The following is a 57,671-nucleotide window of genomic DNA, read 5'->3' as shown; positions in this document are numbered from 1 at the left end:
AGGCAGAAAACGAAACCGGTCAAACCTATTTGAAAGTGCCAGTCAATGTTCTCTAATCTACTTCAGAAAATTTCAGGTGGCGGTGGTGGCCAGCTGCGTGCGCGTCAACTTGCCGAGGACTACTGGGTTGCCGGGCAGCTCTATCCTGAGGACATGGAGAAGGCACGTGAGCAGGGTTTCCGGTCTATCGTCTGTAACCGACCGGATGATGAAGCACCGAACCAGCCGACTTATCTGGAGGTTTCTGGAGCAGCTGAAGAGCAGGGTCTGGAGCACATTTACATTCCAATCGGACCGGGGACAGATTTTGCTGAAGCGGGTCAGGAACTGATTGATTTTCTGGCGGAAGCGCCTAGGCCTGTTTTGGCGTATTGTCGGAGTGGGAACCGGTCTACCATGTTGTGGCGCTCTATCAATATGTAAGCGTTGCCAAACAGTTAGATTTTATGATGCCAGTGAGGGAGACCTTGCTGGCATTTTTCGTTTGTGGGTGGGTTTTAGGTTGTCGAGAGGGGATAAACCTCAGACGTTGAGGGCGATGACGCCCAGTGCGATGAGCGTGATGATGGTGGCTGTGATGCGTACGCCGAGGTAGTTTCGCGATGTGATTTCCAGGTTCTGCAAATAGAAATCAACAAACAGCATGCCCGAGAAGAGGATGATAAGTCCGAGAATGAAGATGATTGGAGCGGTAAACAGGAACAGGCACCAGCCGGATAGTGCGACAAAGTTGCTCCATAACAGCAGCCATGCGCGCCTTGGGTGAGGAGCGATGAAGAACATGCCCCATTGGCTTCCCGCCATGAAGGAGAGGATGACAAGGGCATATAAACTGACTGCGATGACAGTTGCGCCCACCAGTGGCAGAAATGAGTAACCCACTGATAAACCTATGGCTCCGGCGATGAACGGAATGGTTCCGGCCAGAGCAAGGCACGCGTAGAGCAGGGGCAGTTCTCGATTCATCAGGTTTCAGTCCAGCTCATTTCTACTCCTGATAAAGGCTAGCGGCTAAGGCTGAAGGTAGTCCTGATACGAAGTTGCTCTTTTGAATGAACTGCTCAATACCTTAAGGGCACAACCAGACGGTCATAACCAGCGAAGGTGCCCGCCATGCAGCAAGAGATACTCACCACAGCCAGACTGATTGCAGAGGAGGCTGGTGCTTATGCTCTTGAGGTCTTTCATGACCGCGACAAGCTGCAGATTGGCAGCAAAGGCTTGTTGGATTACGTGAGTGAAGCGGACTGTGAAGTTGAGCGGCGCATCAAGCAGGCGTTGAGTGACGCCTTCCCGGAACATGGTTTCAAGGGGGAAGAAACAGGCGGTGAGCTGCAACCGCCGTGCTGGGTGATTGACCCGATTGATGGGACGACCAATTACCTTTACGGGCGGCCAGACTTTTGTATTTCCATGGCTTTTGTTGATGAGCAGGGACCAGCGGTTGCTGTTATCCATGCGCCTTTTCACCGCCGTACGATTTATGCGGCGCGGGGGATAGGGGCGTTTGAGGATGGCAAGAGATTGCGACCCAGACAGGCCTGTGACCATGAGCTGGTGGTGAACTTGTGCTTTAACTACAAGCAGGAGAATAATCTCGATTTCCTCAACAAGGCCAATCGGCTGGTGTTAGGGCAGCATCAAATCCGTATTTGCGGGTCTGCGGCGTGGGCGTTGTGTCAGGCGGCGACGGGACAGGTGGATGGCGCCTACAATGGCTGCGTGAACAGCTGGGATGTGCTGGGCGGCCAACTCATTTGCGCTGAGGCTGGTCTTGAAGTTGCGCCTTACGTTTATGAGCAGGGCAGCGTCTACGCCTATCCGAAGGGCTCTGTGCTCTCAGATATTCTGGTTCCCTACCTTTAGGCGAGGGCATCTGAAGCGGGGATATCTGCTTTGCGTTGTTTTGTGCGTTCGTTTGCGTTGAATGCGTTTTTTCTGCGTTGCTCGGGGTTTCTGGTCCTGTGGTAGACGGGCAGCCCGTTTTGCTGGCCGTCCGAAAAGTTATTCCCCTCACTCTGCGCTGCGCTAGGTTGGTTTGATCGCTGCTTTCCGGCGATGTTCTTTTTGCATCATGTAAAGGGCGGAGAAGATGATGACCGCTGCACCGATGAGGGTGAAGGTGTCTGGCAGCTCGGAGAAGAGGACAAGCCCGAGCAGGGCGGCGTAGAGCAGGGCGACATACTGGATTGTGCCGATTATGCTGGCTTCACCCAGTCTCAGGGCTTTGATGATGGTCCACTGGCCTATGGTGGCGGTAAGACCCATGGTTGCGAGCAGGAGCGAGCCGTAAAGGTCTGGTGTCTTCCAAAGCCAGAACATGGGAAGGCCGGACATGAAGCCAATAAATATTGCTTGATAGGCCAGCAATGTGGCTGTGGATTCTGTTTGTGAAAGCTTGCGTACACATATGAGAGCAACGGCAGCACCCAATGCGCCCAAAATCGGAATGAGAGTGTAGAGGCTGGCAAAGCCGTCGAGACCGGGACGCATAACAACGAGTACTCCACTGAAGCCCGAAAGGATGCCGAAGATGCGGGTTCTTGTGAGGGCTTCTCCTAAGAAAAATGCAGCGAGGAGTGCCACGAAAAAAGCCTTCGCAAAACTGAGGGTCGTTGCCGTTGTGAGTGGGAGAACGGTGACCGCCCAAATCCCAGAGGAGAGTGCAATGAATGAACCTGTCAGACGGAAGGCGTGTTGGAGCGGGTTCTTTGTTTTAAATCCGTGTGGGAAACTATGCAAAAGCACTGGCAATGCTGAGATGAAGACAAAGCACTGACGAAAAAACAATATTTGCAGGATGTGATAGTCTGTGGCTGCGATCTTTGCCAGTGCGGTTGTGAGCACGAACAACGCGGTTGCCAGCAGTGCCCAAAGGGCACCTTTGATGTTGTTTGATATGGGAGGCTGGCCAGTCTGCTTGTGTGAATAATATGGGGGCAACCTATCAAATTTTATCACAAAGTAAATTCATCAGCTTGTCGTAGTTTGTTCATTCCTGCCTTTTTCATAGCAAGAGGGGCTATGCATCTAATGAGCTTGCAGCATGCTCCCAGACTGACCGGGAGCATGCATATTGTGGTGGTTACTTGTTCAGGAACGGGCGTAGTTTGCCGGCCAGTTCTTCTGGGTTGTTGAAGTGCGGGAAGTGGGCGGCTTCTTCTATGCGTTCCAGTTTTGCGTTTGGGATCGCGTCCTCATAGATTTCGGAGACTGCGAGTGGCTGGAAGTCTTTGTCGCCATGGATGATCAGCGTGTCAGCGGTGATGTTGCCCATATGTTTGCTCCAGTCATGGCGTCTGCCAAGGCCGAAGAACTGAGCGCGGGTGTACCAGCTGCCGAAGAGATCCTGTGAGATTGGCGGGGCACCTTTGATGGTGTCACCTGTGGCCTTGATGAAGTATGGCAGGAAGTCTGCATCTAACTGCTGCAGGCTGGCTTCATCTTCTTTGAAGACCTGACCGAGATCCAGATAACGACGCTGCCATTTGTCGTAGGCTTTGTGGTCCCGCTCTGGCAGGAGCTCACGAACGTTCTCAAACAAGCCTTTGTTGCCAGAGGGGAAGATGAGCAGGTCTGCCGGATTGAGCAAGACGAGCTTATCGACATTCTCAGGGAACTCGGCGGCATAGAGGGAGGCGAGCAGGGCGCCGTAGGAGTGGCCCATGAGGATGAGCTTGTCATCGCCCAGCAGTTTGCGGATGCGTTCAATATCTGCCAGTTGCTGAGAGATGCCGAGGGTGCTTTCCAGCAGCTGGATCTTTGTCCATGTGCTGTCTTCTGCCGGGAAGCGGTCGAAGGGGCGTGTGGAGCGGCCTACACCGCGCTGGTCGTAGTAGTTGACGCGGTACTCGTCAGAGAGCAGGTCAAAACCCGGAGCGCTTGCCATGGTTGGAATGCCGGGTCCACCATGGATGAAGAGGATGTTGCGGCCTTCGCCGGTTGAGAAGTGTTTCAGCTTCACATCTGGTGCGACTTCCCAGAAGTCGTCGGAGATGCCGACGGGGGTCAGGTCTGCGCGCTGGGCAACGGTGCCCGGCTTGAACATGGGTTGTTGCATCATCCACCAGACAACAGCGCCACCGATAGCAAACAGCAAGCCAACCAGAACAACGAGTAACAGAAGCATCTTTTTGCCACTTACCCTCATAAAATCACTCCTTCATTGCAGCGGAGCCCAATGAATCATATGTGCACCCATCCGGTCTATAGCGAAGAGAACGTGCACGCTCAAATTTGTAGTATCAGGACTGTACTCAATTGAATTTGCACGTGCTTCGCAATTCTTGCGGAATTTGGCTCATGAATGGGTTTTGTAGCTTTTGTTCCGAAATCAGACTTTGTCTGACATATTCATGCGTCAATCGCGTTTGGAATGACCTGAAATTACATTTTCTTGCGCTTGCCTACGAAAAATCTCGTATTTCGCTTGCGATCTCTGGTTGAAGCGTGTTTTCTAATTCGCGTGAATGTTTCTTGTTCACTTCATTACACCAGTCGAGCGTCCTTTTTGATTTTCCGGTGACTGCTCAGACTTCTCATAGTGTTTGGGGCAGACGATTTTATGGCGCTTCTACGCCGTAGAGTATCCTGTCTCTCGTATATTTCCCGGGGGGGCTATGACGCTTCTATCTTCCATTACTAAATTGGCGACAGCTGCAGCTATTGTTGGCGGCGCGGCGCTGTTTTCTGGTCAGGCTTTGGCGCAGGACCTTAAGTTCTTTACCATTGGCACAGGCGGTACAGCTTACACCTACTACCCGGTTGGCGGCATGATCGCCAATGCGATCTCCAATCCTCCGGGCTCTCGTGCCTGTGATGCTGGTGGGTCTTGCGGTGTACCGGGTTTGATTGCTTCTGCTGTTTCTTCCCGTGGTTCCGTTGATAATGTGAATGCGATCAACTCCGGCCTGCGTAACTCTGGTTTCGCACAGTCTGACGTTGCTTACTGGGCGTTTTCCGGTACTGGTACCATGGAAGGCAAAGAGCCGATGAAGGATCTGCGCTCCATCGCAGCGTTGTTCCCAGAGCATATTCATCTAATTGCAAAAGCTGACAGCGGCATCAACTCTGTTGCTGACCTGAAGGGCAAGCGCGTGTCTCTGGATGAGCCGGGTTCTGGCACATACACGGATGCGAACCTGATCCTTGCAGCTTATGGCCTTTCCACCTCTGACATCACTGCTGAAGCGCTGAAGGGTTCTGCTGCGGCGGAAGCTCTGCGTAACGGCAAGGTTGATGCGTTCTTCGTGGTTGCTGGTTTCCCAACCGGTGCTGTGGTTGAGCTGGCGTCTGCTGAAGACATCAAGATCGTTCCGATCACTGGTCCGGAAGCTGAAAGTCTGGTTGAGAAATACGGCTTCTTTGCAAGCTCCGACATTCCATCTGGTGCCTATCAGGGTGTTGATGCAACAACCACTTTGACCGTTGGTGCACAGTGGATCACCAGCGCGAAAGAAGAGGACGAACTGATCTACAACATCACCAAAGCGATGTGGAACGACAAGACCCGCAAGCTGCTGGATGTTGGCCATTCCAAAGGCAAAACCATCACCATGGAAACTGCAACGGACGGTCTTGGTGTGCCGCTGCATCCGGGTGCCGAGCGTTTCTACAAAGAAGCTGGTCTGATCAAGTAAGGTTTGGTCACCTTTGATGATTTTGCGGTGCCCGGTAGACATCTGCCGGGCGCTGCTGTTTTCAATCTCAACGAAACGCAGGGCTGATGTCTCAGGATACGACAGATCAATCCCTTGAGGATCTGGAACGGAAATACGATCCAGACCTTACATTCCGAGCGGCTGGTCCGGTGCTTGCTGTTGTTATAACAGCGGCACTTGTTGCCATGTCGCTCTATCATTATTACGCGTCCGGCTTCGGGCTTATTCGAGAGCTTGTCCATCGCGGCATTCACCTCTCGTTTGTGCTGGGGCTGGTGTTTGTTCTTTTCAGTTTCATCAAGAGCACGAGCAGCCAACCTGCACCTTCCACATGGTGGCGCCCGAGTGGAGTGCACCTGTGGGATATCGTGTTGGCGGTGATGGCTGTGGCCGCGGCAATGTATTTGCCACTGCTGCCAGCTGAGGCGGTTGCCTCCCGTGTTGGGGCTCCTGCGCCGATTGACGTGTTCATGGGCACCGTGTTGTTGGTGCTGGTGCTGGAAGCTGCGCGCCGGTCCGTCGGGCCAACGCTGCCGCTGATTGCACTAATCTTTGTTGGCTATGCGGTGTTCGGCATGTACGCACCGGGCGCTCTGCGGCATCCGGGGGCGAGCTGGACGGGGCTAATCAATCACCTTTACATGACGAACCAGGGCATTTACGGCATCGCTATTGGGGTGGTTGCCAAGTATGTGTTCCTGTTTGTTTTGTTTGGTGTTTTAGCCACGCGCATTGGCCTTGGGCAGTTGTTTATTGATCTGGCCTCTGTGATTGCCGGACGCTATGCAGGCGGGCCTGCGAAGGTTGCGATCTTCTCCTCTGCCATGCTGGGCACGATTTCCGGCAGTTCCATTGCTAACACGGTGACGACAGGGTCACTCACCATTCCCGCGATGAAGAAGGTTGGGTATCCGCCGCATTTCGCTGGGGCCGTTGAGGCGACGGCATCAACGGGTGGGCAGATTACGCCGCCGATTATGGGGGCTGCTGCCTTCATCATGGTGGAGTTTTTAGAGATCCCGTATCGTGAGGTGCTGCTTGCGGCGATGTTCCCGGCAATGCTGCATTACTTCGGCATCTTCGTGATGGTGCATCTGGAAGCCAAGCGACTTGGCTTGCGCGGTTTGACCAAGGATGAGCTGCCGAAAGCGTTGGTGGTGATGAAGCAGCACTGGCTCTCCGTCATTCCGCTGGGCATTCTGGTTTACCTGATCATCTCCGGTAAAACGCCTGATTTTGCTGCTGTGTGGGGGATTACCGCTTGTGTGGTTGTGGGTATTTTAAACCCGCATAACCGGATGGGTCTTAAAGACCTGATTGAATCGCTGGCGACTGGGGCCAAGTACTCGCTGGCTGTTGGGGCTGCTGCTGCGGCTGTTGGCATCATTGTTGGCGTGGTGACGCTGACGGGAACGGGCTTCCGGCTTTCGTTTGTGGTGACACAGGCGGCGTCTGATCTGGGCGGATTTATCGCGTCCGGTATGCTTGCTGAGTATGTGACGCAGAATGGGCTGACGCTGTTCTTCACGCTGCTGTTTACGGCAATTGCCTGCATCATCATGGGCGCGGGTATTCCAACAACGGCGACCTACATCATTCTGGTTTCCATTGCTGCACCTGCGCTTGCCTTGCTGGGCGTTCAGCCGCTGGTGGCGCACTTCTTCGTGTTCTACTACGGAGTACTGGCGGACATTACACCGCCTGTGGCGCTGGCTGCTTATGCAGGGGCGGGGATTGCGGGGGCGAACCCGTTCAAGACAGGTAACACGGCGTTCCGTCTTGGTATCGCAAAAGCATTGGTACCGTTTGTGTTCGTTTATTCTCCAGCACTGCTGTTGGTGACGCCGGAGTTCACCTGGTACGACCTGACCGTAACTCTGGCGGGTGCCATGTGTGGCATTGGTCTGCTGGGTGTGGCGTTCTCTGGTTACATGCTGGCTGGTCTGAACAAGTTGGAGCGGTATTGGACGGCCTTTGCGGCGATGTTCTTCGTCGCGCCGGGCTTGCAAACCATGGCAATCGGTGGAGTGTTGATGCTGCCTGTTGTGGTGCGGCAAGTGATGGCACGCAAGAACCAGCAGCTGATGACCCAAGATGCTTAGCGGCGATGTTTTATGAGTGAGATAGCCCCGCCGGATGAGTTAGTTCGGCGGGGTTTTTATTGGAGAAGGTTTGAGTGGTTGTGACTGACATTAAGAGTTTGCTTGGGCAGCAGCTTCCGGCGCTGAAACTGCGGACAACCAATGCTGAGATGATTGATTTGTCAGCGTTACAGGGCCGCACTGTTGTCTATGCCTATCCTAGAACGAGCCCTCCAAATGAAGGGCTAATTGAAGGGTGGGATCTCATTCCCGGAGCTCGTGGATGTACGCCTCAATCCTGTGCATTCCGGGATCACTTTGGTGAGTTAAAAGCGTTTGGGGCAAAAGCGGTGTTTGGGCTTTCTACTCAGTCGACAGCGTTTCAGGCTGAAGCTGCTGATCGTTTGCATCTGCCGTTTGCTTTGCTTTCTGATGAGGAACTGGAACTGACGAAGGCGATGGAGTTGCCGACTTTTGAGGCAGGAGGCATGGTTCTGCTGAAAAGGCTCACCATGATCATCAAGGATGGTGTGGTGGAACACGTTATGTATCCGGTGAGTGATCCGGCGAAGAATGCTGAGGGTGTGATTGCGTATTTGAAGCAGTCGCAGTGAATGTGACAAGCCCCCGCCGGACGCACCAATCCGGCGGGGGTGTTGATTAGGCGGCTTCGGTTGCCTCCTCCGGGTAGGCTTCTTTGATCCGGTTAGCGTAGGCGACAAGGTTGGGGAACTGCTCGACGGTCTTTCTCCAGCCGGAGAAGGGCAGGTTGGAGAGGGTGCAGAGGATTTGGGCGCCGATGGCGGCATCAGCAAAGCAGGGGCGGTCGCCGAGCAGAAATGGTTTGTCACCGAGTTGGGTGGAGATGGCTTGCAGGTCTGCACGGCCCAATGCGAGGCGTTCTTTCCATGTGTGCTGACCGTAGCCATGGTTGTTGACTTTGGCGATGACGCTTTTGCGAGATTCGTTTGCAAGAGAGCTGCGCATTTCTGGTGGCAAGATACCGAAGAATTGGTCTTCAATAATGGCGAAATTCTCATCTGGTAGCCAGCGGGTGCAGACGGTGACGAAGTACAATGAATGTTCTGCCATGCGCATGAAGGCGTGCCCAACAGCCAGTTCGGCTTCAGAATAACCTCCTGAAAAATCAGCGTTATAATTGACCACCAAATGCCGTCTGATGAACTCGGAATCGGCAATGAGCTCTTCGTTGTCCTTCATGACAGGCAGCTTGCCCTTTGGGGCGGTTTGCAGGGCTGCCGGGCCTTCCAGAACATCGTGGGAGAGGCCTGCCATGGCGAGCAGGATATCTACTTTCAGGCAAAACGGGCTTGCGCTGACGCCATCGAGTTTGGCGCTGAATTTGTGATGTGTGAGCATTTGCTTTCTCCGCTTGTGTTTCGTGGGGGATTGGTAGCAAGGTGCTCCTGACAGCATTGTGTCAGGAGTGTTTGGCGTTCCCAAAATTTCTGGCAGAAACTTTCCGGAGGATTACATGCGCAGGGCAGATCGGTTGCTGCAGGTCGTTCAGTTGTTGCGACGTCACCGTGGGCCGGTGACCGGTGATGCGATGGCGGAGGAGCTGGAAATCTCTGTTCGCACGCTTTACCGCGACATTGTCAGCCTGCAATCGACCGGAGTGCCGATCCGCGGGGAGGCGGGTGTCGGTTATGTGCTGGATGAGGGGTACGATCTGCCGCCGTTGATGTTCAACAGTGATGAGCTGGAAGCGGTGATGATGGGCCTGCGCCACGTTCAGGTGCGAGGGGATGAACAGCTTATTCGCACAGCCAGCGATGTGATTGCCAAGATTGCGGCGGTGCTGTCTCCCGAAGCGCGGGACGAGTTTATTGAAGCCCCGCTCTATGCGCCGGATTTTGGGGTGGAGCCGATTCCCACCGCACGGATTGAGCTGAAGGATGTGCGGCAGGCTATTCGCGGGCAGAACAAGTTGCGGCTGACTTATGAGGACGCGCAGGGTGAGATGAGCGAGCGCCTGATATGGCCGCTGAGCCTGACCTTCTTTGCACATTCTCGAATGATCGTGGCGTGGTGTGAGCTGCGCAAGGACTTCCGCGCCTTCCGGACAGACCGTGTGGCCCACATGGATGTGCTGGAAGACCGCTACCGCGAAAACCGCGTCACTCTGCGAGATCGCTGGTGGAAGATGGAACTGGCCCGGCGGGAGAGAGAGGCAGAGAAGGTCCGATTGTAAGTCGGATATCTTCTCGATTCTACTTGTTGCATTTGGAATGACGGCTCTTTTTAACTAAGCTATTGCCCTTACTCCTATTAATGCCAGAACTAAGTGCTTGTAGATTCCGTATGTTGTCATTACTGCCTCTGGACTTTGGTTTGATGTGGTCAACATCCCAGCCCATAGGGCTTGCTTTCCCATGACTGTTATAGTGAATAGTTTTGCCATAGGGGTCTTGGCGGTACTTACTTGGATTTTTACCTTTTATTTTTTTGGCCTTACTCCATACCTTAGATTTTGAAGTGCGATTCATTTTACCTGCTCACATGTAGTTAAAGTTATATTCTCATGTGGTTCTTTTATTTCGCTCGGCAATATTGAAATATTATCTAAGTATTTATCTCATGGTTGTAATCTTATTAATTGCGACTGTTGCGTCGAAGAGAATTCTTGAGATGTTCTTCCCTCACTCCGCCACCACTGCTGTGCCATGTGAGACCGTATCTCCTGGGAACTGGATCACGGTGTCGTTCTGGTTCAAACCAGTGCGGACTTCGGCCATGTCCTGGTTGAAGGCGCCGATGGTCAGGAGTTGGAGTTGGGCTTTGCCGTCGATGACTTTGAAGGTGGCCCAGTCGTTGCCTTCTCTGAAGAGGGCTGTCATGGGGATGCGCAGGACGTTTTTGCCGTGCCATGTTTCGATGGCGGCGCGCAGGTGGAAGCCGTGGCCGAGTTCCAGAGCCGGGGTGTCCAGATCCAAAATAGCGTTGATGCGTTGTTCTTCGATGCCGAGGGCTGAGACCTTGGTGAAGCCAGCAGGGTCAATGCGGCGAACCGTTGCTTTCAAGGTGTTGCCTCCCCAATCAACCAATGTTGCCTTTGCACCCTCTGTGATTTTGACTGCTTCCGTGGAAAGCAGGTCGACGACCACCTCGATATCTGCTGGGTCACCCAGTTCCATCAATAATGCGCCAGACTGGATGGTCTGCTCGCTTTCGACTGCCAGATTGAGGACGACGCCGTTGATGGGGGTGATCATGCGGACGGCCAGCTCTTCAGACCGTTCGGGGTCTTGGGCGATGTGAGGCTCTATCAAGCGGGCTTTGGCACTTTGCAGATCGCTGTTGCGCTGGGCGATCTGTGCTTCAGCGCTTTGCACCTTGGCGGCTTTCAAGGTGACGTCGATTTCCACGCGCTCCAGTTGGGCGTCAGAGATGGTTTTGGAGCGGTTGAGGCGTTGGGCGCGGATGAGCTCTGACTTGGCCAGTTTGTGCTCTGCCTTGGCGGAGGCGAGCTCAGCTTCTGCCAGTGTGATGGCGGCTTTAGCGGTTTCAACGCCTGCCAGTGCCTCTGCTTTGGTGCGGGCGTTCATGAACGGGGTCGTGAGCGGGTTGATAGTGGCAACGGTTGTTTCACCGCGAGATACTTTGTCGCCGACTTCCAGCAGAGAACGGTCCACCCGTCCGGCGATTGGGGCGGAGATTTTGTAGATCTCTTTGACGCGGGTTTTGCCGTCTTCCTCCACGGTGACAATCAGGTCGCCGCGAGTGACTTTGGCTGTTTCAACGGAGATTGGCTTTTCCCGCAAGGCCCAACCAATGAGGAGAAGAACGAGCAGGGCGACAGCAATATATGCGCCTCGTTTGACGTATTTACCGTTCATTCCTATTCCCTCGTTTTTAAGGTTTTGATGAGATCAAGTTTGCCCACACGGCGGCGCACGATAAGCGCACAGGCCAGTGCGGCTGTGAGAATGACAAAGCTGGCGATGGCGTAGGTGCTTGGCAGCACCACAAGTGGCACGCGGAAGAGATCACTGGCGAGGCCCTGTATCATGCCTGCTGCCATGCCATAGCCGATGAGCCAGCCCATGGGCTGTGCCAGCAGAACAATCATGGCCATCTCCACCAGAATGACATGGAAGACTTCCTGTTTGGAGAAGCCGATAACGCGGAGACTGGCCAGTTCGCGGCCCCGCTCTGACAGCTGAATGCGGGCGGCGTTGTAGACCACGCCGAAGGCCACGATGACGGCGATGGTGATGTAGGTCACCAGCATGGAGGTGAAGCTCTGGTCCATGAGCTCGCGGAACTTCTCGCGAGAGAGCATCTGCATGGCGATGCCGCCGAGGCCCGGAGTTTCTTTGACCGCATCGTAAAGGTCATCAAGCCGTGTACGGTCGATATTGATGGCCAGATCAGAGATGCGCGGGCCAGTGGGTACAAGGGCGTTCAGCGCGTCGATGTGCATGGAGGCGGAGATGCCCATGTAGCTGGTGACAGTGCCGGAGACACGGACCTGTCGCTCAACGGAGTTGTGCTTGGTGAGCTCTACGGTGAGCATCTCGCCCGGCTTTACACCCAGCTGGTTGGCGAGGTGAGTTGGCAGCATGAGACCGGTGCGGGGCATTTCAATAGCGCGCTCATCAAGGTCCAGAATGCGGGAGAGGTTGGCGTTGGTTGGGCGGCCTGTTATGGCAACGCGCTTTTCTTTGGGACCAAAGCGCAAGATGACAGGTTCTTGTCTGTAGGCTTCTGCGGTGAGAACGCCGGGCAGGCGCAGGATGTCATCGAGCACGCTGGGGGCTTTGTCATCTGCCAGTGTCAGGCGGGCATCTGCGGTTTCCGCTTTGTTGAAGGCCACATTGATCATGTGGTCCATGGAATTGGTCAGGAACAGCGCAGAGACGAGCAAGGCCAGCGAGAAGGAGACGCCAAGGCTGGTAAGCAGGCTGCGGACCGGATTGTGCATGAGATGGCGCAGGCCCATGGTGCTGAGCTGGGACAGGATGCGCACGCGCTTTGACTTGAGCGAGAGGAGGCTGCGGAAGCGTGGCGGCGCAGGTGGACGCATGGCGACTGCGGGTGGCAGGCGGGCGGCTTTCATGATGGAAGAGAGCGCACTGCCCAAAGCAGCGAGTAGCGAGATGGCGGCGGCGATGAGGTAGAGGTGCGGGCTTTCATCGAACACGAGGAATGGGAACGAGAAGTACTGCGCATACATCTGGGTCATCAACTTGCCCATGTAATTGCCAGCAATGGAACCGATTCCAACACCCAGAAGCGCAATGAAAGAGACGAGTTTGGCGTAGTGACCTGCGACGGACCATGAGGAATAACCGCAGGCTTTCAGGAGGCCGATCTGCTCCCGCTCCAGAGCGATCAGGCGGGACAGGATCATGTTGACGAGGAAAGCGGAGACCAGCAGGAATATGGGGGGCAGTACTTTTGCCATGGCGGAAAGCTGGGTGAGCTCCGCATCCAGAAAGGCATGGGATTGCTGGTCTTTGCGTTTATACGCGCCGGTGCCGCCGTATGGTTTGAGCAGGCGGTCGAGTTGTTCCAGCACACAAGGTGTGCAGGCGCCCCTGAGCAGCCTCAGGGAGATGTCGTTGGCCGCGTTCTTCATGTCGAACAGGCCTTCCATGGCGGATTGAGCCATGAAGAAGACTGCAAAGCGGCGGTCGTCGGGGACCAGATCTCCGGGGCCGAGGGCGTAGATGAACTCAGGCGAGAGGATGATGCCGGTTATTTCGAGGTTGAGCTTCTTACCGTTCAAGATTGCGCTAAAAGTGTCGCCGGGGTTGAGGCCATGTGCTTTGGCGAAGCGAGAATCCAGAGCGACCTGATTGGTGCGAGAGCCCTCCGGCAAGCGGCCTGCGCGTAAGTAGAGGCGGTTGACGGCGGGCTTTCTGCCTGAGGGCAAGGAAAGCGCGATGCCAGCGGCGGGTTCTGCCATCTGCGGAATGTCGAGGATGGCGGAGCGGACGATGCGCATTTCGACAGCTGCTACGCCATCAATGGCTGCGATGCGGTCTTTCAGGTGATCAGGTGCACGGACGGCCTGTGCGAAGATGTGGCCGAAGCGGTACTGATCGTAATAGGTTTCCTGTGTCTGGCTGAGAGAGCGGTAGGCGCCTTGTGCGAGAATCAGCGTCATCACTCCGCACGCCATGACCAAAGCAATCGCGAGCACTTGCGCCCACAGGCGTTTCAAGTCGCGGATGACTTTTCGGTCAAGGACGGGCAAAGCTACCATGCAACCTCCGAAGGCTGCATGGGTGTTTCGTTCTCGTGGGTGCTCTCAATGGCACCGTCTTTGAAGACATAAACACGGTTCGCCATTTGTTGAATGGCTGTGTTGTGCGTGATGATTGCGGTGGTCGTGCCAAGTTCCAGATTGATGCGCTGTAAGGCTTCCAGAACCAGTGTGCCGGTTTTGGTGTCGAGCGCGCCAGTGGGTTCATCGCAAAGCAGAACCTCCGGTCTTTTGGCGATGGCGCGGGCGATAGCGACGCGCTGCTGTTCGCCGCCGGACATCTCTGCCGGGAAGTGGGAGGAGCGTTTGCCGAGGCCGACCAGTTCCAGGGCTTCCTGCGGGTCCATTGGGTTCTTGGCGATCTCTGTTGTCAGAGCCACGTTTTCCCATGCGTTGAGGCTGGGAATGAGGTTGTAGAACTGGAAGACGAAGCCGACGTAATCGCGCCGATAGCGGGTCAGTTCGCTTTCGCTGAAGTCGGTCAGGTTCTTGCCCATGAACGAGACCGTGCCGGAGGTGGCATTGTCTAACCCGCCGAGAATGTTCAGGAATGTGGATTTGCCGGAGCCGGATGGTCCAAGCAGCACAACCATTTCACCTTCAAAGAGTGTCATGGAGACACCGCGAAGTGCGTGCACCTCAACCTCGTTGGTGACATAGGTTTTAGTCGTGTTTTCAGCGATAAATACTGGCGTTGGCATAGGGGCCCCAACCTGAATGTGCAGCTACGTTACACTATAGCCTCAGACTCAAGTTGTATGGCAATGATCCCACTCAAGGAACTGAGTAAATTCCCTAGGCTAGATGTCAGTGCGTGGCGGTGCGCCTACAGATTTGCGGAAAATAAGTTCCGGGTGCCACAGGCATTGCAGCTCTTTGATGTCTGTGCCCTTGAGGTAGTTCATGGCCATAATTGCGATCTCCCGGCCTGCGTCGCGCAGTGGAGAGCGGGTGACGGTCAGTGGCGGGTTCATGTCAGATGCTTGTGCGAGGGGCACGTTGTCATCGTGGGCGACGATGGAGACTTCAGAACCGATCTTGATGCCGAGTTCGTTACAGGCTCTGTACGCGCCTTTTGCCATGACCACACTTGAGCAGAGCAGGGCAGTCGGGCGGTTTTTGAGCTTCAAGATCTCCATGGCGAAGGTGTAGCCGTTTTCCTCTGACATAGCGCCTGCACGCATATAATTCGGGTTCGGCGTGACGCCTCTTTCCTTCAACGCATCCTGCCAGCCGTTAAGCCGGTCAATGGCGTAGACACGGTTTGGATGGCCGTTGAGGATAGCGATCTTGTCGTGACCCATTTCCAGCAGCATCTTTGTGGGCTCGTGGAAGACGCCGTAGTTGTCGATGTCGATGTACGAGTAGCTATCACAGGTGGCAGTGCGGCCATGCACGATGAATGGCATGTTGAGGTCTTGCAGAAGACGGATGCGTTCTTCACTCAGATCCACGTTGGACAGGATTACCAGATCAACTGTGCCTTTTTCCGCAAAGCGGCGGTAGACGTCCACTTCTTCACTCTGCGAGGAGGAGATCATGATGTCGTAGTCAAGCTCGGATGCCTTCTCTGAAAGACCTGTCAGAAACTCGATGAAATGCGGGTCGAGAAACATGTTCATGTCAGTGGGGAAGGCGATGCCGATCACGCAGGAGCGTCCGGTTGCCAGACGGCGTGCGTTGACATTGGGACGATAGCCATAGGTCTTTGCTGCCTCCGAAACCCGGTTTCGGGTGGCGAGAGACACGTCAGAATACCCGTTCAGAGCTCTGCTGACTGTGGTTTGTGAAAGACCGAGGTGATTGGCTAAACTCTTAAGATTCATAATAATTCAATGGCTCAAACTTGCTGTGCGCCTTGTTTATAGCCCCTTTTTCTCCCGCATGCTTGGATGAAATCTAGCCCAGAAGTCTGCCTAAAATCCAGTAGGACCTTTGTCTTTTCCAAAGCGCTTTGGAAACGGTAACGGAGACAGTGGAAAACTGATATTTTTCAGAGATGCAGTAAAATACCACATATGGTGGGCTCTAAACTTAGGAGAATTCAGCTATTTTGTGGGTGCTGCGTTGCAAAATATGACGCCAGATGGACAGCCTCACAAAAGTTCCTACGGATTTTTACTATTGACTTAGACCGGTGACTAAACTTTGCTTGTCTCAAAGCGCTTTGGGAATCTTTTGAAAGATGACCAGTGTTTGGGGAGCCCTTCGCTCTGGAGGGGTAATTAATGGCCGGACAACGATTGGGAATTCGTTGAATCAAGGGCCATGGACGAAACAGGGAGGCGTCCCATTATGGGTATCCGTCGTACATTATTAGGTTCTGCTGTTGCTGTTGCTGGTATGGCTGGCGTTGCGGGTTATGCAATGGCTGCTGAAGTTACCGTTGTTTGTGGTAGCGTTGGTCAGGGTGCTAAGCTCTGTAAAGGTGCTGCAACCGAGTGGGCCAAAGAAACTGGCAACACCGTTAAGTTTTTCGCTGCACCTGCATCATCTACCGAGCAGCTGGCGCTGTACCAGCAGATCCTGAGCTCTGGTTCTTCTGATATTGATGTTTTCCAGATTGACGTTATCTGGCCGGGTATTCTGGGAAGCCACCTTGCTGATCTGAAGCCATATTCCAATGGCGCAGAAGACATGCACTTCCAGCCAATCGTTGCGAACAACACCTACAAGGGCAAGCTGGTTGCTATGCCTTGGTACACTGATGCTGGCCTGCTGTTCTACCGCAAAGACCTGCTCGAAAAGCATGGTGAAAAAGCTCCTGAAACCTGGGGTGATCTGACCGCGAGTGCGAAGAAGATCCAGGATGCAGAACGTGCTGCTGGCAACAATAAAATGTGGGGCTTTGTTTATCAGGCTAAGGCTTATGAAGGTCTGACCTGTGACGCTCTTGAGTGGGTCGACAGCTTCGGCGGCGGCGATGTTGTGAACGCTGATGGTGATATCACCATCAACAACGAAAAAGCTGTAAAAGCTCTGTCCCTTGCAGCAAGCTGGACCGGTACAATTGCACCTTCCGGTGTTCTTTCCTATCAGGAAGAAGATGCACGCGGTGTGTTCCAGTCCGGTAATGCAGTGTTCATGCGGAACTGGCCTTATGCATGGTCTCTCGGTCAGGCTGACGATTCTCCGATCAAAGGCAAAATCGGTGTGATGGCTCTGCCTAAGGGTGGTGAAGACGGAAAGCAGACTGGTACTCTTGGTGGCTGGCAGCTTGCTGTTTCCAAATACTCCAAAGACCCAGAAGCAGCTGCAAGCCTTGTAATGCACCTGACCAGCAAGAAGAGCCAGAAACAGCGCGCTATCGAAGGGTCTTACAACCCAACCATTGCTGAGCTGTACTCTGATGCGGATGTTCTTGCAGCAAGCCCGTTCATGGGTCAGTTGAAAGATACCTTCACCAATGCTGTGGCACGTCCATCCCGTGCAACTGGCTCTAACTACAACAAAGTTTCCAATGCATTTTACAATGCAGTGCATGACGTGCTTTCCGGTAAAACCGAAGCAGAGGCATCCCTTGCGAAGCTTGAAAAGAACCTGAAACGCATCAAGCGTAAAGGCTGGTAAGTCTCCTCCCTAGACTTGCGATCTGTGTTGCGGCCTCCCGATGGCCGCAACACTGAACCGAGCTCCTGGGTGGTTCCTTGGAGTTTCCCTGAAATAAAGAAACCAAGGATCAGAGGATGACCCTTGCTCTTCAGCAGGATGGTACAGCCACTCGTAAGGCAAAACGCTCCAATCTGAGCTCTGCCAGATTGCGCGCCGCGTGGCTTTTTCTCGCCCCCATGATGATTGCATTGGCCGCTGTTGCAGGCTGGCCGTTGCTTCGCACCATCTGGTTGGGTTTTACCGACGCAAACCTCACAGATCTCAGCCAATCTCAATTCATCGGCTTTGAGAACTATCTCTCGTATTATGACGGAGAGGCTTATGGCGTTCTCGTTGATGCCGAGTGGTGGAATGCGGTTTGGAATACTCTCTGGTTCTCTGTCATCTCTGTTGGTTTTGAAACTCTGTTCGGGCTTCTCATTGCGTTGATCCTGAATGCGGAGTTCAAAGGACGCGGCCTTGTGCGTGCTGCGGTTCTGATCCCCTGGGCGATCCCGACCATTGTTTCCGCCAAGATGTGGGGCTGGATGCTTCACGACCAGTTTGGTGTGATCAACGAAATTCTGCTGAGTGTCGGCATTCTGTCTGAGCCGATTGCCTGGACGGCTGATCCTTCCACCGCGATGTGGGCTGTGATCATGGTGGATGTCTGGAAGACAACACCGTTCATGGCACTGCTGACCCTTGCTGCCCTTCAGATGCTTCCGGGTGATATCTATGAGGCTGCCCGCGTGGACGGCATCAACCCGATCCGCGTGTTCTTCAAGGTGACGTTGCCGCTGATCCGTCCGGCAATCATTGTTGCGGTGATTTTCCGCAGTCTTGATGCGCTGCGTGTGTTCGATCTGATTTACGTGCTGACGTCCAGCTCTACGTCGACCATGTCCATGTCAGTCTATGCAAGGCAGCAGCTGGTGGATTTCCAGGAAGTTGGCTACGGCTCTGCCGCTGCAACGCTGCTGTTCATTGTGATTGCCTTGTTGACGACCATTACTGTGGTGGCTGGCGGATTGAAATCTGGTGAAGGAGAACAGTCATGAACAGACAGATGAAGTCTATTCTGTTTTACTCGCTGGTTGTTGTGGTCGTGATTTTCTCGGTCTTCCCGTTCTATTACGCGATTGTCACGAGTTTCCGTAGTGGGCAGGAGCTGTTCAATCCGTCCGTATTCCCAACATCCTTCACGATGGGAAACTATTTCTCCATCTTCAAAGAGCAGCCGTTTGGCCTCAATATTCTGAACTCAGTGATTGTTGCGACATCTGTTGTGGTCCTGTCGCTGATTATTGCAGTGACAGCGTCTTATGCGCTGGCTCGTATCCACTTCCGGGGCCGTGGTCTGTTGTTGATGACGATCCTGTCTGTCTCCATGTTCCCGCAGGTGGCGATCCTCTCCGGCATGTATGAGTTGATCCGCTCCATGGGACTTTACAACTCTCTGCCGGGTTTGATTATCCCGAACACGGTGTTGACCCTGCCGTTTACTGTGTGGGTGCTAACCACCTTTATGAAGGAGCTGCCGAAGGAGCTTGAAGAGGCTGCGGTTGTTGACGGAGCTTCTCCGCTGACCATTGTGCGCCGGATCTTCCTGCCGCTGATGTGGCCAGCGATGGTGACCACTGGTCTGCTTGCCTTCATCGGTGCGTGGAACGAGTTCCTGTTCGCGCTCACCTTTACTCTATCCAACGAAGTTCGCACCGTGCCAGTGGCGATTGCCCTGATGTCCGGTGCAACTGAATACGAGCTGCCATGGGGCAATATCATGGCTGCTTCTGTACTAGTGACCGTCCCGATCGTGGTCCTAGTCCTGGTGTTTCAACGAAAAATCGTCGCTGGTCTTACAGCTGGTGCGGTTAAAGGATAACTGGAATGAACCTCTCTACCCCAATAAACGAAAATACAAGCCATCGCGTTCTGGCGAACGATCCGGATTGGTGGCGGGGCGCAGTCATTTATCAAATCTATCCGCGGTCTTTCGCAGATAGCAATGGCGACGGCATTGGTGACCTTCCAGGTATTACAGAGAAGCTGGACTACATCTCCGACCTTGGTGCTGATGCGATCTGGATCTCGCCTTTCATGAAGTCGCCGATGGATGACTTTGGATACGACGTTTCTGATTATGAAGACGTTGATCCGATGTTTGGCTCTCTGGATGATTTCAAAGAGCTGGTAGCTAAAGCGCATGGCAAGGGCATTCGTGTTCTGATCGATCTGGTGATTTCGCACACCTCTGAGCAACATGAGTGGTTTAAGGAAAGCCGGAGCAATAAGACCAACAGCAAGTCTGACTGGTATGTCTGGGCAGACCCGAAGGCTGATGGTTCTCCGCCAAACAACTGGCTCTCTATCTTTGGTGGTTCTGCCTGGCAGTGGGACAGCCGCCGTTGTCAGTACTACCTGCATAACTTCCTGCGTTCTCAGCCTGATCTGAATTTCCATTGCGAGGAAGTGCAACAGGCCGTGCTTGATGCAGGTCGGTTCTGGCTGGAGCTGGGTGTTGACGGGTTCCGTCTGGATACCGTGAACTTTTACGTTCACGACAAGCAGCTGCGTGACAACTCGCCATATCCCGATCCGGATAGCCTTGCGGATGTGACCGGTGTGAACCCTTATGCGTTCCAGGATCACAAGTTTGACAAATCGCAGCCAGAAAACCTGCCGTTCCTTGAGCGCTTACGGGCTGTGATGAACGAGTATCCGAACACCACCACAGTTGGTGAAATTGGTGCAGGGCATGAAGCCAGTGAGATCATGAAGCAGTACACCTCTGGCGAGGGGCGCCTGCACATGGCGTACAGCTTTGATCTGCTTTCCAACACGCCAACTGCAACCTATGTGCGTGAGCGGGTGACCAACCTGCAGAACATTGTGACTGAGGGCTGGCCGAGCTGGGCGATGTCCAACCACGATGTGAAGCGTATGGGATCAAGGCTTCCTGCTGATGTTGATCCTCAGGTGGCTACACCAGCTTTGATGGCGCTAAGCGCCTCCTTGCGTGGTAGCCCATGCATTTATCAGGGTGAGGAACTGGGCTTTAAAGAAGCTGATGTGGCTCTGGAAGACCTTCAAGATCCTTATGGCATTGAGTTCTGGCCTGAGTACAAAGGTCGTGACGGGTGCCGTACGCCGATTGCTTGGACCAAGGACGGTGGCTTTACCACTGGCAAGCCATGGCTGCCGATGGCGCAAGACCATCTGGATCACAGTGCGGAAGTTCAGGCTGGAGATGAGGCTTCTCCACTTCGCAGGACAGCGAAATACCTGCAGTGGCGTAAGGACCAGAAGGTTCTGCAAAAGGGGTCTTTGGACTTTGCTGATCTGGGAGAGGATGTTCTGGCGTTTGTGCGTGAGCATGAAGGCGAACAAGTGCTTTGCGTCTTCAACCTGACAAATGATGATATGCGTGTTGCTCTGGGAGCGTACAGCTCTGCTGCGTTGCTGGAGGGGCATGGATTTAGTGCGGAAATGGACGGCGAGGCACTCAACCTGCCTGCATGGCAAGTGGCTTACTTGCAAATCTCAAAGAACTAAGCTGAGGGCAACACCATGGCAGATGTAACACTCAAGGGTATCGTCAAGGACTTCGGGTCAACCCGCATCATCCACGGCGTTGATTTGCAGATCAAAGATCGCGAGTTGATCGTGTTTGTTGGGCCATCCGGCTGCGGTAAATCGACTTTATTGCGCCTGATTGCAGGGCTTGAAGATATCACTGATGGTGACATGTTCATTGATGGAGATCTGGTGAACCAGCGCTCTCCTAAGGAACGCAAGATAGCCATGGTGTTCCAGAGCTATGCTCTTTATCCGCACATGAATGTTTATGAGAATATGGCGTTTGGCCTAGAGCTCTCCAAGCATTCAAAAGAGGATATCAAAGAGAAGGTGATGGAGGCGGCTCGTATCCTTGAGCTGACTCCGTTGCTGGAACGCAAGCCGAAGCAGCTTTCTGGTGGTCAGCGTCAGCGCGTGGCGATTGGCCGTGCGATTGTTCGGAATCCTAAAGTCTTCCTATTCGATGAGCCGCTTTCCAACCTTGATGCGGCGCTGCGTGTGCAGATGCGTATTGAGATTGCCAAGCTGCATCAGGACATGGACGCCACCATGGTGTACGTGACCCACGATCAGGTGGAGGCAATGACGCTTGCAGACCGGATTGTGGTGCTGAATGCTGGCCGGATTGAGCAGGTTGGAAGCCCGCTTGAGCTGTACCATCGTCCACGCAACAAGTTTGTGGCTGGCTTCATCGGGTCGCCGAAGATGAACTTCATTGAGGCGCAGGTGACAGGTGTTGCTGAAGACGGTGTTGAGCTGTCGGTTATCGGTTCTGATCCTGTGAAGGTTGTCGTTGATCCGACTGGCCTTGCTGTTGGCGACAAGGTTGAGTTTGGCATTCGTCCCGAGCACATGGGCAGCGGAACGGAAGGCGAGCTTTCCGGGAAGGTCGAGGTTATTGAGGAACTTGGCGAGAGCCACTTCCTGCATGTGCGCTTGACTGATGGCTCTTTGATCACTGTTCAGGGCAGGGGTGATGCTACTGCGAAGGCTGGCGAGAGCTGTAAAGTGAAGCTGGATTGCAGCCATGCGCATGTGTTTGGTGGTGACGGATTCGCGTTTTCTAAATTGGGGACGTTAGGTCAACATGAAAATACTGCAACTCTTAAGGGTGCGTGATAAATAAAATTGCTCACAGGCTCACTCCAATTTGGCATAGAGTTCCAACGCTGCACCTTGTGTGCAGCGTTTACTTTTTCTGAGACGCCTCTTCATTTCTTAAAACGATTAAATAGCTGATTTTTTTAGACTGAATCAGGCTTGATCATACCAATTGACTAGTCCGTTAGGGGAGGTTTGATTACTGGCAGAAACCGCAAGGTTAGCCGTCCAGAATCAAGCAAGGATTGAGCTGGCGCATGGTATTCTTTGGCTGAGCTCAACCAAGGGTACTTGTTCCCATTCTTAAAAAGTGAAAGAATTTAATCAGTGATTGCACTTAGATGCGGTTACAATTCTTTCGCCTTCGTGCGACTAACGATGTGAAGGCATTTTATAAATAGGGGAGCATTTTATAATGCAATTTAAGCGTAGTCTTCTCTCGCTGGCGCTTGCTGCAAGCGTGGCGATGCCAATTTCCGGCGCTATCATCTCTGAGGCTGGTGCTGCAACACCACCTAACATGCTCATCATTGCTGGCCGCATTGATGACCTCATTTCCCTTGATCCGCAAGAAATGTTTGAGTTCTCTGGCTCCGACATGGCAAATAACATCTATGACAAACTCGTAGATCTTGATCCTTCCGATCTTTCCAAAGGTTATCAGCCAGGACTTGCGGAAAGCTGGGAAATCTCTGAGGACGGAAGAACCTTCACCTTCAAAATGCGTGAAGGCATCAAGTTCCACTCAGGTAATCCGGTAACTGCGAAGGATGCTGAATTCAGCTTACGTCGTGCTGTTGCTATGAAAAAGACGCCATCTTTCATTGTTACTCAGTTTGGTTTTACAGCTGAGAACATGGAAGATACGATTAAGGCAGTTGATGCCAACACCTTCCAGATCACAACAGATAAGAAGTACGCACCTTCTTTTGTGTTGAACTGTTTCACAGCTGCGATTGCTTCTATTGTTGACAGTGAGTTGGTAAAATCTAACGAAGTTGATGGCGACTGGGGTAACGGCTGGCTGAAAACAAATTCAGCAGGTTCTGGCGCTTTCAAACTTCAAAACTGGAAGCCCAATGAGTCTTATTCTCTGACTGCTGTTCCAGGTTACTGGCGTGGTGAAGTTGCGATGAAGCGCGTTATCGTGCGTCACGTGATGGAATCTGCTTCTCAGCGCCTGATGCTGGAAAAAGGCGATGTTGATGTTGCACGTCATCTGTCTCCAGAAGATATTACTGCGATCTCCACCAATGAAGACCTGAAGGTTGAAGACACGCTCCGTGGTCGTCTGATGTACATCTCCTTCAACCAGAAGGATAAGGCGCTATCCCACCCAAAGGTTGCGGAAGCTCTGAAGTACCTCGTTGACTACAAAGGCATGACCGGTTCCTTCCTGAAGGGCCAGTACACCATCCAGCAGGCGTTCCTTCCGCAGACCTATATGGGCGAACTGAAGGACACTCCCTTCTCACTGAACGTTGAGAAAGCTAAAGAGCTGCTCGATCAGGCTGGTTATGCCGATGGTTTCGATGTTGAGTTCATCGTTCGTAATGCAACTGAGCGTGTTGAAATTGCTCAGAGCTTGCAGAACACCTTTGCTCAGGCTGGCATTCGCGCCTCTATCACACAGGGAACTGGCAAGCAGATCCTTGGTCGTTACCGCGCTCGTGACTTCCAGATCTACGTGGGTGCATGGGGTCCGGATTACCCAGATCCACACACAAATGCTGATACCTTCGCAAACAACCCGGATAACTCCGATGAAGGTAAGCATGTTGGTAAACTGGCATGGCGTAACGCTTACCCAGCAACAGAGCTGACCAAGTTGACCGATCTGGCTGTACAGGAAAGTGACCGCGAAAAGCGTGCTCGCATGTACGTGCAAGCTCAGAAGACCTTCCAGAAAGAAGCTCCGTTTGCAGTTATGTTCCAGAAGATTGAACAGAACTCTATGCGTGCAAACGTGACCGGGTTTAATCCTGGAGGCGCTGTGACCGCTGTTTACTACTGGCCTGTAAAAAAATAGATTGGCTAAATATAAATGAGCATCGCTGAAAATACAGCGACTGTGGCGCGGCGAGGGTTTACCTCGCCGCTCTACAAGATTTTAAAAGGTTTAATCGCTGGCCTTTTCTCCATTGCCATCACTATGGTGGGGCTTCTTTTCGTCACCTTCATTATTGCGCGCGTTATGCCAGTCGACCCGGTCCTCGCGGTTGTCGGTGAACGTGCCTCTCAGGAAATTTATGAAGCTGCCTACAAGGCCATGGGTCTTGATCAGCCGCTTTACGTACAGTTTATGCTATTCTTGAAGCAGGTGGCGATGGGCGACTTCGGGATGTCGACGCTGACAGCGCGGCCCGTTGTTGAGGACATTGCCCGCGTTTTCCCGGCTACACTAGAGCTTGCAACTCTCGCGACGATTGCTGGCGTTGGCATTGGCGTGCCGATGGGGGTTTTGGCTGCAGTGAATGAAGGCCGTTGGCCGGACCAGCTGATCCGCCTTGTTGGCCTGTTTGGCTACTCCATGCCGATCTTCTGGTTTGGCTTGATGGGCCTTTTGATTTTCTACGGTATTCTTGGCTGGGTTAGTGGCCCGGGTCGTATCGACATCTATTATGAAGACATTGTTCCTGTTGTCTCAGGCATGATCCTCATCGATAGCTTGATTGCAGGAGAGATCGAGATCTTCTGGAATGCGGTGAGCCACATCATTCTGCCTGCAAGTATTCTTGGCTATTATTCTATTGCTTATATTTCCCGGATGACCCGCTCGTTTATGCTGGAACAGTTCTCTCAGGAGTATATCACCACTGCGCGCGTGAAGGGTGTTTCCGAGACTGCTGTGATCTGGCGTCATGCGCTGCCGAATGTGATGATCCCGCTTATTACGGTGATCGCGCTTTCCTATGCGAACCTGCTGGAAGGGTCTGTGCTGACAGAGATTATCTTCTCATGGCCGGGTCTGGGCAACTACATCACCAATGCTCTGCTTTCTGCCGATATGAATGCGGTGCTGGGTGGAACAGTTGTGGTTGGTGCTATCTTTGTGGGCCTCAATCTCTTCTCTGACTTCATGTACAAAGTGGTTGATCCGAGGGCACGATGACAACAGCACCTGTAAAATCTAACGTGCCTGACAGAGCTGGCTTAAAAGCATGGCTCTCCTCTGATGCACCTACATCCCGCGGACACGCGCGCGCTGTGCAGTTTTATATGGGGTGGATGAAACTCTATGAAAACAAACTCGCGTTTCTCGGGTTCCTGATTATTCTGAGCTTGGTTCTGATGGCGATTTTTGCGCCGCTGCTGGCAACAACAGAGCCAAATGCACAAGACCTTGCCAAACGTTTGACCGCGCCGGGGGTCGATGGTCACCTGCTTGGAACTGATGAGCTTGGCCGGGACATCTGGAGCCGCCTCGTTTATGGTTCCCGCATTACGCTTCTGATTGTAGGCATTGTAGCGTTCACAGCACCAGTGTTCGGATTGCTGATTGGAACTGTTGCGGGTTACCTGGGCGGTTGGGTTGATCAGGCACTTATGCGTCTGGTTGATATCTTCCTGGCGTTTCCCAAGCTTATTTTGGCGCTTGCCTTCGTTGCTGCGCTTGGGGCGGGTATCGAGAGTGCGATTATCGCGATCAGCCTGACGGCATGGCCTCCGTATGCGCGTATTGCTCGCGCTGAAACTCTGACCATTCGCAATGCAGATTACATCAGCGCTGTGCGTTTGCAGGGGGCTGGTGTCATGCATATCATCATCGGGCATGTATGGCCGCTGTGTCTGTCTTCCATCATCGTGCGTGTGACGCTTGATATGGCGGGGATTATTCTGACAGCTGCCGGCCTTGGTTTCCTTGGTCTTGGTGCCCAGCCTCCAGAGCCTGAGTGGGGTGCAATGATCTCTGCTGGTCGCAAGTTTATTCTGGACCATTGGTGGGTTGCTGCCATGCCGGGTATGGCGATCTTTATCGTGTCTTTGGGCTTCAACCTGTTGGGTGATGGTTTGCGCGATATTCTTGATCCGAAAAAGAGCCAGAGCTAGGGGAGAGAACCATGAGTGATACGCTTTTAAGCGTTGAGGACCTTTGGGTTCGTTTCCCAACACGTAGCGGTACCGTTGATGCGGTTCGTGGTATTTCGTTCTCTGTCGGGCGTGAGCGCGTTGGCATTGTGGGCGAAAGTGGCTCCGGTAAATCTATGACTGGACGGAGTATTTTGCGTCTGATCCGGTCTCCGGGTCAGATGGAAGCCAAGTCGATTAAGTTCAATGGTGAGAATCTGCTGGACTATTCGGAACGGCAGATGCGGAAAATCCGTGGTCACCAGATCTCCATGGTGATGCAGGATCCGAAGTTTTCGCTGAACCCTGTTCACACGGTTGGCAAACAGATCTGTGAGGCTCTGCGCCTGCACACCAAATCTTCTCGCCGTGAGGCTCGTCAGGGCGCTCTGGAGATGTTGGAGGCTGTTCAGATCCGCAACCCTGAGCGTGTGTTCAATTCTTATCCGCATGAGCTTTCAGGCGGTATGGGGCAGCGTGTGATGATCGCGATGATGCTGATCACTGATCCAAAGCTGCTGATTGCTGATGAGCCGACCTCTGCTCTGGATGTGACTGTGCAGATGAAGGTGCTGGCGATCATGGACAAGTTGGTGCAGGAGCGCGGAATGGGGCTGATCTTCATCAGTCACGATCTGAATCTTGTCTCGTCCTTCTGTGACCGAATTATCATTATGTACGCAGGACGTATTGTAGAGACCTGTAAGGCCAGCGAGCTGCACAATGCGACGCATCCTTACACACGTGGGTTGCTGAATGCGCTGCCTCGCATTGAGGAGCCCAAGGGACGCCTTGAAGCACTGCAACGTCAGGACAGCTGGAAGCAGGAGGTCAGTGTCGATGCCCGGGTCTGATAGTGCTGTGATGGAACGTAAGCCATGGGTTGCGGAAGCAACAAAAGACGCTCGCCTCGAGATCAAAGACCTCAACGTCTATTTCGGTGAGGGACCGGATCGCTTTCAGGCTGTCAAGAATGTGAGCGTTAAGGTTCAGCAAGGCGGCAGTTTTGGTATTGTCGGTGAATCTGGCTCAGGTAAGTCAACTGTACTGCGCGCTGTGTGTGGGCTGGTTGAGAGCTGGGATGGTGAGATCGATATTGACGGCGCCCCTGTTTCGCATAAGCGTGACAAGGTTTTTGCCCGCAAGATTCAGATGGTTTTTCAGGATCCCTATGCGTCCTTGCACCCACGCCATACTGTAGACCGAGTTTTGTCAGAACCCTTGAAATTACATGGGTTTGACGATGTTGATGGTCGTGTGCTTCGGGCTTTGGATGACGTTGGACTCGGAGCTGATTTTCGCTTCAGGTATCCGCATCAGCTTTCCGGTGGTCAGCGACAGCGTGTGGCTGTTGCACGTGCTTTGATGTTGGAGCCGGAGATCCTGTTATTGGATGAGCCAACTTCAGCGTTGGATGTATCTGTGCAGGCGGAAATTCTGAACCTGTTTGCTGATCTGCGGAAGGAACATAACCTTACCTATGTGATGGTGACGCACGATCTGGCAGTGGTTGCGCATATGTGTGATGAGATTGCCGTGATGCAGCATGGTGAGGTTGTTGAGGTGATGGATGTGGAAGCGATGCGCAGCTCTACACCGGAGACAGCTTACACGCAGGAGCTTCTCAAGGCCTCTATGGGGTATGATGCGGAGTTCTTCGGCGACAGTTGATCTGTGAAGCATTTGATGACTACTGAAAGCCCCGCCCTTGTGGTGGGGCTTTTGTTGTTCTGGCGGGGGAACTTCAATAGGATCGCTTTGTTGATTTGATGATTGTTGGTTGCGGAGCCAGAGATGAAGTATTTTTATGGCCTTCTTTGTATTTTGGGATTTCTGCTGCCGTACGGGGCGTTTATGCCATGGTTGCTTGAGAACGGGTTGAACCTGCCGCAACTTCTTGTTGAAGCATTTGCTGGCGAGATATCGGCTTTTGCCTGGCTTGATGTGGTGGTTTCGGCGGTGGTTTTGATAGGCTTTATCTTTGCCGAAGGGCAACGACTTGGAATGAAGCGTCTTTGGCTTCCGATTCTTGCTGTGTTCACCGTTGGTGTGTCGTTGGGCTTGCCATTGTTCTTGCTCTTGAGAGAATTACACGTTGAAAAACCATCAAAACCAAGGGCTCACAGCGGAAAAAACGTAGCGCACATATGATAGTTGGAACTCATGTGCAGAAAATGGCCTACACCAATGAGTTCACTGTGAATTTCTTAATGTTTTCTGCTATAAACAACCGGCTTAATCCTACGAGTACATACGCTAAAACACTCGCAGATTGGCTTGGGTGTTTTCTAATTGATCTACGGTGTCTTCTTTGAGAAGTCTTGACGAAAATCTTATTTCCCATATTCCTCCGTTCCGAAAGCTGGAACGCGTTGATATCAGAGAGATTTTGGACGCAGCGACGCCAAAGCGTTTCAGCGCGGGTCAGGCTATTTTCGAAGAGCATGAGCCAGCGGAGCGGTTTTTCCTGCTGTTGGACGGTCATGTGCGCGTTATTCGCACCACGGCTTCCGGAGATCAGGTGATTGCGCGTCACATCGTCAGTGGCGAGCTTATGGGCATTGCCTCCGCAATTGGCAGGACGACTTACCCAGCCAGTGCTGTAGCGATTGATGACTGCCTCGTGCTGTTCTGGCCGACAAGTCTCTGGAAGACGTTTGTCGAAAAGTACGATGGATTTGCGACGGAAACCTACAAAACCGTCGGAGAGCGTATCTCTGAAGCGAACAACCACATTCTGGAACTGGCCACACAGCAGGTTGAGCAGCGTGTTGCACGTGCTTTGCTGAGGCTTGCAATCCAAAGCAGCCGCATCACCGATGAGGGAATGGAAATTGATTTTCCTCTCACACGCCAGAATATCTCTGAGATGACAGGTACAACTTTGTACACTGTGAGCCGTTTGCTAAGCGCTTGGGAAAAACAAGGAATTGTGAATAGCGGGCGCAAAAAGGTCATCGTGACGGAGATGAATAAGCTGAAGACTCTGGCTGATTTGGACCCAATGGCTGACTCTTGAGTACCGTTGAGCGATTGCCTGAGTGTTACTAGGCATAAATACCAGTATTCTCGATTTTATATCCTATTGTTTTTAAAAGTGTTTTTCTCCTATATCCGGTAATTACCGAATAGGTTGTTCTAGCACAAACTTCCCCAGTGGCGTCAATTTTATCATCTTCGGGACCGTAACCACGATAGGATTCCGTAGATGTCAGAATTCCTTACAAAATCGCGGGCACGAAATATTTTTTATGGGGGATCCTTATTCTTCATAGGCATATTTGCCGTGCTCTCAATCGACAGCCACCTTTACGTCGTCAATGAATCGACTTCAAAAGCTGATCTCACTGACGAGGTTGTCCTCGGAAAGCACGTTTGGGAAAAGCATGCTTGCATCAACTGCCATACGTTGCACGGGGAAGGCGCCTACTTTGCTCCTGAAGTCGGCAATGTGATGACACGTTGGGGCGTGCTGGATGATCCGGATGATGCAGCTGAGACCCTTGGCTCCTGGATGGAAGCTCAGCCGAGCCGCATCGAAGGTCGTCGCCAGATGCCTTTCTTCGATCTGACCAAAGAAGAAGTCCGCGGCCTCTCTGAATTCTTGCGTTGGGCTGACAAGACCAACACGCAAGACTGGCCACCGAACGACGCTGGTTAAGGGGTGGTATTATGAAATACAGTTCTCAAAAAGTCGCGTATGCCTACTTCGTAGCTGCGCTTGGCCTATTCGCAATCCAGGTTCTGGGCGGTTTGCTCGCTGGCTGGATTTATGTTGCACCTAACTTCCTTTCGGAGTTGCTGCCGTTCAACATCGTTCGCATGTTGCACACCAACGCACTGATCGTCTGGCTTCTGCTCGGCTTCTTTGGTGCGGCTTACTTCATCATCCCGGAAGAGAGCGAACGTGAGATCCACTCCGTTAAGCTCGCTTACATTCAGCTGATCATTCTTGTGGTTGGTACACTGGGTGCTGTTGTCAGTTACATCATGGGCATCCATGAAGGCCGTGAATTCCTTGAGCAGCCGCTCTGGGTTAAGGTCGGCATCCTTGTTGCAGCGTTGATCTTCCTCTTCAACATCTCAATGACTGTGTTGAAAGGTCGTAAGACTGCGATCACAAACATTCTGGTGATTGGCCTTTGGGCTCTTTCCCTGTTGTGGCTGTTTGCATTCTACAACCCAGACAACCTGAGCCTTGATAAAATGTACTGGTGGTACGTTGTTCACCTTTGGGTAGAAGGTACCTGGGAACTTGTGATGGCTTCCATCCTTGGCTTCCTGATGCTGAAACTCACCGGTGTTGACCGCGAAGTGATCGAGAAGTGGCTCTACATCATCGTAGCAACTGCTCTGTTCTCCGGTATTCTTGGTACAGGACACCACTATTACTGGATCGGCTTGCCTGGCTACTGGCAGTGGATTGGTTCCGTCTTCTCTACTTTAGAAGTCATACCATTCTTCCTGATGATGACCTTCTCCTTCGTCATGGTCTGGAAAGGTCGTAAGAACCATCCAAACAAAGCAGCTCTGCTGTGGTCTCTCGGTTCTGCAACTGTCGCGTTCTTCGGCGCTGGCGTATGGGGCTTCCTGCATACTCTGCACGGTGTGAACTTCTACTCACATGGTACACAGATCACTGCAGCGCACGGTCACCTTGCCTTCTTCGGCGCATACGTTGCTCTGAACCTTGCGATCTTCACTTACGCAATGCCATTGCTTAAAGGTCGTAACCCATACAACCAGGTTCTCAACATGGGCAGCTTCTGGCTCATGACTGGTGGTATGTCCTTCATGACCTTCGTGCTGACATTTGCCGGAACCATCCAGACACACATGCAGCGTGTTGTTGGTGAAGACTTCATGTCTGTACAGGACCAGCTGACAGTGTTCTACATCATGCGCTTCGGTGCTGGTGCGGCTGTTGTGATTGGTGCTCTGCTGTTCATCTACTCCCTGCTCGTACCGCGCAAGGAATTGTTCACAGCGAACTCTGGTTCCAAACCAACGACCGGTAGTACTCCTGAAGCCCAAGCAGTTCTGGAAGGTGGTCGTTAATGACTGTACAGAACCACGTTTTTGATGTGCCCTATTATCAGCCTATCGCCGATGAATGTGCATTATTTGAAACGGCTTTTAACAAAGGTCTGCCCCTTCTTTTGAAGGGGCCGACGGGCTGCGGCAAAACCCGCTTTGTGGAACACATGGCCGCAAAGCTGGGTCGTCCGATCTACACCGTGGCTTGCCACGATGATCTTTCCGCAGCAGACCTTATTGGTCGTTACCTGCTTAAAGGCGGCGTGACTGAGTGGGTTGATGGCCCGCTGACCCGCGCTGTTCGCGAAGGTGCGATCTGCTATCTTGATGAAGTGATCGAAGCACGGAAAGACGTTGCGGTTGTTTTGCACCCGCTGACTGATAACCGTCGTCGTCTCATCATTGAGAGAACTGGCGAAGAGCTGCAAGCTCCTCCGAACTTCATGCTCGTTGCCAGTTACAACCCTGGCTATCAGAACGTTCTGAAGCAGATGAAGCCTTCCACACGGCAGCGCTTCCTCTCCACGACCTTCGATTTTCCTGATGCGGAAACCGAGATACAGGTCGTAGCTAAAGAAAGCGGACTGGATGTTGAGCGTTCCAAATCTTTGGTTCGTCTTGCCGGCCATATCCGTGGTCTTTCCAGCCTGGATCTGGAAGAGGGTGTTTCCACTCGCTTGCTGATTTATGCTGCATCCCTGATTGCTGGTGGTATGCCAGTTGAAAAAGCACTGCAATACTCTGTTGTTGAGCCACTGAGTGATGAGCCTGATGTTCAGGTTGCGCTTCGTGATTTGATCGCAGTTGTTTACGGGTGAGCCTGATGAAAGAGCAAATACTGGAGTTTTTAGAGCCTGAAGAAGCCGTAGGTAATCTGTGGCATGATTATGCTTCAAGCCTGGGTGCTCCAGTGCACCATGAGGATATGGAGGTCGAGCTGGCTAAGCTTCGCACCTCCGTGCAAGTGGTGTTTCGCGGGTTAGGTGGTGAAGCTAAAGTCGAGATCAGTCAAGCTCCGGCGACGGCTTCAACCTACCGCATGCCCGTAAAACGCAAGCTCGGCAACGCTGCAGAAACAATCTTTCTGCCAGAGTTTGACGGCGAACGTTTGAGACTTCCTCCGGTTCTTGGCGTTTTTCCAGAGGCCGAAATGAACCGGGCCCATTACATCTGGCTTGCTGCATTTGCAGCGAACTGCGATGTGCAGGCAAAACCAGAGGATCCGTTGCAGGCGGATGTTCAGGCATTGGCTTTGGCCAAACAGGCGATTGAACGTGTTTGGGGCAAGTGCGTTGGTCTCCATGATTTCTTCCGTCAGTCCTGCGAATTTCTTCTGCAAACCCGTAAACGTCCAAGCCTTCCTGAGTGGGAAGCTGCAGTTGAAGCTATTGTTCTGGAATTGCTTGGCGGCCCGCGGGCTGTCACCAACACAAGTGCAACAATTCGCAAGGCGATGGAATGTGTTGATGAGCGTTGGAAGCTGATAGCTCCGCGCGGATATTGCACATTTGCACCTGTGCCGATCTGGGTTTCCAGCGAGTTGGTCAACGGTGAGCGTGGTGAAGAGCGCTCGGATGAGCAGGCTCCGCCAACACCGCAAGGATCAAGTGCAACAACGAAACGCAAAGCTAAACGCGAAAAGCGAGAGCAGGCGGATCGTAAAGACAGTTTTATTCTACACCGGTTTGAGGCGATCCTCTCCTGGGTAGAAAGCATGAACCTCAATCGCAGTACCGATGACGACGAAGAGGAAAATGCGCAGAAAGCTGCTGATGATCAGGATTATATCAGCCTTTCGAAAAATCAGCGGAAAGCAGCGACACGGTTGCGACTGCATCTGGATTTGTCTCCAGAAGATGCAGACCACGAACGCCTTTCCGACAAGTTCACATATCCTGAGTGGGATCACCGCCAACGTAAGTTTTTGGAAGATCATTGCCGCGTTCTGGAGAAGGATGCCGAGCCTGATTATGAGAGCGTGCTGCTCACGGACCCTTACCATAAGCGCCGTATTCGTCAGGTGAAGCGCCAGTTTGAAGCGTTGCGTCCAAAGCGGATCATGCAGATGCGTCAGGCTGAAGGCAGCGAGCTGGATCTGGATGCTTTGGTGACGGCTCAGGTTGATCTAAAGGCTTCAGGTTACGCATCCGATCGGATCTTCCAGGATTCACGTGCGGTTGAGCGCGACCTATCCGTCGCAATGTTACTTGATACATCCCGTTCTACTGAGAGTGCGGTTGGCGATTCCAGTGTTATCGAGATTGCGGGGGCCGCGCTTGCTGCTTTGTCTGGCGGAGTTGATGCGAGTGGCGATCATCTGGGGGTCTGGGGCTTTTCTTCATTGAAACGCGACCGGGTTTTCATGAACAAAGCCAAAGACTTCAACGAGCCGATGACGGATGAGGTGATTGCAAAAATTGGTGGGCTCAAGCCGTGTTACTACACCCGTTTGGGAGCGGCGATCCGGCATACCACTGCGCAGCTTGCCTTGCAGCAAACACAGCGGAAGCTTTTGATTGTACTAACAGATGGAAAGCCGAACGATCTTGATCACTATGAAGGAATTCACGGAATTGAAGACAGTCATATGGCTGTTCGTGAAGCCCGCAAACTGGGTATGGCCGTTCATGGTGTGATTGTTGATGAGGATGGGCAGGATTGGTTTGCCCGTATCTTTGGCAAAGGTGGTTATACGCTCTTTCCAAATCCGGAACGTCTGACACGTGCGCTACCGGATATCTATAGAAGCCTGACAAGGGAGTATTAGATTATGAAGCTTTTCTATATGGTTATGGGCTTTATGGCAGGTCTGCTGCCTTTGTCCGCAATGGCTGCAGTTTCCGGATACCAACGTCCTGTGCCTCAGCCGCAAAGTGCGACTGCTGAGCTGTGGTTTGGTCTTGCTACTGTTATGCTTGTTGTCTCACTTTATGTCGTGCACCGGGTTGTAAAAGGCAGATGAGTGAAGAAGACCTCAGCAATCGCATCAGTGTAAGAAGGCTGGCACTCTACCTTTACCCACTGGGTATTGGAGCGGTCGGTATCAACCTCTTCTTTTTGTCGCTGATTTTCTCATGGGTCGGATGGCCGGTGATGTCACCTTATCTTGCGATGGCTGGCGGTGTTGTATTGGGCTATCCGTTTGCGTATCCCTTTGCAAAACATATCCGTTACCTGATGGATAAATCGGATGGTTTGCTGGACTAACCATCTGTTTTGCAAGCATCGGAAGTCGAGCGCGATCTACAAAGATCGTGCTTTTTTTGTGCGCTGTGGCCATCTGATTGTTCTGATTGATAGTTTTATCAATTCAGAAGCAAAAATTAATGTGCCAGCATAGCGTTATTCCACTGGAGTTGTGCTGCGTTCCATCTGATTTGATGTTTCCTGACAGGAGAAACAACAGTTGCGAGCGTCTGTTGCCCTAACATCACTGGCAAGTTTGATGAAGTGGCGTTGCCTGCTGCTCGCATGCCTTTGTTTTTATGTGTTTTTCAACGGTGTGGCGCAGGCGCAAGACTCTCGTTGGCCGTTGAACTGGGGCGATTGGGAGACGGCGACCGGAGACTGGGGCGGGTATCGGACGAAGCTCAACGATGTGGGTATCGATCCTGAGTTGAATTACACCCACGATATCATGGCAAATCCGGTTGGAGGAGAACGGCAAAGTGCTGCTTATGCCGGAGCGCTCGGGGCCAATATCAACTTTGACTTTGAAAAACTGATGGGCTTGAGCGGAACCAGTTTCAGTCTTGGTTTGTATCAGGGGCTTGGGCGAGATTTGTCTGGTGAAGATATCAATAACGTTTTTGATGTGGCGCAGATCTTTATCGGCGATGTTTTCGGTATCTCGCAGATGAACATTTTGCAGACGCTGGCGAATGATCGGGTGGAGATTGCGATAGGTCGACTTTCTGCGGGGGCGGACTTTGCGTTCAGTGAGGCTTTCCCGCTTTATGTCAACAGTGCTGTTAATGGAAACCCGGCCCAACTCCTTGAAAACTTGCCTTCATTTACTACTCCCCCTTTCAGCCAGTGGGGTGTTCGGGGAACGGTGAAACCGGAGGACTTTCTCTATCTTTCTGTGGGTGCATACAACGCAGACCTGAATGCGCAGGACAACGAAGATCAAGGATTTAACTTCAAGTTCAATCCCGAAGACGGCGTGTTGGTAATTGCAGAAGGAGGGGTTCTGGTTGGGCAGGAGAAGACCAGTGCTTACTTGCCAGGCCGGTATATGCTTGGCGGTTATTATGACACCAGTGATTACACGCCTTTCACCGATGCAAACGCGACGGAAGAGGGCAACTGGGGGCTCTACTTCATAGCGAACCAGATGATCTATGAAGAGCAACCGGATCAAGGCCTTAATCTCTGGGGGCTTTTTACGCTTGCACCACAACAAAGCATCAACAGTTTGCCTTATGGAGTGAGTGGTGGTGCCTACTACAAAGGACTGCTTGATAGCCGGGATAACGACATCACAGCGGGTGCATTTTATCTTGGTTTCTTCAGTGATGACCTGCCAGGCCAGACCTATGAACTTGTGTTTGAGGTGAACCATCGTTTTCAGTTTGCGGAATGGTTCTATACGACGGTCGATGGGCAGTATGTGGTGAACCCAAATGGCCAGACAAATATCTCTGATGCATGGGTTGTTGGCTTCGAAATGTCCGTTGATTTTTAAGCCTAAAGACGTTGTTTTTTCAGAAAAGTAGCTCGTTTTCGAGAGTGCAAATCACTTGCAAAAAACATCAGCACACGACCAAGAAAAAGTACGTGGAAATCCACTGTAATCTTTGTGTTTTTGAGTGCGCGTAATAGTTTTACAAAGTGCATCAGCCTCCACAAAAGCAGTACAAAATTTCAGCTTTAAAATAGTCGGTTTCAGGTCCGGATTTCGAGGGGCTTTGATGAACGCACTGATGTTACTTCAGAAATCACTAAATTAGTTTAGTTTGAAGTAATTTGAAATGTGGACGAAAGCTAAATTATCACGGAAACGTGAGATGTAAACTCAAGTTAAATTTAAATCTTGAGTTATTCGTACTAGTATTTCTGAAGCATTCAATTTGATTGCAATCAAAATACAAAAGTAATCTCGTTGATATATTTTTCTCAGTTCAGTTGAGAAGTTGATTCTATCATGCAAACGCAGATGGGAAGGCGGCATTTTCTTGGTATGTCCAAGTATGCGAAGGATAAGCCGTGTCCGCCTTACAGTATTGGTAAAGTTGAATTTTCCGATGTATGCACCGGTTGCGGTGATTGTGTTTCGGCGTGTCCTGAAAAGATCCTTCGAATTTCTGAGCGGAGTCGATTGGCTGTTGTCGATTTTGGGGTGGGACCCTGCACCTTCTGTGAAGCGTGCGTCGACGTTTGCAAAGAAGGAGCGCTCGTTAAGACCGAAGACGCTCCCTGGGCGATGAAAGCAACGATCGGCTCTAACTGCCTTTCTTATCAAAAGATCGCGTGCCGGGCCTGCGCTGACTTTTGTGAGATGAGGGCAATCCGATTTCATCTTGGCCTAGGCGGCCAGCAAATTCCTGATTTGGACGGTGAAGCCTGTACCGGGTGCGGTGCCTGCCTTGTTGCCTGTCCCAATGGATCCATCGAAATGCGCGAAATTAAACTCCAAGAGGAGGTTCTATGAACATTTGCGGCGTTCTCGTTAGTTGCTTAGCGGGAAAAACCCAAGAGGTTTCTGAAGCATTGTCCGCCCTGCCGGGCGTGGAAGTTCATATCACCAAAGAGGATACGAGCCAGCTTGTTGTGACTGCAGAGGATACGGAAGAGTCCTTCGCTGATCAGCAGGTGCTGGAAATTCACCGGACGCCGGGCGTTGTATCCGCTGGTCTTACCTATCATCAATTCGAACCAAACACCGACCCTGACTTGAAGGCGGCCTAACGGGAGGCAAAACATGTCAATCACGGCATCTCGCAGAGATATTATAAAGTCAGCAGCGGTTGCAGCAACTGCTTCTGCGGCTGGCATCGCTTTACCAAAGTCTGCCGAGGCTCAGGGAAAAGCCTCCGATATACGCTGGGACAAGGCTGTTTGCCGCTTTTGCGGAACAGGCTGCTCTCTCCTTGTGGGTGTTAAAGACGACCGTGTTGTCGCCACTCAAGGTGATCCAGATGCACCAGTGAACCGCGGCTTGAACTGTATCAAAGGCTATTTCCTTTCCAAGATCATGTACGGCAAGGATCGCCTGACAACACCGTTGCTCCGCAAGACCGCTGGTGTTTACGACAAGCATGGCGAGTTTGAGCCTGTCTCCTGGGATGAAGCTTTCACTGTCATGTCCGAAAAATTTAAGGACGCATTGAAGGAAAAAGGCCCGACTGCAGTCGGCATGTTTGGTTCTGGTCAGTGGACCATCTGGGAAGGTTACGCTGCTTCCAAGTTTATGAAGGCAGGTCTGCGCTCCAACAACATTGACCCGAATGCCCGTCATTGCATGGCGTCAGCTGTGGCTGCTTTCATTCGTACCTTTGGTATTGATGAGCCAATGGGTTGTTATGATGACATGGAGCTTGCCGATGCATTCGTGCTTTGGGGCTCGAACATGGCTGAGATGCACCCAATCCTTTGGTCCCGTATTACAGATACCCGTCTGACCAAACCGGGTTGTGAAGTTCATGTGCTCTCCACTTTTGAGCACCGTTGTTTTGAACTTGCTGACAACGGAATGGTGTTTACGCCACAGAGCGATCTGGTGATCCTCAACTTCATCGCCAACTACATCATCGAAAATGATGCAGTGAACTGGGACTTCGTCAATAAGCACGTCAACATCACCAAAACCGCGACAGATATTGGTTATGGTTTGCGCCCTAATGATCCGCGCGAGCAGGCTGCCGAAAATGCTGGTTCTGGTAAGATCTCCAAAATTGACTTTGAGGAGTATAAGCAGCTCGTTTCCAAGTATACGCTTGAGTATACAGAAGAAATGTCTGGCGTTCCGGCTGAAAAGCTTCTGAAGCTGGCGAAGATCTATGCTGATCCTAACCGGAAGGTGATGTCTCTCTGGACAATGGGCTTTAACCAGCACTCACGCGGCAGCTGGGTGAACAGCCTTTGCTACAACATTCATCTCCTGACCGGTAAGATCTCTGAGCCTGGTAATGGTCCATTTTCACTGACAGGTCAGCCATCTGCGTGTGGTACTGCCCGTGAGGTCGGAACGTTTGCACACCGTCTGCCTGCAGATATGGTGGTCAAAAATCCTAAGCACCGTGAAATCTGTGAGACTGCCTGGAAAATTCCTGAAGGAACAATTCCTGCCAAGCCTGGGTACCATGCAGTTCTGCATCATCGCATGCTTAAAGATGGCAAGCTGAATGCCTATTGGGTTCAGTGCACGAATAACCTGCAAGCAGCTCCTAATATGAATGAGGAAGGCTGGCCGGGATATCGTAATCCTGAGAACTTTATTGTTGTCTCTGATCCATATCCAACCGTTACAGCAATGGCTGCGGACCTTATTCTGCCAACAGCCATGTGGGTGGAAAAAGAAGGGGCCTATGGTAACGCAGAGCGTCGGACCCAGTTCTGGCGTCAGCAGGTGAAAGCTCCGGGTGAAGCCATGTCAGACGTCTGGCAGGTTATGGAGTTCTCTAAGTACTTCAAGACAGAAGAAGTCTGGCCTGAAGAACTGCTTGCCAAAATGCCTGAGTTGCGCGGCAAGACACTCTTTGAAGTGCTGTATGCCAATGGGGTCGTCGACAAGTTCCCGGTCTCTGAAGTCAAAGAAGGTTTCAATAACCATGAGTCTGAAGACTTCGGCTTCTACGTTCAAAAAGGGTTGTTTGAAGAATATGCCGAATTTGGGCGTGGCCATGCGCACGACTTGGCTGACTTTGACGTCTACCACAAAGCGCGCGGTCTCCGCTGGCCAGTGGTTGATGGTAAGGAAACACTCTATCGCTTCCGTGAAGGTTATGATCCTTACGTTAAAAAAGGTGAGGGCGTTAAATTCTACGGTAAGCCTGATGGCAAGGCGAACATTATTTTTGCACCTTATGAGCCGCCAGCAGAAGTGCCAGACAACGAGTATGACCTCTGGCTCTGCACCGGTCGTGTGCTGGAACACTGGCATACAGGTTCCATGACGCAGCGCGTCCCAGAGCTTCATCGGGCATTCCCGTCTGCTGTTCTGTTCATGCATCCGCAAGATGCACGGGAGCGTGGTCTTCGTAGAGGGCAGGAAGTCACTATCTCCACTCGTCGTGGTGAAGTGCTGACACGCCTGGAAACCAGGGGCCGGAACAAGGTTCCAAAAGGTTTGGTTTACATGCCTTTCTTCGATGCAAACCAGTTGACCAACAAGCTTACACTCGATGCCACTTGTCCGATTTCGAAAGAAACCGACTACAAAAAGTGCGCTTGTAAGGTGGAAAGCGCTTAGAGCAACCCTCTGAGCAGCAATGGATAAGAACCATGTCTGATCTCAAAAAGACAGGCCTCAGCAGTGCAAAGCGTCGCCAGTTTCTTGGCGACGCGGCCCGCACAGCGTGTGGCTGTGCTGTTGCTGCGACGTTTCTGACGGTCTATCAGGCGCAGGCTAAGGCTTTTCCTGCCGACGCCATCAGACCGCCCGGAGCTCTCTCTGAAGAAGAGTTTTTGAGTGCGTGTGTGCGATGCGGACTGTGTGTTCGCGATTGCCCATATGACACGTTGAAACTCGCCGAGCTTGGTGAAACTGGCCCGGCAACAGGAACGCCATACTTTACAGCCCGCGATGTGCCTTGTGAAATGTGTGAGGATATTCCTTGTGTTGCTGCCTGTCCGACAGGAGCACTAGATCATTCTCTCACCGATATCGACGATGCTGATATGGGTGTGGCTGTTCTGATTGACCAGGAGAACTGCCTTAACTTCCTCGGTTTGCGTTGTGAGGTTTGTTATCGGGTTTGCCCGCTGATTGATGAAGCGATCACACTCGAAATGACACCAAACACGCGGACCGGTAGTCATGCAGTCTTTTCGCCAACAGTCTATGCAGACGTCTGCACGGGTTGCGGCAAATGCGAGCAGTCGTGTGTGTTGCCGGAAGCTGCAATCAAGGTTCTTCCTCGCCGCATTGCCAGAGCTGAGAGTGCTGAGCACTACCGGCTTGGTTGGGAGGAAAAAGCCAAAGCAGGAAATGCGTTGGTTCCCGGTGTGATTGATCTGCCTGATCGTGTGCCGGATGCTGGTGGGTTTGAGCCCGTGTTCCAGCCAGGGAAGGGGCGGCCATGACCACTCATGCATTAGACGCTCATGTACCAAAAGAGAAGAAGAGAAGCTGGGTGCTGCGCAACAGATTTCTGTTGCTCAGACGGAGTTCGCAATTGCTCATTCTGGCTCTGTTCCTCGCAGGGCCGTGGGCAGGCCTTTGGATTGTCAAAGGAACACTGACCTCCAGCATGACGCTGGATATCCTTCCGCTGACAGATCCGTTCCTGCTGCTGCAGACGATGGTGACAGGACATTGGCCTGAACTGACAGGTTTGATTGGTGTTGCCATTGTGGTTGGCTTTTACGCCGTATTTGGCGGCCGGCTGTATTGCTCATGGGTTTGTCCCATGAACGTGGTGACTGATAGCGCCAACTGGTTGCACCGCAAGCTTGATCTGAAAAAAGGATGGCAACCGAAAAAGCACACCCGATATTGGGTGCTGGCCATGACACTGCTGGTTGCTGCCGGATCTGGCTCTCTTGCTTATGAGCTGGTCAATCCCGTGACCTTGCTGCACCGCGGATTGGTGTTCGGCATGGGGTTTGCCTGGGCTGCGGTGTTGATGGTGTTTTTATTCGACACCTTTGTCTCCCGGCATGGTTGGTGTGGGCATCTTTGTCCTATGGGGGCTGTCTATGGGCTGCTCAACACCAAGAGTTTGCTGCGGGTTTCTGCGAAAAACCGGGATGCCTGTGATGACTGTATGGACTGCTTCGAGGTTTGCCCCGAGATCCACGTAATCTCTCCGGCTTTGCGAGGCAAAGGGGATGATACCCCGCTGATTGTAAATCGAGACTGTACGTCTTGTGGTCGCTGTATCGACGTATGCGATCTGGATGTTTTCAGTTTCACCCATCGTTTCGATACTCAACTTATTCAACCTACTTCAATCGAACCGGGCCCCCGCGATCCGGTCACGACCAAAGCTATGGGAGGTCACAAATGAAAACGGGAGTGCCTTGGAAGGCTATCACCATTATGGCGGTTTTGCACCTTACCGGCTTTGCTGCCTTGAGCGCACATGCAGAGGGGGTAAAGTCATTGCGGGGTGTACAGGTTGATGAACCTGTCTTCGTCGAGCCGATTGCTCGCCCGCAAAACACTCGGGTGAACCGTGAGTTCCGTCAGCAACCACCATTGGTGCCACACAAGACTGAGGCTTATCAGGTCGACCTGAAAGTCAACCAGTGTCTGACTTGCCATGACTGGGCTAATGCAGGGGAGAAAAAAGCGCCAACCTTATCCATGACACATTATGCAGACCGTGAAGGACGTCAGCTGGACCGGGTTGCAGGTACACGCTGGTTCTGTACGCAATGCCATGTTCCTCAAGTCGATGCTGATCCGTTGGTGGAGAATGAATTTACTCCGTCAAGCGAACGCTAGATGGCACTTCTGACTGGAGGAAATTAATATGAGCAATCAAGGCGCAATTCCCAGTAAAGATCAGGGACCTGGCTTGTTCAAACGGATCTGGCGGTTTTTGAGACATCCTGCAACGACAATTTCTGCAGGCGCTCTGTTGCTGATTGGCGTTGTTGTCGGTGTGGTTTTTTGGGGTAGTTTCAACTGGTCCATGGAGATGACGAATACCGAAGAATTCTGCATCGGCTGCCATGAGATGGAAGCAAATGTTTATGCGGAGTATACCGAGACGGCCCACTATGCGAATGCATCTGGCGTGCGGGCAACATGCCCGGATTGCCATGTGCCGAAAGAGTGGGTGCATAAGGTGGTTCGCAAAGTACAAGCTTCCAGAGAGCTATATCACAAGGCTCTGGGCACCATTGATAGTCCGGAGAAGTTTGAGGAGAAACGTCTTCAACTGGCGACTAATGTTTGGACTGCAATGAAGAAGACCGATAGTCGCGAGTGCCGTAACTGTCATGAGTTCAACTCTATGGACTTCGTTCTTCAGGAAGGTCGTGCCTCTGCCGCTCACTCTGATGCATTCAAGGAAGGCAAGACCTGTATTGATTGCCACCAGGGCATCGCCCACAGCCTGCCAGCCAATGCGCTGGAAGCTTACAAAGAGAAAGTCTCTGCTGTTTATGACTAGGCATCGCTTAGGCTAGTTGCATAGGGCGCTAGAGTAGTAACCCACCTTTGAGAGTTCTCAAAGGTGGGTTTTTCTTTGCTCCTACCAAAGTAAGTGAGTCGAATCAGCCGTTGACGAAGCTGCTGATTGTCATCTGCCAGAAACTCTTGTCTGTGTGGTTGCTTGATCCAAATCAAATGAAGCAAGGAGAAGCAACCTGAGATGTGTTTAAAATGACACAAATATGAGTATTATATTCATGTATTTTACCTGGGTGGCGCTTTTTACATTGATAGATATCTCAATCCAATAATATGAGTAATTAACTCATATTAAAGGTTGTAGGGATGTCCAAGGGTTTTGTCTCCGGCTTGATGACCGGAATCTGCTATTTCGCACTGCAGTCAGGTGCATATTCTCAGGAGCAAACAGATCCACAAGAGCTCGGGCCAATTGTCGTCACAGCTTCGCGTAGTGAGCAAAGCCTGGATGAGGTAACCCGCTCCGTTGCTGTGGTGGAGAGCGAGCAGATTGAGCGGTCTGTTGCGGATAGCGTAACTGAAGTTCTGCGTGATGTTCCTGGTATCAAGATTATCGATAGCAACGTTGCAGGTATGAAGCGGATCAGCATTCGTGGTGAAGAATCTTCGCGAAATGTTGTGCTCGTAGATGGGCAAGAGATCTCTGATCATACTTCTTATGGTGCTGTATTTCTGATTTCTCCGTCTGATATCGAACGCATAGAGGTGGTGAAGGGCCCGGGCTCGGTCCTGCATGGCTCGAAAGCTATTGGCGGTGTTGTAAATATTATCACTAAGAAGGGTGCCGATCGTGCCGTGCAGGTAGAGGTCGGAACGGCCTTCGATTCCTCTACTGATGGTATTACGGGGTTCAGCTCAGCTGCTGGGACTATTGATCAGTGGGACTATCGGTTTTCTGCTAGCAAATCCAAACATGGTGATCGCGAAACAGCAAATGGCACGCTGGAAGGTAGTGCTTTTGAAAACCAGAGTGTAACGGCCTATTTTGGCTACACTGGCGACCAACACAAACTTAGTATCAAGGCTGAACGATTTGAGCAGGAAAGTGAGGTTTACACTGATCCCGCCGATATCGGGCTCGTGATGCGTCAGTTTGATATGGACTTGCCAAAGCGCGACCGTTCCAAAATTGGCTTATTCTATGACTTTACCGATGTAAATGAGAGCATTGCTAAAATCCATTTGGATGGATACGTCCAGCAGATTGATCGTGTGGCTCTTGTAGACTATGAGCTGGCTCCTCCCCGTCTTGGAGCGCCAGTTATGAAGCGCGAGAATGAGACTCAGAGCAAACTGCTTACATTCGGCTTGAATGGGCAGGTTGATCTAACCCTGTTTGATAACGTATTGACCTCAATCGGCTTTCAGGCTGTCCAGGATCAGTTGGATAAAGATAGCTTTAGTACTGGTACGAATACTATCAGCGTTCCCGGACCTGTCATTCCGGTCAATATCATAGAGCGAGATAAGGCCAAGCTTACGACTTTGTCTGCGTTCCTTCAGAATGAGTGGGATCTGAATGATGATCTTACGCTAACTGCTGGTGGTCGTTATTACTTCGTTGTGAGTGAGAATAAAGGCACTGCAGGTGATCGGGATGAGAGCGATCAGGCATTTGTGGGTGCTTTGGGTCTAAACTATACGGGCTTTGAGAATTTTGCGCTAAGAGCGCATGTGTCTCAGGGATATGTATATCCGACACTCCTCCAAAGCACGTTGGGCTCAGTATTTTCTCCTGCTGGAAAAATCTATGGTAACGCTGACCTTGATCCTGAAACGTCAGTGACCGCAGAGATTGGTGCGCGTTTCGACAGCGGGAATTTGATTGTTGATGCGAGCGCGTTTTATACCGATGCGAAGGACTACATCACATCGGTTGATTGTGATGCAGCAGTTCATGGTTCAAAGTGCACTGCAAACTCAGATATTTACGTGAATATTGATGCGGCTAAGACTTGGGGGCTCGAACTTGCTGCTTCCTATCAGTTTGCTGAGTTGGCGGTCACACCATATGCCAATATCACTTTGATGCGGCGCCAATTTAGTTCCGGAGCAACCAACACCTTTGATACCGACACGCCGTTGGTATCTGGCCGTCTAGGCGTGATGAAGTCCTGGGCCTTTGATAACGGAGTTGAAGCCTATGCGGATCTTTACAGTCGCTTCTCCAGCGAGCATCGGCAGAAGGATGGCAGTGGTATCGATGAAGCGGACGGTTTTGCCACGCTTAACTTGGCAGGTGGCTTTTCCTACGATTTCGATGAAAAGCGCAGGTTAAAAGTGCATGCAGCTGTCGAGAACATCTTTGACCAAGACTATAAACCGTCAGTCGAAGAACTCACTGCACCGGGCCGGGCGTTTAAACTATCTGCGAGTGTCATCTTCTAGTTTTTAAAGCCCTGCCGTAATAGCGGTGGGACTGTATTTAAAGGGTATCATCACATGAAAACCGTGCTTCTCATGTTTTTGCTGAGTTCAGCGGGGCCAAATGGTGAGGTGGGTGCTTCCTACGTTGAGAAAGATAGTGTTGAGGAATGTCAGCAAGGCATTGTCGCGTTGAAGGAAATTTTGGCGGAGCCGCGCTTTAAGATCCATTATGCTGGTTGCCATCAAAGCTCGGCTCAGATCTCTGAGTTTGAACATCCGGGTGCTGATGATGAAGGCGATAAGCCGGAGCTTTTCGTTTATCTCAACAGGATTGAGAAAGGTCAGTTGCTTGTTTCTAAGGCTGGTAGCCTTGCCAGTTGTGAGGCGAGTATAAACAAAAGCGAGAGCTGGTGTGCTGTGAGCACGCAGAAGTTGTTGCGGCAATAGCCAGACCTATGCTTTGCTCCTCCCATGGGAATTCTAATGTTGCTTTGGGGGGAGAGCGAATGACATCTCGAAAAAAGACTGTCTGGATTATTGGGGCAACTTCAGGGATTGGTGAGGAGCTCTGCAAGCTTTACGCAGATGATGGTTGGCAGGTTGTTGCGAGTGGCCGCCGGGTTGATCGACTTGAAGCACTGAAAGAAACATACACATCAGTGACGAGTTTACCGCTTGATGTAACGGATAATGAGCAGATAGCTCAAGCCGCCCACGATTTTGATGAAAATGCCAGCCTACCTGGTTTGACGCTTTATTGCGCCGGTGTTTTTCACATTGGTGGACTTTCTACATTGACCGAGGAAGTCTGCGTCAGTGCGATGGATACAAACTATTTTGGTGCTGTGCGGACCATACATAACTTGTTCCCATTGCTGAAAGAACGCGGCTCCGGGCACGTTGCCATCATTTCCTCGCTTAGTGGGTATGGAGGGCTGCCTTACGCTGCAAGTTATGGCCCTACAAAAGCTGCGCTCATCAATCTTTGTGAGGCGTTGAAACCGAGTTTTGATCGGGCGAACCTCTCTCTTTCAGTCATCAATCCCGGGTTTGTGAAGACCGCGATGACTGAAAGTAGCAAGTTGCCTATGCCCTTTATCGTGAGTGCAGAAGGGGCTGCCAAACGGATCAAGAAAGGCCTTGACCGTAAGAGCTTTGAGATTGCGTTTCCTTTCCCGCTTGTTACGGCTTTGAAACTGCTACGATTTGTCCCTTATTGGGCATATTTCCGACTGGTTGGCCTTACAGCCGGGAAGCACAGTTCTTCATAGAGATAAGATTAGGAAGGTTGGAGATGGGTTGATCTCTGACCTTCCTCGGTTTCTGTTGTATGTGTCATTGCTTGCTGCAGCTCGGGTAGAAATGCCCAGATCTCACGATTGAGTTTCACAAGCTTCTCGATTGCATTTCCCATTTGAGTGATGCGCGCGTCGTCGACTGCCTTGATTTCCCCGAGCTGGATCTGTCCATTCTTGCGTTGAATGCGCATGGAATGGGTGTGGGTGATTTCGCCTTGCTGGTTCTGTTTGAAAGTTGCGTGGCTAAATTCATTTCTTAGCCGGGTACTTTCGTTGAAGATGCGAAGAATGCGGCGCAGCTTCTTTTTGAGAGCAACATTTTTTAGCTTTGCGTCTGCCAGGCGTTCTATCAGTTCCAGCCTTGCCCTCGTTGTGTTGAGAGTGCCGAAGACAAGAGTTGCGGTGAGTTCGTCGGTCTGCATGAGATGCTGCAGGATGTAGATGAACGTGCTCTCATTGTTGGACCAGCTGTAATTGATGTTTCCAATCAAAGCGAACAGGAGGTTTCGCCGCCCAGCCTTGTTGGGGGCAATTCTGTCTAGTTCGTCAAAGTCAGGTGAATGAGAGGTTTGATCGTGCATAAAGCGCGCCTGTCTGAGAATACTCGTTTTGCAGCCTATAATTAGGTTTCTAACGCAAGGGTAGCAAAGCTAAGGCGTTATTTATAGAGCGTGACGGACAGGTTTTGCTTGGCGACTCTTTGATTGAATGTCTGGGGAGTGTTGGTGAAGTAAATGAGGCTTAGTTTCGATGATTCCTGAGATTTAAAGGAGCATAAGCCACAGTGACTGAAGATATTCCTGAATTACCTGTGAAGAAATTTATGCGATCAGGAATGTGGGTTACTGGGCGGATTGTGTCTTTAAATTAGAGTATGGCGTTCTTTTATTAGTCGGCAAAGTTTGGTTATAAACCTATAACTTTTACACTCAAACGGTGTTTTAGCTACCTTGAGAATTCACTGCATATTACATAGGTCACAGAAAACCTATTTCTTGATCAGGTTGCTATGTGATTTAGATGACACTGTCATTATTGAGACCAATAAACACTTCCTTGTTAGGAGTACTTAGTTTTTTTTAGTAATATTTAAAACACTAATTTGCGAATACTAACGTTAACTCACTATTAATATCCTAGATTGTCATAGTAATTATTATCTAGTTCAATTGAATGTATTGTTGATTATTACCAGATATTACTCTTGGTTTGTCTGTTTTTTAGGCCGTGGTATAGCTTCCGCCGCTTCCAAGAGGAATATTCTTTCTTCTTTACTGGAGGTTTTGTTTGGAGGAATGGAGTCTATTCGTTTTAGCAAGGGCATTTAGTTAGTAATTTAGCCAGAATTCCAGAACCAGCGCATATTTTATCGGTTACTTCGTTTTCTGAAGCCGACGTGTTGTTTAGCGTACAGATTTTACATTTGTGCGAGCTGGAATCTTGCGTCCAAATTCGGGGTTATCCGAGTTTACAAGCCATTTGCTTGTTCTGATCTTTGATCAAAAAGCTAAATCGAAAAGACAGCCTTCAAATCATGGAATGAAACATTTTTTCAATCCTCAGGAGAACCTGTGGCAACCAGCTGACGCAAATGATCGGCTTCTTGCAGGGCAGTTCTCCGAATATTTGGAGACGATATGTCTGGTTACAATCCATTTACTGATGGCACTGATACGCGTATCAGTGCGGAACAGGATAACACGCTCGGTGATAAGGATGTCGTAGAGCACAATGGTGATAGTAGCGCTGAAGTGCTTAATGACGGCTCGTTAGACCAAGAGGTCTTAGTGAACCGTGATGATCTGATTGATACAATCGCACAGGCTGGCGATGGCATTCAGGATATTAACGCTGCACTACAGATTGGCGACGACCTGACCATTGATGCGAGCTCTTCCGCTTCAGCTAATGGCCAGGGTGTTGCGCTTGCCTTTGATCAGGGTATCGCGACCGGTGCGAACTTGCAGAGCAACGATGTCTCCGGCAGTGTAACTGGCGGAAACTTTGATGCGTCGACCGTTGGTGGTGACGGCTCTGGTGTCAATGCGCATCAAGCAGGGGCGGCAGCAGCAGATAACGACACGGATACACTGGTTCGTGCGAACCAATCCAACTACGCGAATGACCTTGATACACTCAATAATGTTACCGTCACGAATGATGGTGATGCTGAGCAACGTGTAAAAGTTAAAGGTGGTGATGCTGATTCTGGTAATGGCATCATTGGTGCTGGACCAACTGATATTGCTGGGTCAAATGTTGGCGTTGGTGATGATGAAAGCATCACTGGCTCGACTGCTGCGCAAGCCGATGCGTCTGGTCTTGCGCGTAGCTTCAACCAGACACTGCAAACTGGTAGCAACGAGCAGGGCAACAATGTTGATCTATCGATCACAGGTTCAGATGTAGATGTTTCTGGTGCTGGTGGATCTGGTGCTGAAACTGTTGTCGATGCACCTAATTACACTTCTGGTAACTCAGATACCAACACTCGTGGGCGTGTCACTCAGTCAAATGAACTGAATGATGGCGTTGGTGGTGGCTTCGGTGGCAGCAATATTGACGGTGCTATTGCAAATCCTGAAGTTGCCAATCTTGATGACTCTTTGCAGGTTGTTAAAGCCAAAGCAGGTAATGCATCTAGTGATGATGGCATCAATTCAATTGACCATATCGGATCTTCTGCATCTGTTGGTGGTGACGGAAGCGTAAGCGGTAGTGCTGTCGCATCTGCTTCAGCAAGTGCTGTTGGCGTTGGTTTCCAACAAGACATTTCTGCAGGCAGCAATGCCCAGGGCAACTCTGCAAGTCTTGACATTACAGGTACTGGTGTTGGCCAGGCAACCTCTGGTGAAGATGACGCGACTGCTGGTATTCAGGTCAGTGCCGATTGGAATTCATCTATTAATGAATCTGAAACAGGCACAAATGCTCGGTTTAACCAGTCTAACGAAGCTTACGATGCCGATGCAGTTCTAGAGCCAAGCCTTCATAATGACGGGCATTCCACTCAGAAGATTGAAGCCTACGGTGACGATGCGACCGCTGGTGACGGTATTGACATGAACGGTGGCCGTCTAGGTGCGGAACACGTAGTCGATGATGGTTCCATCACTGGTTCGACGCTTGCCAAGTCTGACGCTTTGGGTGTTGCTGCAAGCTTTGAACAGAAAGTCAGCACTGGTGGTAACTCACAAAGTAATGCCTCCGAGTTAGGTGTAACTGGAGCAAATCAGGTTACTGCTTCTGCTGGTGAGGACGGTGCCACTGCGTCTCTAAATGCTGACAACCCATCAGTTTACGGCGATCACAGAACTGGGACACGCACTGAAAGTAATCAGTCTAACGCGCTTGGCGATAAAGATGAGATAGATGATGCGAATGTGTGGAATGAGCATGACAGTACTCAAACTGTTGATGTAACTGGCGGCATCTCTAATGCTGGTAACGGTGTCTCTTTTAACTCCGGTACTTCTGCAGCCGTGCATAGTAACTTTGACATGAGCGGATCAGCAGCGGCTTCTGCAAATGCTCAAGGTGTCGCACAGTCCTTTACGCAATCATTGACCACAGGCGGAAACGCCCAAGGTAACTCTGCTGAAGTCTCTGTGACTGGCGCAGAAATGACGGCCTCGATTGCTGGTGAAGACAATGCTGGTGCTGCTGCAGGCCCTGTTTCGCTTTTGGCTGGCAGAGGTGACACCAACACAAATACCCGATCCTTTCAGTCTCAAGAAAATGAGATGTACGAAGGCGACACTTTGTTCAGCCCTGATGTCATCAACACTGGTGGAGCAGATGCGGTGCAAACCGTCACAGTTGATGCTGGCAGTGCGACCGCAGGTAACGGTATTGAAGCTCTTGGTGGTAATCTAGGTCCTGATACCGTTGGTGATGATAGCTCCATCTCCGGCAGTGCTTCTGCAAGTGCGAATGGTGTAGGCGCTGCGATCAACTTTGGGCAAACGCTCAAAACTGGTGGCAATGCTCAATCAAACTCTGTCGATGTCGATATTACTGGTGGTAACAAAGCTGTTGCAGCAGCTGGTGAGAGCGGAGCTACTGCTGGGTCTGAGCCGATTGCACCTGTCGATCATGACACCACAACAACCTCGTGGAGTGATCAGAGCAATCAGCTTGGTGATGTTGATGAAATCGAGCATGCGGACGTCACTAACTGGGGCCATAGCACTCAGAGTGTTGATGTAGACGGTGGAACTGCTTCCTCTGGAGCTGGTATTGTTCAGACTGGTAGCAGCTCAACCAACATTGATGGAAATGAGAGCATCTCAGGCTCCAGTTCAGCATCTGCTGACGCGACAGGTGTTGCTCAGTCCTTCACTCAGACGCAGTTGACAGGTGGTAATGCTCAAAGCAACTCTGCATCCGTTTCTGTTACTGGTGCTGATGTGAATGTTGCTTCTGCTGGTCAGGACGACGCGGAAGTAAACGGTACTTGGGTTGGAACTACGAACACCGATAGTTTTTCAGGTGGCCTACAAGGTAACACCGCTTACGATGGCGATACCATCTGGGATAGCGATGTTCGTAACTTCCATGATTCCACTCAAGATGTGACTGCTACTGGTGGAACTGCAACTGCTGGTGATGGCATTGCATCCAGTGGGGATGGTCAAATTGGTGCTCAAGGTGCTCCTGGTGTTGCGGAAGACAGCAGCATAAGTGGCCTTTCCAACGCTGGTGCTGATGCTACGGCTTCTGCAGCATCGTTTGAGCAGGTTCTTAGTTCAGGTAGCAATGGACAGAGCAATTCTTACGATGCAAGCATTGTAGGTGCGAACTCTGGCGTTGCTGCATCTGGCGAAGACAATGCAACACTTGGCCAGTTTGGTCAGGCAGCAGCTGCCGGTCAGTCTGATACCGACACAGCAGCTGGTGCGTGGCAGGAAAACACGCTTGGTGACAAGGATACCATTTCTGATGCTGATGTCGTAAATCGCGACATGGTTGATCAGGATGTCTCTGCTTCAGGCGGAACAGCCACAAGTGGTGCTGGCATCAGTGTTGCCGACTGGGATGGAGATGTTGGAGCTGCGAGTGTTGGAGATGACTCTTCCATCACTGGTGTTACGCAAGCAACTGCGGATGCGTCTGCTTCTGCGTCTTCCATGAACCAGAAGCTGTTTTCTGGTGGTAATGCTCAGAGTAATGATCTTGATCTGAGCGTAACTGGTGGAAGCAGTAATGTTCAGTCTGCCGGCGAAGACTCCAACGTAGCATTTGCATCTGTAACTGGTACTGGTCCAGCTAACAACGGCGGTGTAGATTCAACCGACTCCCTCCTCGGCGGGTATCAGAGCAATACCATTTATGATGGTGACAGTATTTCTGATGCGGATGTTGTTAACTACTCTAATGTTGAGCAGGATGTTACCGCAACAGGTGGTACTGCGAGTGCTGGTGTTGGTTCCGGTGGTATTGATGGCACAGATGTGAAGGGTGCGTTGAACGTTGGTGACAATGCATCTCTCACAGGTAAAGCCTTGTCGTCTGCTGATGCTGTTGCGGAAGCCTCAGCATTCAACCAGGTAATATCTACCGGTGGCAATGCGCAGGTAAACTCTGCAGATGTTGAGATTGTTGGAGACAACAAGAATGTCATCTCCGTTGGTGATGACAGTGAGGGTGGGGCTTCGAACTCAATTCGATCTGGTACCGTTGCTGGCAATGCTGACAGCCTTGCCTTGTTCTCACAAAACAACACTGCTGGTGACAACGACCAGATTGATGAAGCCGATGTCGAAAACTTCGATGAGCTAACTCAGACTGTTACGGCAACTGGTGGTGATGCTGACTCTGGTGACGGTATTACCGATCCAGTGAGTTCGTTCGTTGCTAATGGTTCTGTTGGTGATGACTACACTGTAACTGCGGAAGCTGTTGCTTCTGCGGATGCTACGGCGAAGACATCTGCCTTCAACCAGAGCCTGTACTCAGGTGGTAACAAGCAGGTCAACTCGACTGAGCTGGATGTTACAGGTCAGAACGATACGCTTCTCTTCACAGGAGAAGATGATGGTCTGGGTGCATTGGACATCACACCTTCTGGTAGCCCAGATGTTGGTGGCGGCTTTTTTGGCAATCTGGATGCGAATGGCACTGACACCATCTTCGGTGCTGAGCAAGCAAATGCATTGTATGATCAAGACACGATCACCAATGTTGAAGTTCATAACCATGGAACGCTTGATCAGACTATCGTTGCTGATGGTGGTCAGGCCATGTCTGCGGATGGCATTCACGATGCAGAAAGTCTCTTCGACTTCGGTACTGGTGACGATTACAGCGTGACGGCTTCTACGGCTGCGACTGCTGATGCTCTGGGTGTGGCGAATGCCTTTAACCAGACAATTGTCATGGGTGCGAACGTTCAGGCCAATGCTGTTGATGTCAACGTCGTGGGTGGCTCCTCAACCGTGAACGTGGTTGGCGAAGACGACCTTGCATAATCCAAACTAAACAAGACCTGCGCGGAGTGATCCGCGCAGGTTGTTTTATATATCCATATGAAATTGTTAGGATATTTTATGCTGTCGCAGGCTATAAATGAATTGAGCTGGCACTTTATCGGCTACATGAAGATTTTTGATAGTATCGCTACAGCTGAACAGAGCTTTGACGAAGCACGGTTTGCCCAAGACACTATTGTGATTACTCCGGTGGAAGTGGTTTATTCTCGCGGAGATACCACAGACCTTCCCTATGAAAAGTTCTACAGTCTTCCATCGCTTTTGCCAGAAATTAGCGCGCTGTCACAAGCCCGTCTCCCATATTCGGTTGAGACGCTCGTAAATGCTTCTGAGTTTGTTCCACCTTCTGAAGTTGTACTGTTTGAAGACGGTACGGGCCCGGAGCTGCCGCAAGGTGGAGATAGCGGTCAATCGCTGGACTACACGTATACTATCACCTTCACTTATCGTGATATTTATGCGCCGGACATTGAAATAAACCTCGCTCAGGAAAACGCCCTGACGGATGATGATTTGCTTTTGTCCAAGAGTGAGTTTGGGGATGATATTCCTGAGTGGAACTCAGATGAAGTGCTGGATCATCTGCTTGATGTTGCGAGTGACATTGAGCTGGATACGCTTGACCAGATTTTTGATGATGGTGATGCGCAAAGTGCGGCTGATGCCATTGGCGAAATGCTGGTTCATAGAGCGGAGAATGATGCACCAAATCCTTCTTTTACAAGTGGTGAGAATATTGGTGAACTGCCTGAGGACGAGCAGGCAGAAGACGACACCTCTGAAGATGAACAGAGCGATAGCAGCTATGTAACGACCGGTGACAATGAAGCGGTCAATGTTGCCTCGATTGTAGACCTGAGTGAGTTGAAATGTTCGACTGTCGTGATGGGGGACTACTACGCCACAAACTCGATCATTCAGAGCAACTTATATTATGGTCCTACAGATCAGCCAACGGACACTGTCGTTGGTCAGGGGCTTGATGAAACGATTGTCTTCAATGATGCCAATGTGACTTCTGAAGGTGAGTACATTATTTCCTCCGCAGTTACCTACAACAATCCTGATTACACCATGAGTGTTGATGTTGTTAGCGGCAATTTTTATGACCTGAACATTGTTAATCAGAAAAACTTTCTTTCCGACGACGACTGCGTCTCATACCAGTTGAACAACAGTGGTTACTATGTTCAGACCGGAGATAACACCCAGGTCAACGCGGCGCAGTTGATTGATAACATTCAGAATTACGATGTGATTGTTGTTCTTGGAAACTACTATGACGTCAACTACATCAGTCAGAAAAATATCCTCCTGGATGCCGATTATATTGATGCGACTGGTGCAGCTATCAATGGGACCGGACGGCACAATGTGCTGACCAATGAAGGTACGATTAAGAATATTGGTGGCGGATCGCTGATGAAGCCGATGACCTCTGAGGTGAACGGTTTGGTGGACGCTATTGATGGTCGAGCAGGGGACTACGAGTATACCGCCTCTTCTACCACAGGTGGTTTGCCGATCCTGCCGAGCACTGATCTGAAAGTCCTCTACATCACTGGTGATTATTACCAAATCAATGCGATAGAGCAGATCAATGTTCTCTCAGATGCGGACTATGTGAAGATCCATAAAGAACAAGAGGATGATGGTGTTCTCACGCAGGTTATTAATGGTGAGGTCGTTGAAGATGACCAAGAGGGATATCTGGACACGTCAAGTAACAAGACGAGCAACAAAGCAACCATCATTGATTATGATAGTCAGTCGGGTTTTCAATATTTGGATGGCGAATACTCAGAGGAAGACATTGTTATAAAAGTCAATATCGTTGTCTCTGAAGAAGATGATCTCGAAACAGCATTGAATGGAAATACAGATCTGGTTTCGGAAGTTGTTGCATTTACTGGCAATGACGGTGGTAGCGAAACCGGAACGTCGCCCGCGTTTGTTCCTTATGCGGGTGAGAGTGACATGGTCTCCGATATACTTGTTTGATTTTAATAGGTTTTTATAGAGAGAATATATGTTTAAAGCTCGAGCGACAAAGAACAATAGCCGGCAACGTGGGAGGCAAGCGAGCAAAACATTGCAGGTGGATGGTGTTCAACAAGAGCCTGCACATGGAGAAAAGCTTGCCAGCCAAAAGGGTAATTTCGCCTCCAGGAAGAATGGAGGACCCTATGAAGATATTGATTTTCGCAAGTTGATGCAGAATGGATTGGCGCGTGCCAAGGTAAACCTGCTTTATGTTGGTTTCTTTTCGTTTTGCGCCAGTCTTCTGATCCTGTCTGTTCCAATTTACTTATTTCAGATTTCCGACCGTGTTCTGACGAGCCGGAGTGTTGATACTTTGGTGATGCTGACAGCCATTGTTATCGGGCTTGTGCTTGCACATGTGCTGTTGGATATGTTCCGGCGCTTCATGCTCATGCGGGTTGCTGTGGATGTTGAAACACGCCTTGGTGGGCCTGTTTTGAGTGCCGCGGCGCGAGCGTCTCACAACGGCAGTAGTCAGGAATTTCAGGCTCTTTCCGACCTTCAGCAATTGAGAAGCTTCCTCACTGGTTCAGTTCTTTTAACCATCATGGATGCACCGGTTGCTCCTATATACCTGCTCGTCGTTTATCTGGTTCATCCTCATTTGGGGATGATTGTGACAACGACCATTCTGTTGCTTCTTGTGCTTGCACGGATCAACCAGAAGCTGACAGCTGTACCGTTTGGAAAGGCTAATGCGTTTTCCTCGCGTGCCAATCTGCAAGCTGAAGCAATGGCGCGGAATGCGCAGGTCATGAATGCGATGGGGATGATCCCGGAAGGGGTGATTATCTGGGGTAAAGAGACTGCAGAGTCTTTGAAAGCGCAAATAATGGGACAAGACAGAAACGTCCTGATTTCTGCGATCTCAAAATTCATCCGCCTGTCGACACAGATCACGATGCTGGGATGGGGGGCGTGGCTTGCGCTTTCCAATGAAATAACCGGGGGGATGATTATTGCAGCCTCTATTATTGGTGGTCGTGCGTTGGCTCCGGTTGAAGGCATTATTGATGGTTGGAAGAGCTATGTAGGAGCGAAGAGTGCGTATGGCCGTATTCAGAAATTGCTCCATACTTCGCCCCTGAATGTACATCGGTTGCGCCTGCCGAATCCTGCAGGGCGGTTGAGTGTTGAGCGTTTGTTGTTTGTTCCACCACCCAACAAACGCGTGATCCTAAACGGTATTTCGTTCCAGCTTTCTCCCGGTGAATCGTTGGCGGTGGTTGGTGCTTCGGGATCAGGCAAGAGCACGCTTGGGAAGATGTTGGTTGGTTCCCTTATTCCGACGGCGGGCAATGTGCGTCTTGATATGATGGATTTGCGGAACTGGGATAGCCGGCAGCTGGGCGAAAACATTGGGTATCTGCCACAGGATGTGCAGCTTTTCCCGGGCACAATTAAAGAGAACATTGCTCGCATGAACCGCGAAGCCAAAGATGAAGATGTCTTCAAAGCGGCGCAAATGTCAGACATCCATGAGATGGTTTCGCAGTTTTCGCAGGGTTATGAGACGCAGGTTGCTATGGATGGTGCACCGCTTTCTGGCGGGCAACGTCAGCGTATTGGATTGGCGCGCGCGTTTTACAATAATCCGCGTTTGTTGGTTCTTGATGAGCCTAATTCTAACTTAGATACAATCGGGGAGCAGGCGCTTGCTCAGGCTCTTGAACGTGCAAAGCAAGATGGCATGACTGTTATTGCCATCACGCAACGGCCTGCTTTGCTGCGTTGTGTCGATAAAATCATGATGCTCAAGGATGGGACGGTTGCTGCCTTTGGCAGTCGTGATGAAGTGATGCCATTGATAACTGGTAAGCGGCCCGGCATTCCACAACATCAAAATGCGCCGGGGCATAATCTGCCAGCAGCACAACCAGCTGAATAGTTTAAGCTTTTCTTATTTGGTGATTTTTATGTCTACTAGAGCTCTTATACTTGATGGAAGCTGGTATGAGGATGTGCCTCGCACAACTCGCGCGCCCATACTGGCTAGTTTTATCATTATTGCTTTCACATTTGCCGGATTTGGGTACTGGGCTTCCAGTGCACCGATGGCAGGGGCTGTCGTCGCCTCAGGCTCCTTTGTTGCCACTGGGCAAAATAAGATTGTTCAGCACTTTGAAGGTGGGATAATCAAGGAAATCCTTGTGAAAGAAGGGGATGTGGTGGCTGCCGGCGCAGTGCTGGTGAAACTTGATGAGACAGCAGCTAAAGCTAACCTTGAGCGCTTGTTGATCCGGCAAGCACGCCTTCAAGCTATTCAGGCGCGTTTGACGCAAGAGGCCAAAGGCCAGAAGTCATTGGTGCTGCCGAAGGAACTCTTAAGCACTGCGAAGGATGCTAAGATCAAGAGTATCATTCTGAACCAGTTGCTGACCTTCAAAGCTCGAACCCGAAAACTTCAGAGCGAAATTGATATTTTTGCTCAAGGTATCAAGGCACTAAAGGAGAGAATCCAGGGTGGCCAATCGCAGCTTGTTGCTGTGAAGGAGCAGATGGATCTCTTTCAGGAAGAGTTGGCTTCCAAACAAAAGATCCTCGGAAAAGGCCTCATTCGGAAATCTGACGTACTTCGCATTCAACGCTCACTGGCCAATCTCAAAGGTGAGGAAGGTCGTATCCTTGCTGAAATTGGAGATGCGACTGAGCGTATCGCCAGAGCAAAGGCGCAAATTGTGAGGGCGGAGAATGAGGCCTCGCAAACTGCTGTAGGAGAGCTTCAGGTCGTTAATGCTGATTTGGATGATGTGAGCGAGCAAATACGTGCAGCGCAAGATGTTCTGCAGCGTGTTGAGATTGTAGCGCCAGTTCG

Annotated in this window: 50 protein-coding genes (2 of these 50 only partly in view); 40 read left to right on the top strand and 10 right to left on the bottom strand. The window is 51.2% G+C overall.

The window, feature by feature from the left end; all coding sequences use genetic code 11:
* Both PsAD5_RS24945 and PsAD5_RS24940 read left to right on the top strand, forming a co-directional pair.
* Window positions 1–56: the final stretch of an MBL fold metallo-hydrolase gene (locus PsAD5_RS24945; RefSeq protein WP_084406042.1), read on the top strand. It extends 835 nt beyond the left edge of the window; 56 of the gene's 891 nt are visible here — the last part of the coding sequence; the start codon falls outside the window, past its left edge; it ends in the stop codon at window positions 54–56.
* On the top strand, window positions 46–423 hold the full coding sequence (locus tag PsAD5_RS24940) for a TIGR01244 family sulfur transferase (protein WP_057461236.1): 378 nt from the start codon (window positions 46–48) through the stop codon (window positions 421–423). The genes PsAD5_RS24945 and PsAD5_RS24940 overlap by 11 nt, the downstream gene beginning before the upstream one ends.
* Window positions 424–522: 99 nt before the next feature.
* Here the strand turns inward: PsAD5_RS24940 and PsAD5_RS24935 are convergent, their stop codons facing one another.
* Window positions 523–966 (bottom strand): DUF3429 domain-containing protein, encoded by a 444-nt coding sequence (locus tag PsAD5_RS24935; RefSeq protein WP_082826966.1) that lies wholly within the window; start codon window positions 964–966, stop codon window positions 523–525.
* A gap of 147 nt (window positions 967–1,113) precedes the next feature.
* Between PsAD5_RS24935 and PsAD5_RS24930 the strand changes: the two genes are divergently transcribed.
* Window positions 1,114–1,866 (top strand): inositol monophosphatase family protein, encoded by a 753-nt coding sequence (locus PsAD5_RS24930; protein ID WP_063294070.1) that lies wholly within the window; start codon window positions 1,114–1,116, stop codon window positions 1,864–1,866.
* Window positions 1,867–2,028: 162 nt separating this feature from the next.
* Here the strand turns inward: PsAD5_RS24930 and PsAD5_RS24925 are convergent, their stop codons facing one another.
* Complete coding sequence (locus PsAD5_RS24925; RefSeq protein ID WP_208988809.1) at window positions 2,029–2,961, bottom strand: DMT family transporter; 933 nt, start codon at window positions 2,959–2,961, stop codon at window positions 2,029–2,031.
* 124 nt (window positions 2,962–3,085) lie between these two features.
* Window positions 3,086–4,150 (bottom strand): alpha/beta fold hydrolase, encoded by a 1,065-nt coding sequence (locus PsAD5_RS24920; RefSeq protein ID WP_063294069.1) that lies wholly within the window; start codon window positions 4,148–4,150, stop codon window positions 3,086–3,088.
* A 469-nt stretch (window positions 4,151–4,619) separates the two neighbouring features.
* Between PsAD5_RS24920 and PsAD5_RS24915 the strand changes: the two genes are divergently transcribed.
* The 3 genes from PsAD5_RS24915 to PsAD5_RS24905 all read left to right on the top strand — a co-directional run bounded on the left by PsAD5_RS24915 (window position 4,620) and on the right by PsAD5_RS24905 (window position 8,355).
* Window positions 4,620–5,639, top strand: a complete 1,020-nt coding sequence (locus PsAD5_RS24915) for a TAXI family TRAP transporter solute-binding subunit (RefSeq protein ID WP_063294068.1) — start codon at window positions 4,620–4,622, stop codon at window positions 5,637–5,639.
* Between the two features lie 86 nt (window positions 5,640–5,725).
* Window positions 5,726–7,762 carry a TRAP transporter permease gene (locus PsAD5_RS24910; RefSeq protein ID WP_063294067.1) on the top strand — a complete coding sequence of 679 codons (2,037 nt, stop codon included), beginning with the start codon at window positions 5,726–5,728 and terminating at the stop codon, window positions 7,760–7,762.
* A gap of 80 nt (window positions 7,763–7,842) precedes the next feature.
* Window positions 7,843–8,355, top strand: a complete 513-nt coding sequence (locus tag PsAD5_RS24905) for a peroxiredoxin (protein WP_446737489.1) — start codon at window positions 7,843–7,845, stop codon at window positions 8,353–8,355.
* Between the two features lie 46 nt (window positions 8,356–8,401).
* Here the strand turns inward: PsAD5_RS24905 and PsAD5_RS24900 are convergent, their stop codons facing one another.
* Window positions 8,402–9,121 (bottom strand): glutathione S-transferase family protein, encoded by a 720-nt coding sequence (locus PsAD5_RS24900; RefSeq protein WP_063294065.1) that lies wholly within the window; start codon window positions 9,119–9,121, stop codon window positions 8,402–8,404.
* A 115-nt stretch (window positions 9,122–9,236) separates the two neighbouring features.
* Here PsAD5_RS24900 and PsAD5_RS24895 point away from each other — a divergent pair, with 115 nt between their 5' ends.
* Complete coding sequence (locus PsAD5_RS24895; protein WP_193778172.1) at window positions 9,237–9,956, top strand: helix-turn-helix transcriptional regulator; 720 nt, start codon at window positions 9,237–9,239, stop codon at window positions 9,954–9,956.
* 19 nt (window positions 9,957–9,975) lie between these two features.
* On the opposite strand, the gene PsAD5_RS28905 is transcribed toward PsAD5_RS24895, so the two are convergent.
* The 5 genes from PsAD5_RS28905 to PsAD5_RS24870 all read right to left on the bottom strand — a co-directional run bounded on the left by PsAD5_RS28905 (window position 9,976) and on the right by PsAD5_RS24870 (window position 15,802).
* Window positions 9,976–10,122, bottom strand: a complete 147-nt coding sequence (locus PsAD5_RS28905) for an HNH endonuclease signature motif containing protein (protein ID WP_446737492.1) — start codon at window positions 10,120–10,122, stop codon at window positions 9,976–9,978.
* Window positions 10,123–10,404: 282 nt separating this feature from the next.
* Window positions 10,405–11,601, bottom strand: coding sequence for an efflux RND transporter periplasmic adaptor subunit (locus PsAD5_RS24885; protein ID WP_063294063.1), 1,197 nt, complete (start codon window positions 11,599–11,601; stop codon window positions 10,405–10,407).
* A gap of 2 nt (window positions 11,602–11,603) precedes the next feature.
* Window positions 11,604–13,976 carry an ABC transporter permease gene (locus PsAD5_RS24880; protein WP_063294062.1) on the bottom strand — a complete coding sequence of 791 codons (2,373 nt, stop codon included), beginning with the start codon at window positions 13,974–13,976 and terminating at the stop codon, window positions 11,604–11,606.
* On the bottom strand, window positions 13,970–14,677 hold the full coding sequence (locus tag PsAD5_RS24875) for an ABC transporter ATP-binding protein (protein ID WP_063294061.1): 708 nt from the start codon (window positions 14,675–14,677) through the stop codon (window positions 13,970–13,972). The genes PsAD5_RS24880 and PsAD5_RS24875 overlap by 7 nt, the downstream gene beginning before the upstream one ends.
* A gap of 99 nt (window positions 14,678–14,776) precedes the next feature.
* Complete coding sequence (locus tag PsAD5_RS24870) at window positions 14,777–15,802, bottom strand: substrate-binding domain-containing protein (RefSeq protein WP_063294060.1); 1,026 nt, start codon at window positions 15,800–15,802, stop codon at window positions 14,777–14,779.
* 469 nt (window positions 15,803–16,271) lie between these two features.
* On the opposite strand from PsAD5_RS24870, the gene PsAD5_RS24865 reads away from it, so the two are divergent.
* The 29 genes from PsAD5_RS24865 to PsAD5_RS24725 all read left to right on the top strand — a co-directional run bounded on the left by PsAD5_RS24865 (window position 16,272) and on the right by PsAD5_RS24725 (window position 46,295).
* On the top strand, window positions 16,272–17,546 hold the full coding sequence (locus tag PsAD5_RS24865) for an ABC transporter substrate-binding protein (protein WP_063290113.1): 1,275 nt from the start codon (window positions 16,272–16,274) through the stop codon (window positions 17,544–17,546).
* A 116-nt stretch (window positions 17,547–17,662) separates the two neighbouring features.
* Window positions 17,663–18,628 carry a carbohydrate ABC transporter permease gene (locus PsAD5_RS24860; protein WP_063294059.1) on the top strand — a complete coding sequence of 322 codons (966 nt, stop codon included), beginning with the start codon at window positions 17,663–17,665 and terminating at the stop codon, window positions 18,626–18,628.
* Entirely contained in the window at window positions 18,625–19,452 is an 828-nt protein-coding gene (locus PsAD5_RS24855; RefSeq protein WP_063294058.1) for a carbohydrate ABC transporter permease, read from the top strand. The genes PsAD5_RS24860 and PsAD5_RS24855 overlap by 4 nt, the downstream gene beginning before the upstream one ends.
* 5 nt (window positions 19,453–19,457) lie before the next feature.
* Entirely contained in the window at window positions 19,458–21,122 is a 1,665-nt protein-coding gene (locus PsAD5_RS24850; RefSeq protein ID WP_063294057.1) for an alpha-glucosidase family protein, read from the top strand.
* A 15-nt stretch (window positions 21,123–21,137) separates the two neighbouring features.
* A complete protein-coding gene (locus PsAD5_RS24845) occupies window positions 21,138–22,265 on the top strand; it encodes an ABC transporter ATP-binding protein (RefSeq protein WP_063294056.1) in 1,128 nt (375 codons plus the stop codon).
* Window positions 22,266–22,662: 397 nt separating this feature from the next.
* Window positions 22,663–24,276 carry an ABC transporter substrate-binding protein gene (locus PsAD5_RS24840; protein ID WP_063294055.1) on the top strand — a complete coding sequence of 538 codons (1,614 nt, stop codon included), beginning with the start codon at window positions 22,663–22,665 and terminating at the stop codon, window positions 24,274–24,276.
* A gap of 15 nt (window positions 24,277–24,291) precedes the next feature.
* Window positions 24,292–25,359, top strand: a complete 1,068-nt coding sequence (locus PsAD5_RS24835) for an ABC transporter permease (protein ID WP_063294054.1) — start codon at window positions 24,292–24,294, stop codon at window positions 25,357–25,359.
* Window positions 25,356–26,297, top strand: a complete 942-nt coding sequence (locus tag PsAD5_RS24830; RefSeq protein ID WP_057461258.1) for an ABC transporter permease — start codon at window positions 25,356–25,358, stop codon at window positions 26,295–26,297. Before PsAD5_RS24835 ends, PsAD5_RS24830 begins: the two co-directional genes overlap by 4 nt.
* Window positions 26,298–26,308: 11 nt before the next feature.
* Window positions 26,309–27,169: an ABC transporter ATP-binding protein gene (locus tag PsAD5_RS24825; protein WP_063290107.1), complete on the top strand. Its 861-nt coding sequence runs from the start codon at window positions 26,309–26,311 to the stop codon at window positions 27,167–27,169.
* Window positions 27,156–27,986 (top strand): ABC transporter ATP-binding protein, encoded by an 831-nt coding sequence (locus tag PsAD5_RS24820; RefSeq protein WP_063294053.1) that lies wholly within the window; start codon window positions 27,156–27,158, stop codon window positions 27,984–27,986. The genes PsAD5_RS24825 and PsAD5_RS24820 overlap by 14 nt, the downstream gene beginning before the upstream one ends.
* A gap of 123 nt (window positions 27,987–28,109) precedes the next feature.
* A complete protein-coding gene (locus PsAD5_RS24815; protein ID WP_063294052.1) occupies window positions 28,110–28,466 on the top strand; it encodes a DUF2834 domain-containing protein in 357 nt (118 codons plus the stop codon).
* Between the two features lie 151 nt (window positions 28,467–28,617).
* A complete protein-coding gene (locus tag PsAD5_RS24810; RefSeq protein WP_057461262.1) occupies window positions 28,618–29,334 on the top strand; it encodes a Crp/Fnr family transcriptional regulator in 717 nt (238 codons plus the stop codon).
* A gap of 189 nt (window positions 29,335–29,523) precedes the next feature.
* Window positions 29,524–29,976 carry a c-type cytochrome gene (locus tag PsAD5_RS24805; RefSeq protein ID WP_057461263.1) on the top strand — a complete coding sequence of 151 codons (453 nt, stop codon included), beginning with the start codon at window positions 29,524–29,526 and terminating at the stop codon, window positions 29,974–29,976.
* 11 nt (window positions 29,977–29,987) lie between these two features.
* Window positions 29,988–31,373 carry a cbb3-type cytochrome c oxidase subunit I gene (locus tag PsAD5_RS24800; RefSeq protein ID WP_057461264.1) on the top strand — a complete coding sequence of 462 codons (1,386 nt, stop codon included), beginning with the start codon at window positions 29,988–29,990 and terminating at the stop codon, window positions 31,371–31,373.
* Window positions 31,373–32,170, top strand: coding sequence for a CbbQ/NirQ/NorQ/GpvN family protein (locus PsAD5_RS24795; RefSeq protein WP_063294051.1), 798 nt, complete (start codon window positions 31,373–31,375; stop codon window positions 32,168–32,170). The genes PsAD5_RS24800 and PsAD5_RS24795 overlap by 1 nt, the downstream gene beginning before the upstream one ends.
* Window positions 32,171–32,175: 5 nt before the next feature.
* Window positions 32,176–34,119, top strand: coding sequence for a nitric oxide reductase activation protein NorD (locus tag PsAD5_RS24790; protein WP_193778171.1), 1,944 nt, complete (start codon window positions 32,176–32,178; stop codon window positions 34,117–34,119).
* Window positions 34,120–34,122: 3 nt separating this feature from the next.
* A complete protein-coding gene (locus tag PsAD5_RS24785) occupies window positions 34,123–34,314 on the top strand; it encodes a hypothetical protein (RefSeq protein ID WP_063294049.1) in 192 nt (63 codons plus the stop codon).
* Entirely contained in the window at window positions 34,311–34,559 is a 249-nt protein-coding gene (locus PsAD5_RS24780) for a hypothetical protein (protein WP_057461267.1), read from the top strand. Before PsAD5_RS24785 ends, PsAD5_RS24780 begins: the two co-directional genes overlap by 4 nt.
* 238 nt (window positions 34,560–34,797) lie before the next feature.
* A complete protein-coding gene (locus PsAD5_RS24775; RefSeq protein ID WP_208988808.1) occupies window positions 34,798–36,039 on the top strand; it encodes a carbohydrate porin in 1,242 nt (413 codons plus the stop codon).
* A 459-nt stretch (window positions 36,040–36,498) separates the two neighbouring features.
* The gene (gene napF / locus PsAD5_RS28900; protein ID WP_063294048.1) at window positions 36,499–37,005 is read left to right on the top strand and encodes a ferredoxin-type protein NapF; all 507 of its coding nucleotides are present in this window, start codon (window positions 36,499–36,501) and stop codon (window positions 37,003–37,005) included.
* Complete coding sequence (locus PsAD5_RS24765) at window positions 37,002–37,262, top strand: chaperone NapD (protein ID WP_063290102.1); 261 nt, start codon at window positions 37,002–37,004, stop codon at window positions 37,260–37,262. Before napF ends, PsAD5_RS24765 begins: the two co-directional genes overlap by 4 nt.
* Window positions 37,263–37,275: 13 nt before the next feature.
* Window positions 37,276–39,765 carry a nitrate reductase catalytic subunit NapA gene (gene napA / locus PsAD5_RS24760; RefSeq protein WP_063290101.1) on the top strand — a complete coding sequence of 830 codons (2,490 nt, stop codon included), beginning with the start codon at window positions 37,276–37,278 and terminating at the stop codon, window positions 39,763–39,765.
* 32 nt (window positions 39,766–39,797) lie between these two features.
* On the top strand, window positions 39,798–40,598 hold the full coding sequence (napG, locus tag PsAD5_RS24755) for a ferredoxin-type protein NapG (protein ID WP_057461271.1): 801 nt from the start codon (window positions 39,798–39,800) through the stop codon (window positions 40,596–40,598).
* Window positions 40,595–41,524: a quinol dehydrogenase ferredoxin subunit NapH gene (gene napH / locus PsAD5_RS24750; protein WP_057461272.1), complete on the top strand. Its 930-nt coding sequence runs from the start codon at window positions 40,595–40,597 to the stop codon at window positions 41,522–41,524. Before napG ends, napH begins: the two co-directional genes overlap by 4 nt.
* Window positions 41,521–41,964, top strand: coding sequence for a nitrate reductase cytochrome c-type subunit (locus tag PsAD5_RS24745; RefSeq protein WP_208980620.1), 444 nt, complete (start codon window positions 41,521–41,523; stop codon window positions 41,962–41,964). Before napH ends, PsAD5_RS24745 begins: the two co-directional genes overlap by 4 nt.
* Window positions 41,965–41,992: 28 nt before the next feature.
* On the top strand, window positions 41,993–42,637 hold the full coding sequence (locus PsAD5_RS24740; protein WP_057461273.1) for a NapC/NirT family cytochrome c: 645 nt from the start codon (window positions 41,993–41,995) through the stop codon (window positions 42,635–42,637).
* A gap of 326 nt (window positions 42,638–42,963) precedes the next feature.
* Window positions 42,964–45,045 (top strand): TonB-dependent receptor plug domain-containing protein, encoded by a 2,082-nt coding sequence (locus PsAD5_RS24735; RefSeq protein ID WP_063294047.1) that lies wholly within the window; start codon window positions 42,964–42,966, stop codon window positions 45,043–45,045.
* 54 nt (window positions 45,046–45,099) lie between these two features.
* Window positions 45,100–45,471 carry a hypothetical protein gene (locus tag PsAD5_RS24730; protein WP_063294046.1) on the top strand — a complete coding sequence of 124 codons (372 nt, stop codon included), beginning with the start codon at window positions 45,100–45,102 and terminating at the stop codon, window positions 45,469–45,471.
* A gap of 59 nt (window positions 45,472–45,530) precedes the next feature.
* Window positions 45,531–46,295: an SDR family NAD(P)-dependent oxidoreductase gene (locus PsAD5_RS24725; RefSeq protein ID WP_063294045.1), complete on the top strand. Its 765-nt coding sequence runs from the start codon at window positions 45,531–45,533 to the stop codon at window positions 46,293–46,295.
* 8 nt (window positions 46,296–46,303) lie between these two features.
* Here the strand turns inward: PsAD5_RS24725 and PsAD5_RS24720 are convergent, their stop codons facing one another.
* Complete coding sequence (locus PsAD5_RS24720; protein WP_063294044.1) at window positions 46,304–46,903, bottom strand: hypothetical protein; 600 nt, start codon at window positions 46,901–46,903, stop codon at window positions 46,304–46,306.
* 1,056 nt (window positions 46,904–47,959) lie between these two features.
* Here PsAD5_RS24720 and PsAD5_RS24715 point away from each other — a divergent pair.
* The 4 genes from PsAD5_RS24715 to PsAD5_RS24700 form a co-directional block, all read left to right on the top strand.
* Window positions 47,960–52,792: a beta strand repeat-containing protein gene (locus PsAD5_RS24715; protein ID WP_063294043.1), complete on the top strand. Its 4,833-nt coding sequence runs from the start codon at window positions 47,960–47,962 to the stop codon at window positions 52,790–52,792.
* Window positions 52,793–52,870: 78 nt separating this feature from the next.
* Window positions 52,871–54,814 (top strand): hypothetical protein, encoded by a 1,944-nt coding sequence (locus PsAD5_RS24710; RefSeq protein ID WP_063294042.1) that lies wholly within the window; start codon window positions 52,871–52,873, stop codon window positions 54,812–54,814.
* Window positions 54,815–54,905: 91 nt separating this feature from the next.
* Window positions 54,906–56,744 (top strand): type I secretion system permease/ATPase, encoded by a 1,839-nt coding sequence (locus PsAD5_RS24705; RefSeq protein ID WP_063294112.1) that lies wholly within the window; start codon window positions 54,906–54,908, stop codon window positions 56,742–56,744.
* Between the two features lie 28 nt (window positions 56,745–56,772).
* Window positions 56,773–57,671, top strand: partial view of an HlyD family type I secretion periplasmic adaptor subunit gene (locus tag PsAD5_RS24700; RefSeq protein WP_208988807.1) — the 5' portion only. It continues 442 nt past the right edge of the window; only the first 899 of its 1,341 coding nucleotides appear in the window; its start codon is at window positions 56,773–56,775; its stop codon lies beyond the right edge, outside the window.

Origin of the sequence: Pseudovibrio sp. Ad5, from assembly GCF_001623095.1 — a bacterium.
Classification (GTDB): Bacteria; Pseudomonadota; Alphaproteobacteria; order Rhizobiales; family Stappiaceae; genus Pseudovibrio.
Note: the sequence above shows the minus strand (reverse complement) of the source record. Positions and strands in the feature narration are given on the sequence as shown.

Excerpts from the sequence above, each read along its gene's own strand:
- PsAD5_RS24875 (WP_063294061.1), bottom strand. The coding sequence starts at position 14,677 with ATGCCAACGCCAGTATTTATCGCTGAAAACACGACTAAAACCTATGTC.
- PsAD5_RS24765 (WP_063290102.1), top strand. The coding sequence starts at position 37,002 with ATGAACATTTGCGGCGTTCTCGTTAGTTGCTTAGCGGGAAAAACCCAA.
- PsAD5_RS24935 (WP_082826966.1), bottom strand. The coding sequence starts at position 966 with ATGAATCGAGAACTGCCCCTGCTCTACGCGTGCCTTGCTCTGGCCGGA.
- PsAD5_RS24940 (WP_057461236.1), top strand. The coding sequence starts at position 46 with ATGTTCTCTAATCTACTTCAGAAAATTTCAGGTGGCGGTGGTGGCCAG.
- PsAD5_RS24835 (WP_063294054.1), top strand. The coding sequence starts at position 24,292 with ATGAGCATCGCTGAAAATACAGCGACTGTGGCGCGGCGAGGGTTTACC.
- PsAD5_RS24920 (WP_063294069.1), bottom strand. The coding sequence starts at position 4,150 with ATGAGGGTAAGTGGCAAAAAGATGCTTCTGTTACTCGTTGTTCTGGTT.
- PsAD5_RS24910 (WP_063294067.1), top strand. The coding sequence starts at position 5,726 with ATGTCTCAGGATACGACAGATCAATCCCTTGAGGATCTGGAACGGAAA.
- PsAD5_RS24720 (WP_063294044.1), bottom strand. The coding sequence starts at position 46,903 with ATGCACGATCAAACCTCTCATTCACCTGACTTTGACGAACTAGACAGA.
- PsAD5_RS24845 (WP_063294056.1), top strand. The coding sequence starts at position 21,138 with ATGGCAGATGTAACACTCAAGGGTATCGTCAAGGACTTCGGGTCAACC.
- PsAD5_RS24840 (WP_063294055.1), top strand. The coding sequence starts at position 22,663 with ATGCAATTTAAGCGTAGTCTTCTCTCGCTGGCGCTTGCTGCAAGCGTG.
- PsAD5_RS24800 (WP_057461264.1), top strand. The coding sequence starts at position 29,988 with ATGAAATACAGTTCTCAAAAAGTCGCGTATGCCTACTTCGTAGCTGCG.
- PsAD5_RS24740 (WP_057461273.1), top strand. The coding sequence starts at position 41,993 with ATGAGCAATCAAGGCGCAATTCCCAGTAAAGATCAGGGACCTGGCTTG.
- napH (WP_057461272.1), top strand. The coding sequence starts at position 40,595 with ATGACCACTCATGCATTAGACGCTCATGTACCAAAAGAGAAGAAGAGA.
- PsAD5_RS24870 (WP_063294060.1), bottom strand. The coding sequence starts at position 15,802 with ATGAATCTTAAGAGTTTAGCCAATCACCTCGGTCTTTCACAAACCACA.
- PsAD5_RS24735 (WP_063294047.1), top strand. The coding sequence starts at position 42,964 with ATGTCCAAGGGTTTTGTCTCCGGCTTGATGACCGGAATCTGCTATTTC.
- PsAD5_RS24730 (WP_063294046.1), top strand. The coding sequence starts at position 45,100 with ATGAAAACCGTGCTTCTCATGTTTTTGCTGAGTTCAGCGGGGCCAAAT.
- napG (WP_057461271.1), top strand. The coding sequence starts at position 39,798 with ATGTCTGATCTCAAAAAGACAGGCCTCAGCAGTGCAAAGCGTCGCCAG.
- PsAD5_RS24785 (WP_063294049.1), top strand. The coding sequence starts at position 34,123 with ATGAAGCTTTTCTATATGGTTATGGGCTTTATGGCAGGTCTGCTGCCT.
- PsAD5_RS24830 (WP_057461258.1), top strand. The coding sequence starts at position 25,356 with ATGACAACAGCACCTGTAAAATCTAACGTGCCTGACAGAGCTGGCTTA.
- PsAD5_RS24855 (WP_063294058.1), top strand. The coding sequence starts at position 18,625 with ATGAACAGACAGATGAAGTCTATTCTGTTTTACTCGCTGGTTGTTGTG.
- PsAD5_RS24880 (WP_063294062.1), bottom strand. The coding sequence starts at position 13,976 with ATGGTAGCTTTGCCCGTCCTTGACCGAAAAGTCATCCGCGACTTGAAA.
- PsAD5_RS24775 (WP_208988808.1), top strand. The coding sequence starts at position 34,798 with ATGAAGTGGCGTTGCCTGCTGCTCGCATGCCTTTGTTTTTATGTGTTT.
- PsAD5_RS24850 (WP_063294057.1), top strand. The coding sequence starts at position 19,458 with ATGAACCTCTCTACCCCAATAAACGAAAATACAAGCCATCGCGTTCTG.
- PsAD5_RS24805 (WP_057461263.1), top strand. The coding sequence starts at position 29,524 with ATGTCAGAATTCCTTACAAAATCGCGGGCACGAAATATTTTTTATGGG.
- napF (WP_063294048.1), top strand. The coding sequence starts at position 36,499 with ATGCAAACGCAGATGGGAAGGCGGCATTTTCTTGGTATGTCCAAGTAT.
- PsAD5_RS24865 (WP_063290113.1), top strand. The coding sequence starts at position 16,272 with ATGGGTATCCGTCGTACATTATTAGGTTCTGCTGTTGCTGTTGCTGGT.
- PsAD5_RS24725 (WP_063294045.1), top strand. The coding sequence starts at position 45,531 with ATGACATCTCGAAAAAAGACTGTCTGGATTATTGGGGCAACTTCAGGG.
- PsAD5_RS24820 (WP_063294053.1), top strand. The coding sequence starts at position 27,156 with ATGCCCGGGTCTGATAGTGCTGTGATGGAACGTAAGCCATGGGTTGCG.
- PsAD5_RS24885 (WP_063294063.1), bottom strand. The coding sequence starts at position 11,601 with ATGAACGGTAAATACGTCAAACGAGGCGCATATATTGCTGTCGCCCTG.
- PsAD5_RS24745 (WP_208980620.1), top strand. The coding sequence starts at position 41,521 with ATGAAAACGGGAGTGCCTTGGAAGGCTATCACCATTATGGCGGTTTTG.
- PsAD5_RS24895 (WP_193778172.1), top strand. The coding sequence starts at position 9,237 with ATGCGCAGGGCAGATCGGTTGCTGCAGGTCGTTCAGTTGTTGCGACGT.
- PsAD5_RS24715 (WP_063294043.1), top strand. The coding sequence starts at position 47,960 with ATGTCTGGTTACAATCCATTTACTGATGGCACTGATACGCGTATCAGT.
- PsAD5_RS24795 (WP_063294051.1), top strand. The coding sequence starts at position 31,373 with ATGACTGTACAGAACCACGTTTTTGATGTGCCCTATTATCAGCCTATC.
- PsAD5_RS24780 (WP_057461267.1), top strand. The coding sequence starts at position 34,311 with ATGAGTGAAGAAGACCTCAGCAATCGCATCAGTGTAAGAAGGCTGGCA.
- PsAD5_RS24710 (WP_063294042.1), top strand. The coding sequence starts at position 52,871 with ATGCTGTCGCAGGCTATAAATGAATTGAGCTGGCACTTTATCGGCTAC.
- PsAD5_RS28905 (WP_446737492.1), bottom strand. The coding sequence starts at position 10,122 with ATGGGCTGGGATGTTGACCACATCAAACCAAAGTCCAGAGGCAGTAAT.
- PsAD5_RS24825 (WP_063290107.1), top strand. The coding sequence starts at position 26,309 with ATGAGTGATACGCTTTTAAGCGTTGAGGACCTTTGGGTTCGTTTCCCA.
- PsAD5_RS24790 (WP_193778171.1), top strand. The coding sequence starts at position 32,176 with ATGAAAGAGCAAATACTGGAGTTTTTAGAGCCTGAAGAAGCCGTAGGT.
- napA (WP_063290101.1), top strand. The coding sequence starts at position 37,276 with ATGTCAATCACGGCATCTCGCAGAGATATTATAAAGTCAGCAGCGGTT.
- PsAD5_RS24930 (WP_063294070.1), top strand. The coding sequence starts at position 1,114 with ATGCAGCAAGAGATACTCACCACAGCCAGACTGATTGCAGAGGAGGCT.
- PsAD5_RS24860 (WP_063294059.1), top strand. The coding sequence starts at position 17,663 with ATGACCCTTGCTCTTCAGCAGGATGGTACAGCCACTCGTAAGGCAAAA.
- PsAD5_RS24900 (WP_063294065.1), bottom strand. The coding sequence starts at position 9,121 with ATGCTCACACATCACAAATTCAGCGCCAAACTCGATGGCGTCAGCGCA.
- PsAD5_RS24815 (WP_063294052.1), top strand. The coding sequence starts at position 28,110 with ATGAAGTATTTTTATGGCCTTCTTTGTATTTTGGGATTTCTGCTGCCG.
- PsAD5_RS24915 (WP_063294068.1), top strand. The coding sequence starts at position 4,620 with ATGACGCTTCTATCTTCCATTACTAAATTGGCGACAGCTGCAGCTATT.